General features: G+C 61.7%; 52 protein-coding genes (1 of these 52 running past the window's edge). 19 read left to right on the forward strand and 33 right to left on the reverse strand.

The annotated features are described in order from the left end of the window. Positions 1–5,287, reverse strand: a 5,287-nt coding sequence (locus ABX74_RS24930; RefSeq protein ID WP_047889951.1) for a non-ribosomal peptide synthetase, incomplete at its 3' end; no start/stop codon positions are given. 259 nt (positions 5,288–5,546) lie between these two features. Here ABX74_RS24930 and ABX74_RS24935 point away from each other — a divergent pair. From ABX74_RS24935 to ABX74_RS24945, 3 genes are read left to right on the forward strand one after another with little or no spacing between them, the layout of a single operon-like run. Further along, positions 5,547–6,371: an FAD binding domain-containing protein gene (locus ABX74_RS24935; protein ID WP_019748692.1), complete on the forward strand. Its 825-nt coding sequence runs from the start codon at positions 5,547–5,549 to the stop codon at positions 6,369–6,371. Continuing rightward, entirely contained in the window at positions 6,368–9,061 is a 2,694-nt protein-coding gene (locus ABX74_RS24940) for a molybdopterin-dependent oxidoreductase (RefSeq protein WP_047889925.1), read from the forward strand. The genes ABX74_RS24935 and ABX74_RS24940 overlap by 4 nt, the downstream gene beginning before the upstream one ends. Further along, complete coding sequence (locus ABX74_RS24945; protein WP_047889926.1) at positions 9,058–10,029, forward strand: antibiotic biosynthesis monooxygenase; 972 nt, start codon at positions 9,058–9,060, stop codon at positions 10,027–10,029. Before ABX74_RS24940 ends, ABX74_RS24945 begins: the two co-directional genes overlap by 4 nt. Positions 10,030–10,114: 85 nt before the next feature. Here ABX74_RS24945 and ABX74_RS24950 read toward each other — a convergent pair whose 3' ends face one another. The 4 genes from ABX74_RS24950 to ABX74_RS24965 form a co-directional block, all read right to left on the reverse strand. Further along, positions 10,115–11,353 carry an HNH endonuclease signature motif containing protein gene (locus tag ABX74_RS24950; RefSeq protein ID WP_047889927.1) on the reverse strand — a complete coding sequence of 413 codons (1,239 nt, stop codon included), beginning with the start codon at positions 11,351–11,353 and terminating at the stop codon, positions 10,115–10,117. A 747-nt stretch (positions 11,354–12,100) separates the two neighbouring features. Continuing rightward, positions 12,101–13,792 (reverse strand): GAF domain-containing sensor histidine kinase, encoded by a 1,692-nt coding sequence (locus ABX74_RS24955; protein ID WP_053062079.1) that lies wholly within the window; start codon positions 13,790–13,792, stop codon positions 12,101–12,103. Then, positions 13,789–14,436 carry a response regulator transcription factor gene (locus ABX74_RS24960; RefSeq protein WP_020907981.1) on the reverse strand — a complete coding sequence of 216 codons (648 nt, stop codon included), beginning with the start codon at positions 14,434–14,436 and terminating at the stop codon, positions 13,789–13,791. The genes ABX74_RS24955 and ABX74_RS24960 overlap by 4 nt, the downstream gene beginning before the upstream one ends. A 115-nt stretch (positions 14,437–14,551) precedes the next feature. Next, positions 14,552–15,523 carry an Acg family FMN-binding oxidoreductase gene (locus tag ABX74_RS24965; protein ID WP_047889928.1) on the reverse strand — a complete coding sequence of 324 codons (972 nt, stop codon included), beginning with the start codon at positions 15,521–15,523 and terminating at the stop codon, positions 14,552–14,554. Positions 15,524–15,757: 234 nt separating this feature from the next. Between ABX74_RS24965 and ABX74_RS24970 the strand changes: the two genes are divergently transcribed. Genes ABX74_RS24970 through ABX74_RS24980 form a run of 3 tightly spaced genes read left to right on the forward strand, consistent with a single transcriptional unit; the run spans position 15,758 to position 20,921 of the window. Beyond that, positions 15,758–16,645, forward strand: coding sequence for a universal stress protein (locus ABX74_RS24970; RefSeq protein WP_020907983.1), 888 nt, complete (start codon positions 15,758–15,760; stop codon positions 16,643–16,645). 35 nt (positions 16,646–16,680) lie between these two features. Beyond that, positions 16,681–17,679, forward strand: a complete 999-nt coding sequence (locus ABX74_RS24975; RefSeq protein WP_020907984.1) for a zinc-binding alcohol dehydrogenase family protein — start codon at positions 16,681–16,683, stop codon at positions 17,677–17,679. Beyond that, the gene (locus ABX74_RS24980; protein ID WP_047889929.1) at positions 17,676–20,921 is read left to right on the forward strand and encodes an HAD-IA family hydrolase; all 3,246 of its coding nucleotides are present in this window, start codon (positions 17,676–17,678) and stop codon (positions 20,919–20,921) included. Before ABX74_RS24975 ends, ABX74_RS24980 begins: the two co-directional genes overlap by 4 nt. Before the next feature lie 6 nt (positions 20,922–20,927). Here ABX74_RS24980 and ABX74_RS24985 read toward each other — a convergent pair whose 3' ends face one another. After that, a complete protein-coding gene (locus tag ABX74_RS24985; RefSeq protein ID WP_021344468.1) occupies positions 20,928–21,302 on the reverse strand; it encodes a hypothetical protein in 375 nt (124 codons plus the stop codon). A 244-nt stretch (positions 21,303–21,546) separates the two neighbouring features. Here ABX74_RS24985 and ABX74_RS24990 point away from each other — a divergent pair, with 244 nt between their 5' ends. The 4 genes from ABX74_RS24990 to ABX74_RS25005 are packed head-to-tail and all read left to right on the forward strand — an operon-like array spanning position 21,547 to position 23,684. Further along, positions 21,547–22,065 (forward strand): flavodoxin domain-containing protein, encoded by a 519-nt coding sequence (locus ABX74_RS24990; RefSeq protein ID WP_020907987.1) that lies wholly within the window; start codon positions 21,547–21,549, stop codon positions 22,063–22,065. Continuing rightward, a complete protein-coding gene (locus ABX74_RS24995) occupies positions 22,062–22,994 on the forward strand; it encodes a universal stress protein (protein ID WP_021344470.1) in 933 nt (310 codons plus the stop codon). The genes ABX74_RS24990 and ABX74_RS24995 overlap by 4 nt, the downstream gene beginning before the upstream one ends. After that, on the forward strand, positions 22,991–23,242 hold the full coding sequence (locus tag ABX74_RS25000; protein ID WP_019748736.1) for a hypothetical protein: 252 nt from the start codon (positions 22,991–22,993) through the stop codon (positions 23,240–23,242). The genes ABX74_RS24995 and ABX74_RS25000 overlap by 4 nt, the downstream gene beginning before the upstream one ends. Before the next feature lie 40 nt (positions 23,243–23,282). After that, positions 23,283–23,684, forward strand: coding sequence for an SDR family NAD(P)-dependent oxidoreductase (locus ABX74_RS25005; RefSeq protein WP_223258001.1), 402 nt, complete (start codon positions 23,283–23,285; stop codon positions 23,682–23,684). A gap of 58 nt (positions 23,685–23,742) precedes the next feature. Here the strand turns inward: ABX74_RS25005 and ABX74_RS25010 are convergent, their stop codons facing one another. Beyond that, positions 23,743–26,847 (reverse strand): multicopper oxidase family protein, encoded by a 3,105-nt coding sequence (locus ABX74_RS25010; protein ID WP_223258002.1) that lies wholly within the window; start codon positions 26,845–26,847, stop codon positions 23,743–23,745. Positions 26,848–27,164: 317 nt separating this feature from the next. Between ABX74_RS25010 and ABX74_RS25015 the strand changes: the two genes are divergently transcribed. Then, positions 27,165–27,776, forward strand: a complete 612-nt coding sequence (locus tag ABX74_RS25015; RefSeq protein ID WP_019748763.1) for a glyoxalase — start codon at positions 27,165–27,167, stop codon at positions 27,774–27,776. 13 nt (positions 27,777–27,789) lie between these two features. Here ABX74_RS25015 and ABX74_RS25020 read toward each other — a convergent pair whose 3' ends face one another. Next, positions 27,790–28,842: a cation diffusion facilitator family transporter gene (locus ABX74_RS25020; RefSeq protein ID WP_047889931.1), complete on the reverse strand. Its 1,053-nt coding sequence runs from the start codon at positions 28,840–28,842 to the stop codon at positions 27,790–27,792. Then, a complete protein-coding gene (locus ABX74_RS25025) occupies positions 28,839–29,261 on the reverse strand; it encodes an ArsR/SmtB family transcription factor (RefSeq protein ID WP_047889954.1) in 423 nt (140 codons plus the stop codon). The genes ABX74_RS25020 and ABX74_RS25025 overlap by 4 nt, the downstream gene beginning before the upstream one ends. Before the next feature lie 109 nt (positions 29,262–29,370). On the opposite strand from ABX74_RS25025, the gene ABX74_RS25030 reads away from it, so the two are divergent. Next, on the forward strand, positions 29,371–29,796 hold the full coding sequence (locus tag ABX74_RS25030; RefSeq protein ID WP_047889955.1) for a nitroreductase/quinone reductase family protein: 426 nt from the start codon (positions 29,371–29,373) through the stop codon (positions 29,794–29,796). 60 nt (positions 29,797–29,856) lie between these two features. On the opposite strand, the gene ABX74_RS25035 is transcribed toward ABX74_RS25030, so the two are convergent. From ABX74_RS25035 to hisI, 4 genes are all read right to left on the reverse strand, one after another. Then, a complete protein-coding gene (locus ABX74_RS25035) occupies positions 29,857–30,264 on the reverse strand; it encodes a DUF2784 domain-containing protein (protein WP_047889932.1) in 408 nt (135 codons plus the stop codon). Positions 30,265–30,337: 73 nt separating this feature from the next. Continuing rightward, on the reverse strand, positions 30,338–30,964 hold the full coding sequence (locus ABX74_RS25040) for an SRPBCC family protein (RefSeq protein WP_047889933.1): 627 nt from the start codon (positions 30,962–30,964) through the stop codon (positions 30,338–30,340). A 24-nt stretch (positions 30,965–30,988) separates the two neighbouring features. Continuing rightward, entirely contained in the window at positions 30,989–31,282 is a 294-nt protein-coding gene (locus ABX74_RS25045; protein WP_047889934.1) for a DUF1905 domain-containing protein, read from the reverse strand. A gap of 6 nt (positions 31,283–31,288) precedes the next feature. Further along, a complete protein-coding gene (gene hisI / locus ABX74_RS25050) occupies positions 31,289–31,636 on the reverse strand; it encodes a phosphoribosyl-AMP cyclohydrolase (protein ID WP_003942390.1) in 348 nt (115 codons plus the stop codon). Positions 31,637–31,737: 101 nt separating this feature from the next. Here hisI and ABX74_RS25055 point away from each other — a divergent pair, with 101 nt between their 5' ends. Then, a complete protein-coding gene (locus tag ABX74_RS25055) occupies positions 31,738–32,259 on the forward strand; it encodes a universal stress protein (RefSeq protein WP_020969784.1) in 522 nt (173 codons plus the stop codon). A 21-nt stretch (positions 32,260–32,280) separates the two neighbouring features. Here the strand turns inward: ABX74_RS25055 and ABX74_RS25060 are convergent, their stop codons facing one another. Continuing rightward, positions 32,281–33,762 (reverse strand): flavin-containing monooxygenase, encoded by a 1,482-nt coding sequence (locus ABX74_RS25060; RefSeq protein WP_047889935.1) that lies wholly within the window; start codon positions 33,760–33,762, stop codon positions 32,281–32,283. Between the two features lie 118 nt (positions 33,763–33,880). On the opposite strand from ABX74_RS25060, the gene ABX74_RS25065 reads away from it, so the two are divergent. Next, on the forward strand, positions 33,881–34,498 hold the full coding sequence (locus tag ABX74_RS25065; protein ID WP_029255504.1) for a TetR/AcrR family transcriptional regulator: 618 nt from the start codon (positions 33,881–33,883) through the stop codon (positions 34,496–34,498). Here the strand turns inward: ABX74_RS25065 and hisF are convergent. The 11 genes from hisF to ABX74_RS25120 form a co-directional block, all read right to left on the reverse strand. Next, positions 34,495–35,268, reverse strand: coding sequence for an imidazole glycerol phosphate synthase subunit HisF (gene hisF, locus ABX74_RS25070; protein ID WP_021344485.1), 774 nt, complete (start codon positions 35,266–35,268; stop codon positions 34,495–34,497). The two genes, ABX74_RS25065 and hisF, sit on opposite strands and share 4 nt — an antisense overlap. After that, positions 35,265–36,098, reverse strand: a complete 834-nt coding sequence (locus tag ABX74_RS25075) for an inositol monophosphatase family protein (protein WP_047889936.1) — start codon at positions 36,096–36,098, stop codon at positions 35,265–35,267. Before ABX74_RS25075 ends, hisF begins: the two co-directional genes overlap by 4 nt. 9 nt (positions 36,099–36,107) lie before the next feature. Continuing rightward, complete coding sequence (gene priA / locus ABX74_RS25080) at positions 36,108–36,842, reverse strand: bifunctional 1-(5-phosphoribosyl)-5-((5-phosphoribosylamino)methylideneamino)imidazole-4-carboxamide isomerase/phosphoribosylanthranilate isomerase PriA (RefSeq protein WP_003942371.1); 735 nt, start codon at positions 36,840–36,842, stop codon at positions 36,108–36,110. A gap of 19 nt (positions 36,843–36,861) precedes the next feature. Continuing rightward, positions 36,862–37,113 carry a hypothetical protein gene (locus ABX74_RS25085; protein WP_019748773.1) on the reverse strand — a complete coding sequence of 84 codons (252 nt, stop codon included), beginning with the start codon at positions 37,111–37,113 and terminating at the stop codon, positions 36,862–36,864. After that, on the reverse strand, positions 37,110–37,745 hold the full coding sequence (gene hisH / locus ABX74_RS25090; protein ID WP_047889937.1) for an imidazole glycerol phosphate synthase subunit HisH: 636 nt from the start codon (positions 37,743–37,745) through the stop codon (positions 37,110–37,112). The genes ABX74_RS25085 and hisH overlap by 4 nt, the downstream gene beginning before the upstream one ends. A gap of 9 nt (positions 37,746–37,754) precedes the next feature. Further along, complete coding sequence (locus tag ABX74_RS25095; RefSeq protein ID WP_047889938.1) at positions 37,755–38,876, reverse strand: MFS transporter; 1,122 nt, start codon at positions 38,874–38,876, stop codon at positions 37,755–37,757. 68 nt (positions 38,877–38,944) lie between these two features. Continuing rightward, the gene (locus ABX74_RS30485) at positions 38,945–39,094 is read right to left on the reverse strand and encodes a hypothetical protein (protein ID WP_007732248.1); all 150 of its coding nucleotides are present in this window, start codon (positions 39,092–39,094) and stop codon (positions 38,945–38,947) included. Next, on the reverse strand, positions 39,091–39,705 hold the full coding sequence (hisB, locus tag ABX74_RS25105; protein WP_003942383.1) for an imidazoleglycerol-phosphate dehydratase HisB: 615 nt from the start codon (positions 39,703–39,705) through the stop codon (positions 39,091–39,093). The genes ABX74_RS30485 and hisB overlap by 4 nt, the downstream gene beginning before the upstream one ends. Beyond that, positions 39,702–40,844 (reverse strand): histidinol-phosphate transaminase, encoded by a 1,143-nt coding sequence (locus ABX74_RS25110; RefSeq protein WP_019748776.1) that lies wholly within the window; start codon positions 40,842–40,844, stop codon positions 39,702–39,704. The genes hisB and ABX74_RS25110 overlap by 4 nt, the downstream gene beginning before the upstream one ends. After that, positions 40,841–42,163: a histidinol dehydrogenase gene (gene hisD / locus ABX74_RS25115; protein WP_047889956.1), complete on the reverse strand. Its 1,323-nt coding sequence runs from the start codon at positions 42,161–42,163 to the stop codon at positions 40,841–40,843. Before hisD ends, ABX74_RS25110 begins: the two co-directional genes overlap by 4 nt. 151 nt (positions 42,164–42,314) lie before the next feature. Next, a complete protein-coding gene (locus tag ABX74_RS25120) occupies positions 42,315–42,860 on the reverse strand; it encodes a hypothetical protein (RefSeq protein WP_047889939.1) in 546 nt (181 codons plus the stop codon). Between the two features lie 55 nt (positions 42,861–42,915). Between ABX74_RS25120 and ABX74_RS25125 the strand changes: the two genes are divergently transcribed. The 3 genes from ABX74_RS25125 to ABX74_RS25135 all read left to right on the forward strand — a co-directional run bounded on the left by ABX74_RS25125 (position 42,916) and on the right by ABX74_RS25135 (position 48,075). Continuing rightward, positions 42,916–46,185 (forward strand): arabinosyltransferase domain-containing protein, encoded by a 3,270-nt coding sequence (locus ABX74_RS25125; RefSeq protein ID WP_371330691.1) that lies wholly within the window; start codon positions 42,916–42,918, stop codon positions 46,183–46,185. Between the two features lie 140 nt (positions 46,186–46,325). Next, a complete protein-coding gene (locus ABX74_RS25130; RefSeq protein WP_047889940.1) occupies positions 46,326–47,579 on the forward strand; it encodes a glycoside hydrolase family 1 protein in 1,254 nt (417 codons plus the stop codon). A 46-nt stretch (positions 47,580–47,625) separates the two neighbouring features. Further along, the gene (locus tag ABX74_RS25135) at positions 47,626–48,075 is read left to right on the forward strand and encodes a hypothetical protein (RefSeq protein ID WP_020969792.1); all 450 of its coding nucleotides are present in this window, start codon (positions 47,626–47,628) and stop codon (positions 48,073–48,075) included. On the opposite strand, the gene ABX74_RS25140 is transcribed toward ABX74_RS25135, so the two are convergent. Beyond that, on the reverse strand, positions 48,053–48,856 hold the full coding sequence (locus tag ABX74_RS25140) for an AraC family transcriptional regulator (RefSeq protein ID WP_047889941.1): 804 nt from the start codon (positions 48,854–48,856) through the stop codon (positions 48,053–48,055). The two genes, ABX74_RS25135 and ABX74_RS25140, sit on opposite strands and share 23 nt — an antisense overlap. A gap of 92 nt (positions 48,857–48,948) precedes the next feature. Between ABX74_RS25140 and ABX74_RS25145 the strand changes: the two genes are divergently transcribed. Further along, a complete protein-coding gene (locus tag ABX74_RS25145) occupies positions 48,949–49,752 on the forward strand; it encodes a sulfite exporter TauE/SafE family protein (RefSeq protein WP_223258000.1) in 804 nt (267 codons plus the stop codon). Here the strand turns inward: ABX74_RS25145 and ABX74_RS25150 are convergent. After that, positions 49,749–50,372: a dihydrofolate reductase family protein gene (locus ABX74_RS25150; RefSeq protein ID WP_047889943.1), complete on the reverse strand. Its 624-nt coding sequence runs from the start codon at positions 50,370–50,372 to the stop codon at positions 49,749–49,751. The two genes, ABX74_RS25145 and ABX74_RS25150, sit on opposite strands and share 4 nt — an antisense overlap. Then, positions 50,366–51,022, reverse strand: a complete 657-nt coding sequence (locus ABX74_RS25155) for a nitroreductase family protein (protein ID WP_047889944.1) — start codon at positions 51,020–51,022, stop codon at positions 50,366–50,368. Before ABX74_RS25155 ends, ABX74_RS25150 begins: the two co-directional genes overlap by 7 nt. A gap of 110 nt (positions 51,023–51,132) precedes the next feature. On the opposite strand from ABX74_RS25155, the gene ABX74_RS25160 reads away from it, so the two are divergent. Beyond that, positions 51,133–51,762, forward strand: coding sequence for a LysE family transporter (locus ABX74_RS25160; RefSeq protein WP_020908008.1), 630 nt, complete (start codon positions 51,133–51,135; stop codon positions 51,760–51,762). A gap of 4 nt (positions 51,763–51,766) precedes the next feature. Here ABX74_RS25160 and ABX74_RS25165 read toward each other — a convergent pair whose 3' ends face one another. From ABX74_RS25165 to ABX74_RS25185, 5 genes are all read right to left on the reverse strand, one after another. After that, positions 51,767–52,438, reverse strand: coding sequence for a DUF1345 domain-containing protein (locus ABX74_RS25165; protein ID WP_020908009.1), 672 nt, complete (start codon positions 52,436–52,438; stop codon positions 51,767–51,769). A gap of 68 nt (positions 52,439–52,506) precedes the next feature. Then, positions 52,507–53,826 (reverse strand): lipase family protein, encoded by a 1,320-nt coding sequence (locus ABX74_RS25170; RefSeq protein ID WP_047889945.1) that lies wholly within the window; start codon positions 53,824–53,826, stop codon positions 52,507–52,509. A 20-nt stretch (positions 53,827–53,846) separates the two neighbouring features. Continuing rightward, a complete protein-coding gene (locus ABX74_RS25175; protein WP_019748788.1) occupies positions 53,847–55,178 on the reverse strand; it encodes a class I SAM-dependent methyltransferase in 1,332 nt (443 codons plus the stop codon). Between the two features lie 144 nt (positions 55,179–55,322). Then, positions 55,323–56,897, reverse strand: coding sequence for a pyridoxal phosphate-dependent decarboxylase family protein (locus ABX74_RS25180; RefSeq protein WP_172932050.1), 1,575 nt, complete (start codon positions 56,895–56,897; stop codon positions 55,323–55,325). Continuing rightward, positions 56,894–57,671 carry the 3' portion of an MFS transporter gene (locus ABX74_RS25185; protein WP_019748790.1) on the reverse strand. Its footprint extends 620 nt past the window's final position, so 778 of the gene's 1,398 nt are visible here — the last part of the coding sequence; its start codon lies beyond the right edge, outside the window — the gene reads right to left on this strand; the stop codon is at positions 56,894–56,896. The genes ABX74_RS25180 and ABX74_RS25185 overlap by 4 nt, the downstream gene beginning before the upstream one ends.

The following is a 57,671-nucleotide window of genomic DNA, read 5'->3' on the forward strand; positions in this document are numbered from 1 at the left end:
CCGCAACCCCCACACCATCCCAACCACCCACCACCAACCCACGCTCGGGCGCACCCAGAATCTCCGTATCACCCACTGGGGCAGTTGGATCCGATACGACGGACCGCAGTAGGCGGACGAAGCGCTCCCCGAATTCGGTGACTGTGGTGCGCTCGAAGATATCGGAGGCGTAGGTGAAGGCGGCGTCGAAACCCACCGGGATTCCGTCCTTGCCACGCTTTTCGGAGAGCGACAATTGCAAGTCAAATTTGGCGACACCGATGTCGACTGAAACAACATCGACACCGAGTCCTGGTAGTTCGAGGTGAGGATCTGCGGTGTTCTGAAATTCCAACAGAACCTGGAAGAGCGGTGAATGAGATGGTGAACGCTCCGGAGCAACTGCATCGACGACTCGCTCGAACGGCACCTCGGTTTGCCCGAACGCTGCCAGATCAACTTCGCGAGTTCGTGAAAGGATTTCCTCGAAAGTCGCGGCGGTATCAACGGCGGTTCGCAGGACGACCGTGTTGACGAACATCCCGACCAGATCGTCGAGGACTTGCTCGGCGCGCCCTCCTACCGGAGTGCCGATCGCTATGTCCGGCGAGGCGCTCAGCCGTGCCAACAGAACGGCCAGCACTGCGTGCATCACCATGAACGGTGTCGCGTTGTGATTCCGAGCGAGTTCGAGGAGGTCACTGTGCACGTCTGCGGGCACCGAGAATCGGACCGATTCACCGCGCATGGATCGTTCCGCCGGCCTCGGTCGATCCAGCGGAAGGTCGATCACGTCAGGTAGACCGGACAGGGTGGACGTCCAGTAGTCCAACTGCTTCGCCTGGAGCGTGTCCGGATCGGCGTCACTGCCGAGCAGTTCGATCTGCCATTGGCTGTAGTCGGCGTACTGCACAGGCAAAGGCGGCCAGTCCGGTGCCCGACCGGCAGCCCGCGCCGCGTAGGCGCGGGTCAGGTCGCGGGCCAGCGGCTCGAGTGATGCTCCATCCGCCGAAATATGGTGAACCACCAACGCGAGGACGTGAACGTCCCGAGTGATTCGAAAAAGGGAGCCGCGCACGGGCACGTTCGCGCTCACGTCGAACCCCTCGCGAGCGAGATCGGCGACGCGCCTGTCCAAGGCTTCCTCGTCAACGGATACTTCCCACGCCATCTCCGACGTCACACGTTCCGAAGGAACCACGACCTGATGTGGACCGTCGACCGACGCCGGGTAGACGGTGCGAAGCGATTCATGTCGATCGACAACATCTCCCATCGCGAGTTTCAGCGCAGCCACATCCAACGCCCCTGACAGTCGGACCACCATCGGGATGTTGTAGGCCGGGGACGACGTGTCGAACTGATTGACAAACCACAGGCGTTGTTGCGCCAGAGACACCGGAATCTTGTCCCTGTACGAATGTGCCTGCAGGATTGGACGCTTCGAACGCGAGGGATCAACGCCGGAGGACTTCGCGTCACGCACGTGGAGAGCCAGTGATTCGATCGTCGGTGCTTCGAACAAAGTCCGCACCCCGAAATCGATTGCTTCAGCGGCATTGACTCGTGCGATCAGCTTTGTGGCGATCAGTGAGTTCCCACCCAGCTCGAAGAAGTCGTCACCCGCACCCACCGCCTCAGCACCTAGAACGTCGACAAAAATCTCGGCCAGCAGTAGTTCTTCGGCGCCCTCGGGCGGGCGAAAGTTGTCCGACCGAGCATCGAACCGAGGTGCCGGTAAGGCAGCGCGATCGACCTTTCCCGATGGAGTTACCGGCAACTCGTCGAGAAGAACAAAGGCCGCAGGAACCATGTACGACGGCACACGGCTCGCGGCGTACTGCGTCAGATCGGCCGTCGAGAGCGCACTTCCGCCGGCAGGCACGACGTACGTGGTAATCATCGTTGTACCGGAGGGAGCCGCACGCGCCACGGTAACTGCATTCTCGACCTGCGGACACGACTGCACGACGCTGTCGATTTCCCCGAGCTCGATACGGAATCCGCGAACTTTCACCTGGAAATCGCTGCGACCGACGTACTCGAGTGCACGGCCACGGCGCCGCCGCACCAAGTCCCCCGTTCGATACATCCGCCGGCCCGGGAGACCGAACGGGTCGGCCACGAATCGTCCTGCGGTCAACGCATACTTCCGGTGATATCCACGTGCGAGCGCGTCTCCCGAGATGTACAGCTCGCCCACGACACCGTCGGGGACGGGGTGCAATCGCTGATCGAGCACGATCTCCTCGAAACCGCGGAGCGGACCGCCCACTGTGATGTTCTCCGACGACACCATCGGCTCGCCGATGTTCGACATGACGGTGGTCTCGGTCGGCCCGTAGGCATTGCACAGCCGTCGGCCGGGAGCCCACCGCTGCACAAGATCCGGCGGACAGGCCTCACCACCGACCACCACGTCGCCGAAGTCCGAAAGGCCCTCGGGCGAAACTGTTCCGAGCGCCGCAGTAGTGACAAAACCATGCGTGACACGCTGGGATTCGAGGAAGCGAGACAGCTCGTCACCGCCGTAGATCGTGCTCGGTGCAATCACCATGGTCGCTCCGGCCCCGAAAGCCAGCAGGTATTCGAAAATCGAGGCGTCGAAACTCGGGGTCGAGAAGTGCAATGTTCGCGCATCCTGGGTCGCACCGAACCGCGAACGCTGTTCGGCAGCAAGCGCTTCCAGTCCGCGATGCGAGACCGTCACCCCCTTGGGGAGTCCGGTGGAACCCGAAGTGTAGATCACGTATGCGGGATTGTCGGGCCGGATCGGGTGCACCCGATCGACATCGGAGATGGAGCGCACAGACAGCTGTGCAAGTCGGCCACGGAACTCAGCGTCGTCGATTGCTATCCAGGAAATCGAATCCGGCAAACGATGAAGTTCGGAAACGACCGTGAGCCCCAGTACGGCGCCGGAATCGTTCAGCATGAAGCGAACACGTTCACCCGGATAGGTCGGATCCACCGGCACGAATGCCGCGCCGGCTTTGGTCACCGCCAACATCGCGACAACCGATTCGATCGAACGCGTCAAACCCAGCGCCACACTGTTTTCCGGACCGATGCCGCGGTCGATCAAGACTCGGGCCAACTTCGACGAACGCTCGTCGAGTTCTCGATACGTCAACTCGCCATCGAGATACGACAGGGCCACGCCGTCGGGGTGTGTGCGCGCCGCACCGTCGAACAGTTCGGCCAGGGTGCGGTGCGAAGCGCGAGGGTCACTGCGGACAGGCTGCATCGCGGATCGCTCGTCGTCGGACAAGATGTCGATGTCGCCGACCATCGTTGCCGGATCTGTGGTGACGGATTCCAGGACGCGCGCGAACCGCAAACCGAGACCACGTACCGTCTCGGCGTCGAACAGGTCGGTGGCAAACGCGAGCGTCACCGTGATTCCGGACGGCGTACCCACCTCGTCGAACAGTTCGACTGCAGACACTCCGAGATCGAAGCGGCCGAGGTCGGGAGGGTGCTCGTCAGCGCTGGCGACGGACTCGAACGTCACCTGTACAACCGGCGCATACGCAGGTACATCCTCCACCTCGAGCGACTCCGCCACCTGCTCGAGCCGTATCCCACTGTGCGGCAGCGCATTACTTCGAACCTCGACGACACTGCCCAAGAGCGCCGTGAACGGCGTCTCCAGATCGATGCGACTCCGGATGGCAACGATGTTCGCGTCGGATCCCGTCGGCGTACCGATTACCACGTCCGAAGCCCCGGACAATCGGCTCACCACTAGCGCGAAGCCCGTATGTAGGACCGCGCGTGTGTCCGTCCCGAGATCACTTGCCATTTCTGTAATCCGCGCGTGGGTGTCTGCGGCGATCACGACCTCAACCTGTGCACTGTCCAGCGATTGCGTTGCAGGCCTGGGTCGATCGAAGGGAAGTTGCAACAGTTCGGGCGCCCCGGTGAGCTCATGTCTCCAATACTCGAGGTGCCGCACTTCGCGTTGTCGTCGCTCGCCCTCCCGGGCCGTCGGGCCGTGAATGTCTGCGAGTTCGGCACCGGAATCAGACGCGATCAACTCTTCCAGCAAGCCGACAAAATTCCGGTGGTGCTCGCGTAAACCCGCCTCCTCGTATCGGATCGGGTTTGCCCGGAAGTCGACACGCAGCCTGTCGCCACTCGGATACACGTTGACCAGAAGGTCTTCCACCGGCCCGGAGGTGACGATGTGATACTCCCCAACCACCTCGCCCAACTGCACCTCCTGGCGAAACAGCATGACGTTGACCATGGGCCCGGCATATGAGTCTTCGCCTTCCAGACCGCTCGTCATACCTGCGTCCCGACGGATGTCGTCGAGGCTGCAGCGCTGGTGCCGCAATGCACCCATGAGCTCATGCTGGACCTGGGCGAAGAGTTCACCGACGGTGTCGACGGCTGCGACACTGATGAGCAGCGGCGCGACGTTCACCATCATGCCGCCCGAGTCCCGCAACACCGCCGTAGTCCGTCCGGACATCGGAACATGAATCTGGACAGTCTCTTTCGCCGTCATTCGCGAGAGGTACAACGCGAGCGCAGCGATGACCGTTGCAGCGTGGTTCTCGGATTCGTGGAGAAGGGCACAGCTCCGGTCCGACATCAGTGTGCTTTCGAGTCGGCTCTCGATGTGTGCGGGCCCAGAAGCCTCCGCCAAGCTGGATCCGGCACCGACTGTATTGCGCCCTGCCCAGTACTCACGGTCGGCAGCGAATCGATCCGACTGTCTGTACCGCTCGTCGATGTCGTACAGCGTGCGCAGTGTCGCGGCACGACTCGGCTGCAGATCATTTCTCGCCGCCGAGGCCGAGTACCGATGCGCAATGCGGTTCATCATGGTCATGGCACCGAAACCGTCGAGCGCGACATGATGGATACGGCTGTACCACAGATAGTGCGCGTCACCCACGCGCAGCACAGCGGTCGCAACGATTCCGTCGACTGCCAGGTCGAGCTGCGTCCGGCAATCTCGACGCATCCACTCGAGCGCAGCCTCGAAGGGATCCTCGGTCCAGCGGAAGTCGACCAAACCGACCGAGATTTCGGCCTTCTCGTCCACGTACTGCATCGGCTGACCATCGACCTCGATCACTTTGAGCATGGGAGATTGAAACTCGTAAGCACCTGCCCGCGTTTCGCGATCCAGTAATTCGACGTCGAGTTCGCCGCGCAACTCCACGTAGTGCGCTATCAGAATCGGGACTTCGGGATCGAATTGCTGAGCGAACCAGGTTGCCCGTTGGGCGGCCGAGAGCGGAAAGAGGGTCTCATCGAAAGGGTCGGTCCGTCTTACCTCGAGAGGTTTCACAGCGCCCCGCCCCGCATGATCTCCGCGGCCGCCGAGTGCGTAGCCGCGTCCGAATCAACAGCGCGAAAGCAAGAGGCTGATCGCGCCTCTCAAGCAGTCGTACCCAGAATCGGCAAGCACATGCACGGACCACCAGGCGATGTCACGTACGTATCGCTCATGTTTCACGTGCCCGATATGCACTAAAAGTGTGAATGTGTCCCGTCACCTCGGTAATGTCCCACTCCGAGACGACACATCCCCCGAGGGGAGCAGGCGCATGGACATCACCACCATTACCGACGTGATACGCCGACCACCGGATCGCCCAGGGGACGTGTGGCGTCCCGGCGACGCCTGGCTCGCGGGAGGAACGTGGCTGTTCTCAGCGGAACAACCCGACACACGTCGACTGGTCGACCTCACCGCGCTCGGTTGGACACCACTGGAGGTCGGCGCGACTCATTTCAGTGTCGGAGCTACGTGCACCGTTGCCGAACTGTATGCGTTTGTCCCGCCGGACAATTGGCGTGCGAGTCCGCTTATTCGCGTCAGCTGCGAGTACTTCCTCTCGTCTTTCAAGGTGTGGAATTCGGCCACCGTAGGCGGCAACATCTGTATGTCGCTTCCCGCCGGACCGATGATCACCCTGGCAGTTGCACTCGAGGCTACTTTCACGCTGTGGGCCACCGCCGGAACAGTGAGAACCGTCGACGCGTGCGACTTCGTGACCGGTGACCACCAGAATGTCCTGGAGCCGGGCGAAGTTCTTCGGAGCATCGAGTTCCCGGTGCACGCGCTCACCAAACGCCACGCCCACCGCCGCTTCAGTCTCACGCACCTCGGCCGTTCGACGATCTTCATGATCGCGACGCAGACTCCGGGAGCCGACGACTTTCACCTCACCATCACCGCCGGCACTACGCATCCGATCCGGCTGACGTTCGACACGATGCCGGACGAGCACTCTCTGCGACGAGCTGTCGACTCCATTTCGGCCGACAGTTGGTTCGACGATCCCAACGGAACCCCCGACCACCGCCTGCACCTCGCCCGTCACTACGCCGACGAGCTCCGAATCGAACTCACGGGGAGCCAGTCATGAGCTACACGGTGAACGACCGGAAGTTCGACGAGGAACCGTTCCCGGGGCAGTGTCTCCGGACGTTTCTTCGACACCTCGGACACCACGGGGTGAAGAAGGGTTGCGACGGCGGGGACTGCGGGGCGTGCACAGTGTGGCTCGACGGAGCGCCGATACACAGCTGCATCACGCCCGCCTTTCGCGCCGACGGTCGCGCGGTGACCACGATCGAGGGACTCGGTACGCCCGAAGATCTCCATCCGATTCAGCAACAGTTCCGGGATGCACCCGGCTTTCAGTGTGGGTTCTGCACCGCCGGAATGATCATGACCTCCGCGGCGCTCACCGACGCGCAGAAAGAAGACTTACCGCGAGCGCTCAAGGGAAACCTGTGCCGCTGCACCGGTTACCGATCCATCGAAGACGCGGTCAACGGTGTCGGCGCTGTCGAAGTTGCCCTCCCCGGACAGGCGGTCGGGACCAGCGTCGGGGCGCCGGCGGCCACCGACGTCGTGACCGGCCGAGCCGAATACACTATGGACACCGCGATCGACGGCATGCTGCACCTGAAAGTGCTGCACTCGCCCCACTCGCATGCACGCATCACCTCCATCGACACCACCGAGGCGCTCGCCGTCCCCGGTGTCCATCGCGTGTACACCTGGAAAGACGTGCCGCGCAAGCTCTTTACAACGGCAATTCATACCGACCACCTTGTTGATCCGGACGACACGTACATCCTCGACAACGTCGTGCGGTTCGTGGGTCAGCGGGTGGTGGCCGTCCTCGCCGACTCCGTCGTCGCTGCGGAAGAAGGCCGTCGGAAGGTGAAGGTCGATTACGAGATCCTGCCTTCCGTGTTCGATCCGGAAGAGGCCATGGCCGACGGCGCTCCAGCCCTGCACGGATCCGACGATCCCTTTGTTCGAGATCCCGAGCACAACATCCTGCTCGAACTTCACGGTCACGTGGGCGACGTCGAGGCCGGGTTCGCCGAGGCCGACGTCATCCACGAAGGCACCTACTTCTCGCCGCGAGTGCAGCACGCACATCTCGAGACGCACGGTTCGATTTCATGGATGGAAGACGGACGCCTTCACGTTCGCACGAGTTCGCAGTCCCCCTCCATCGCCAAGGTCAAACTCGCCCATCTCTTCGACCTCCGCCCGGATCAGCTGCGCGTGTTCTGCAAACGCGTGGGCGGCGGGTTCGGAGGAAAACAGGAAGTGATCAGCGAAGATCTGGTGGCGCTCGCCACCCTGGACACCGGTCGTCCCGTCTGCCTCGAATTCACCCGAGAAGAAGAGTTCACCACCGCGTCACCGCGTCATCCGATGAAACTCACAATCAAGCTCGGAGCAAAGTCGGACGGGACACTCACCGCGTTCCACTATCGCAACGTCTCGAACACCGGTGCATACGGAAACCACGGCGGAGAGACACTCTTTGCCGGCGGCGCGGCAGTCTCGCTCTATCGCTGTGCGAACAAGAAGTTCGATGCGTATTCCGTGTACACCAATAACGTCCCGAGCGGCGCTTTGCGTGGGTACGGGATGACTCAACCGGCCTTTGCCGTGGAATCGGCCATGACCGAATTGGCCATCGCGCTGAACATGGATCCGCTCGAACTGCGTCGACGCAATATCGTCCGACCGGGCGATTCGCTCGTCGCACTCGAAGACGGCCCAGACGACGTGATCTTCACCGAAGACGGACTGGGGCAATGCATCGATCTGATCGACGCGGCATTGAAGCGCCAACCGGTTCCCTCGCTCGGAGACGATTGGCTGATCGGCACCGGTACCGCCAGTTCACTACATGAGACCGCGCCACCCACCGAGCACATTTCCGAGGCTTGGCTCACCCTCGGCGAAGACTGTGTATACGAACTTGCCATCGGCACAGTCGAATTCGGTGAGGGAACTTCTACGGCCCACGTGCAGATCGCCGCGAATCAGCTGGGCACAACACCGTCACGTGTACGAATCATTCAGTCGGACACCGACCGAACCGGTTTCGACACAGGCGCTTTCGCCAGCGCCGGCCTGTTTGTCGCTGGGAACGCGGTACTTCGCGCGTCGAATGCGCTCCGCGATCGACTACTGGCCTTCGCCGCACATCACACCGGCGTCTCGATTGACCTGTGCTCGATGGACGACGACAAGATCATCTGCGGTAGTACTCGATTAACACTGCAAGAGTTACTCGAGGCTGCACGCCCGCGCGGGATCCGATTCACCGAAGCACGGAAAGCGTACGGGTCGCCGCGCAGCGTGGTGTCCAACACTCATGGCTTCCGGATCGCCGTCCATCGCATCACCGGCGAGATCCGCATCCTCTACAGTGTCCAAGCCACCGACGCTGGGGTGATCATCAATCCGGCGCAGGTGCGGGGACAGATCGAAGGTGGCGTCGCCCAGGGCATCGGCTTCGCACTCACCGAGAACTTCCACGTAGACGCGAACGGCGCGATGATGAACCCGAATCTACGTAACTACCGGATCCCGACCTATGCAGATGTCCCACGCACCGAGGTGATCCTCGTCGAGTCATCAGACTCCGTCGGCCCACTCCGCTCCAAGGGCATGGCGGAGTGCTGCATCAATCCGGTTGCCCCTGCTTTGGCGAACGCACTGCAGGATGCCACCGGGTCACGATTCCGGTCACTACCGCTCACCCCGGAACGCATCTACTCAGGCCTGAACCGATGACCGCGAACACGTCGGCGGACAGCGCGGCGACGGTCATCATCGGCCAGCGAGTGCGTGCCGGACTGGAGAAAGAATTCGAGGTCTGGCAGAAAGACCTCAACCGGGCAGCCGCAGATTATGCAGGCTTCCTCGGGGCAGAAATCGCGGCTCCGACGCCCACCCAACCTGATTGGGTGATCGTGTACCGATTCGACTCCATCGCTCATGTTCAGGCGTGGATCAACAGCGCGACGAGGCAGGACTACCTCGACAGCGGTCGTCAGTTCTTCGACGGCCCGGCCACGCAGCAGGTAGTGAGCGGCGGGATCAGGCCTCCGGACCCACTGCTGACTGTCGTAGTGACGCACCGAGTAGGTGACGACAGTATCGACGAGTTCCTTGCCTGGCAGGATCGCCTTCGTGAGGTGGAGAGTGCTTTCGACGGATTCCGCGGCACCGAACTGTTTCGCCCAGTCGACGGTGTGCAGGATGAGTGGACCCTGCTGTATCGCTTCGACAATGCTGCCCATCTCGACACGTGGCTGACTTCCCCTGAGCGACAACAGCTTCTCGCCGAGGGTCGCAAGTTCCACGACTTCGAACTGCGAACCGTGGACAATTCGTTCGGCAGTTGGTTTGCCTTCGACGAGAACGGAAACGAGGCCCCTCCACCTTCGGAGACAAAAACCTCGATCGCGGTCTGGGTCGGTCTCTACCCGACTGTCGTCTTGCTAACTTTGGCGCTGTCACCGCTGAAGCTGCCACTCTGGCTCGGATTGTTGATCGGCAACCTGTTGTCGAGCTTCATCATGAGCTTCTTCACGATGCCGTACTACGTGAATCGGCTCCTGCACCGTTGGCTGCGTCCACCTCCAGGGATTCCTGTCGCAAAAATCAACGCGCAAGGGGTGGCGATCGTCGCTGCGGTGACCTTGTTCTGGGTGGTCGTCTTCTACCTGGTGACTACTCAGTTCTGGTCGCTGCCCTGAGCTCTCCAGAACGCGAAATGCCAGCGTATGCACCGGGGCATGATTCTTCCCCGGTGCATACGCTGGCATTTCCAGTTATGGCCGTTCAGGCGGCCGTCGGTGGGCTGTTCCCGCCGATCGGATGCTGATACGGATCAACGGACATCGGTGGATAGAACACCGACTTCCGATCCGGGCCGATCTCGACCCGCCATTCGGTGTGGTGCAGTGTCCGATGATGGTGACCGCACAACAAGATCAGATTGTCGAGATCTGTTGGGCCACCATCATTCCAATGAACAATATGGTGAGCATCGCACCACCCCGACGGAGTCCCGCACCCCGGAAACGCACACCCGCCATCCCGAACCGCCAACGCCCGCCGCTGCGGCACCGTCGCCGTTCTCGCTTCCTTACCGCAGTCGAGCGGAACACCATTCTCATCCAACAAAATCCGCGTCACGGTGCAGTCGCAGGCGAGCATCCGGGCGGTGTCGATACTGATCGGGCCCACCCAATCCGTCCACGCAAATCCCAGCTCCTCGGTGGACGGCAACAGGTCTTTCAGAACTTTAAGGTCCGTCATGTCTTTCGCGGACGCGGTGACCGTGATGTGTGGTTTCACGCCGCCTTCGATCGGACCCAACCCCGCCCGCTCATAACGGCGCAACAATTCACAAAACCCGTCCGCACGCCGTAATGCCGGAGTACGCGTGTCCTTGACACCGTCCTTCTCCGGTGTCGGAGCGGACAGGCTCGACAACAAGGTGATCAGACGGGCCCCGTTAACAGCATCTAGGTCGCCCTTCACGGTCACCCGCCCGTACAAGCTTTTCGAGGCGTAGAACTCATTACGTTCGGAATCCTCACCGACCGGAACACCGTCCTCGCGTTTTCCGTACTGCTTCTCGATCCGCCGAATCGCTGCCCGCACCGCATCACAATCCGCGATGTTCTTCGACGCCAACCCGAGCAGAATCCCGCGGGCCTTGTCCACATCCGCCAGGGTCATGTTCTTCGGTGGATGCTGACAAAACGACGCCACCTGCCGGGCTTTCAACGCATCCACGTCACCCCGATGAAACGCATCGCCGACAACGGGTTCGAGCATCAGCAACCGCGCCAACCCGACCAGCAGACTGCACTCACCGATCTCGAGATTCGTCGAACCGTGCAACCACTGCGCGATCGCCCGAAAACCCTTCCCGCCGAGAACCTCACGGGAAAACATTTCCACGATCAACAACACCAACCGCGACTGCAACTCGTGCCGGACACGCACCAGATCCAGAACCTCACCCTTGAGATCCTCACCATCCAGCTGCCGTGCTTCCCGACTGACCATGCTCAAATTTTAATCGAACACACTTTCGACAACCAGAGACAAAACGGACGACTTTCAGAATCTCATACTCTAGATGTGCAGACAGTTGCTCGGTGCCGAGGTGACCGAAACCCGTCCATCTTGCGTTCGTCTACCAGCGAACAACCTAGATATATAGGGCTATTCGGAGGAGAGCCGTACTCGTGACGGCCATGAAATCACATCGTTCGGACGAATCAGACGTCACTGCTTCAGATGACCTACTCCCCGGCTCATTGGATCAGCGTTCGGCTTATCGACTTGAGCAGGAAAATCACCAAGATCACCAGACTCCAGAGCAGGGCTGTACCAATGAACATCAGTAGACAACCCCACCCCCAACCACTGGAATAGTTCTCGTACCTCATGGCGAGGCCTTCAACGTCTCCGTGCGGGCCGACCGCATACCTTGGAGCGGAGAGTTCACGCTTTCTGCTTCAGAGACGCACCTTTCGCGACGCATCCACAGGATATTTATACGCGCATTCACGGGTGAGGTTGACCCCGACATACTTGCGAAAAACCTTGTTTCAGAAAACTTTAGCTCTAGAGGATACCTGGCAGCAATCGATACCGACTGCTACCGATACATCCATCGACGCCAGTATCGAGTCGGCCGAGCGCATCGTGTTTCAATGACTCGCGCCGAAGTCATCCACTGTCGGACGAGCGGCAGCAAACGTCGCGGTCTGGCATTGCTCGCTTACTCGATCAAAATCTTGGTGATCATCACTCGTTCCCGTCCGGAAGGGGAACCGACCAGACGAGAGTTGTACCGCCGCCCTCACGGGACTGTGCGTCAAAGGTCCCACCCAAGGCGAATGCTCGCTCGCACAGGTTCTTCAGCCCGCGCCGATGTGCACCTGGTGGCAAGCCGATTCCGTCATCGGCGATCGTGACGGTCAATGAATCGTGCACATCTATGACGATCGCTACGGTGGACGCCTGCGCGTGTCGGACCACATTGCTGAGCGCCTCTCGCACCACCGCCTCAGCTTGCTCCCCCAGAGACGGATCGACGACAGACAGTGGGCCCCTTACTTGGACCGTCACCCGCAGATCGGTGTCAGCGCTCGTCTCGGCGACAACTTGGTTCAGGCGACTCCGAAGTGAAGGGGCGCCGTCCTCGGTCGCATGCAAGTCGAAGATGGCACGGCGAATGTCCTGAATGATGTCCTGCAAGTCGTCGATGGTCCCACTGAGCCTTTGATGTACTTCAGGAGCCCGCGTCCGCTGGAGCGTGCCTTGAACAGACAATCCGACAGCAAAGATTCGCTGAATCACGTGATCGTGAAGATCACGCGCGATCCGATCACGGTCAGCAAGTATGTCGAGTTCTGCCATTCGCCGTTGATTGTCTGCCAGCCGCAGCGCAACAGCCCCTTGATCGGCAAAGGCCGACATGGACGCCAACTGATCCGCTCCGTATTGCTCCGCCCCACGCAATTTCAATACCGCCAGGACTCCTCGAACCTGTTGTCCGTCTCGAAGTGGCAGCACGATCGCAGGTCCGTATTCATGTCCCTCACCGAACCCCGGATCGAATTCCAATGACTCCGTCACAATCGGAAATTTGTTCCGGTAGACCGCGCCCGATGTGGAGAAGTCCAACGGAATTCCGTGTCCGACCAAGGTTTCGGAATCAAGCCCGCTCGCGACAGTGACCACCAACTCGGCGGTCGCTACTCCCGTCAGCTCAGGATCCGGAGGTACCGCCAGAAATGCGCAGTCAGATGAAGTGAGTGACAACGACTTGTCTGCGATCAGTTGGAGAACCCCGAGCGCATCGGCGCCGGCCAACAATGCTGTCGTTACCTCGCCGGTCGCGAGCAGCCATTCTTGTTTCATTTTCGTCAGGGCGTACAGCTGGGAGTTGTCGATCGCGATGCTGGCGGCCGATGCGAGCGCGAGAACGATCATCTCGTCGTGCGCGGTGAAAGCTCGCCCGTTCGTCTTCTCGGTGAGGTAGAGATTGCCGAACACCTGGCCACGAGTCTGTATCGGTACGCCGAGAAAGGTTTTCATCGGCGGATGATGGTCAGGGAAACCCACGGAGGCCTCATGTTTCGACAGATCATCCAACCGCAGCGGCTTCGGATCAGAGATCAGGGCGCCGAGCACACCGCGTCCGCGGGGAAGGTCACCGATCAGTTCCCGCCCGGTCTCGTCGATTCCTTCGTAGACGAATTGCTTCAGTTCCTCACTGTCGCCGACCACTCCGAGCGCACCGAACTTGGCATCGACCAACGCGATAGCCGATTTGACGATCGTACGCAGAGTCGTATCCAAGTCGAGTCCTGCCGAGACCGCCAGTAGAGCTTCGAGAAGTCCGTCGACATGAATGCGTTCGCCGGACGGCACGCCGAAGTCGTTCGGTACCATTCCGGCATGAGCCTCAGAACCCGGCTCGGAGTGAGTCATGGCTGCGGAAGGTGCTCGTGCATCTTCGTTGCCAGTATCGCCGCTTGAGTTCTGCGCTCCACGCCAAGTTTGCTCAACAAACGGGAAACGTAATTCTTCACGGTCTTCTCCGCCAAAAACATTCGCGCCGCAATCTGTCGATTCGTCAGGCCTTCACCAAGTAATCCCAGCAATACGCGCTCCTGCTGGCTCAGTTCCTCGAATGGGCCGTTCTTGTCAGCCGCATCGGTACGCAATTTCGCCATCAACGCCGCAGCAGCTCTGTTGTCGAGCAACGATTTCCCCGCGCCGACATCTCGCACCGCCCTGGCCAAGTCCAGTCCCTTGATGTCCTTGACCACGTAGCCACTGGCACCGGCCAGTATCGCATCGAGCATCGCCTGATCGTCTTCGAACGAGGTGAGGATGAGGCATCGCAATGCAGGCAACTTCGACAACAACTCGCGACACAGTTCGATCCCGTTTCCATCCGGAAGCCGAACATCGAGAACAGCCACGTCTGGTTTCAGAGCAGGTATTCGTGCCATCGCGTGGGCATAATTCGACGCCTCCCCTACTACCCTCAGCCCCGGGTCTCCCTCGAGTAACTCCACGAGGCCACGGCGCACAACCTCGTGATCGTCCACCAGAAATACGTCGGTCATGTGATCATCCGTCCTCACCTCACGCAGCACGCACTCAACGACTACCCATAGCCCGACGAACGAATCAGCGAACGCGGACGTCACTGCACCTAAAGGCTGTTGCCCGACACGTTCGTCACGTCACGGTAAGGACCTCGGACATCGACCTACGAGTGGTCATGACGGGTGGAGTGCCGCCAGGCGCGCGCCCGATACGAACCAGCATCTGAGGAACGCCGACTTCCGGCACCAACCGGTTGAGCAGAGCACGACTGCCAGGCACTTCGGTCATGTGTGACAGTGGGCAAGTCGCCGCGCCCCGAACCGTCGCTTCGAGCAGTATCGACGAGAGCACCTGACCACACCGCAGCCAGTCGCGCCGGGTGTCAGTGGTTGTGCCAATTGCCAATACCGTCGATTCGTCGATTGCGCCTTGGTCCCCCATCGCGGCATTACGGCGAGCGGGAAAAGTCCGGGCGATGGGGACGCTGCCACCACCGGAAACAAGCGAAGTCTCCGGAATTCCGCCCGAGGACATGGAATGTCCAGCCCACCAATGCAACTCCGCTTGATACTCGGAGTCGTATCGGCGAGCAGCGGCCGACGCTTCGGTTGCGCGAAGCAGACCGGCTCGTTGATCCGAGTCCAGTACCGTTACGCCGATGTCGAGTTTGCGACCTACTTCCGCCACACAGTCGGTCAGCTCGTCGATTGCGTCGAACAACCCGAAAGCGCGGCGGTCGGTGCGCCGCCGACGTATCGCGGCGAGCATGTCGAAGTCGTGCGAGCGCGGCCGCGCATCGTGTCGAAACTCGACCGTGGCAAATAGATTCGGGGAGACTCCGCGGTCTTCGTAGTGAATGTCGGCACTCCAACGTAGCCCCAGCAGGCCCACTCGGAGGTGATCGAGTGCGGCGCCGCAACTGATATGCAGTTGCCGTCCGGTCGGGTCAGCTGCCCGGAGAAGTCTACGGTGATCGCCGAACAGCTGTAACCGCCCGTCGGTGTACGTCCACCGCCACGGTTGGCTGTTGTGCAAGGACGGCGCCCGACACGCGAGATCGACGGCGAGCTGTACGACACTCGAATCCGGTTTGGTGAGGTTCATGTCTCCTCCGATCTCAGCGGCCCGGAGTCGTACGTGCCGCTCTCAGTAGTAGCGTCGCAGGGTCGTCCGCTCTGCATAAGTGCCAATGGTCACCGCAACGCCGGCCCTGTGAAGGTCGGCCCAATCCGACTGGTGACACCGAAAATGACTTTCTCCTCTGCCATCGGCAGCCTCGGTCACGAAGGATTCGGTCACGGCCAGTTGACATCCGTTCCGACGAGAAGGAGATCAGTTGTGAAAATCAATCCACCCGTTGTTGTCGGGTATGACGGATCTTCGCAGTCACGGGACGCAGTGTGGTGGGGAGCTCACGAATCCGCCCTCCGAGCTGCGCCCTTACTCCTGCTGACGACGATGTTCACTCCCACCACCTATGGCGTACCCATCGGGATGCCGGCCTTCTATTTCGACGAACAAGAAGCAGCCGCCAAAAAACGACTTGCCGAGGCCACCGAACTGGCGAAACAAGCGATCGGCGAACGAACAGTCCAGATCGACGTCGAATTGGCTTCGGATCCACCCATACCGGTGCTCCGTGAAATCTCCAAGACTGCCCGGGTCATCGTCGTCGGAAGCCGCGGACACGGTGAATACACCGGAGGTCTCCTGGGTTCGGTGAGTTCGTCGCTGGCAGTGCATTCACTGTGCCCGGTCGCCGTCGTCCGAGGACTCGGCGGCGACGAGGACGTCTCCGTTCGCCCTGTAGTAGTCGGGGTCGACGGCAGCGTCCACAGCGAACCAGCCATCGCAACTGCCTTCGAGGAAGCGTCACTACGTGGCGTCGAGTTGGTCGCCGTCCATGCCTGGTCGGACGTAGTTCTCGACGTTGTCTTCTCGAAGTTTCGGGAGGTCGATTGGCGAGCCCGCCAAGACACCGAACGCGCACTGCTCGCCGAGAGCCTGGCCGGATTCGGTGATCGTTACCCCGATGTTCCAGTAAATACTGTCGTAGTCAAGGACAAGCCGGGTCAAAATCTCGTCCACCACACCGAGCGGGCACAGTTGGTAGTTCTGGGACGCCGCGGCCGCGGCGGATTCAGCGGCATGCTTCTCGGGAGCACCTGTCGAGAGGTCCTCCACGACGCGCACTGTCCGGTGTTGGTCGTCAACAGCCATCGATGATCGAGATGACACCCCGCACGCCCTCCGACGAGTGGATGATGTCGTGGCATGTCGACGCCCCCGGTTCGCTCGGGACGCATCCTCTTGTAAGGCGACTGGTCCCCCGCCCGGAAATCGGCGCGAATGAACTACTTGTTCGTGTTCTCGCGTGCGGAGTGTGCCGCACCGACCTCCACGTCGCCGTAGGCGACCTTCCTGTTCACCGACGCAATGTCGTACCGGGTCACGAAGTTGTCGGACTCGTCGAGGCGGTCGGGACGGCTGTCGACGCCTTCAAGCCCGGTAATCGTGTGGGGATTCCGTGGCTTCACTCGACGTGCGGTGTATGTCGCTACTGCCTACGCGGCGCTGAGAACTTGTGCCCGAACTCCACCTATACCGGCTGGGATGTCAACGGTGGATTTGCCGAATATACTTCTATATCAGAAGGATTCGCACTCAAACTCCCGTCTGGGTATACGGACAACGAACTCGCACCGCTACTCTGTGCGGGAATCATCGGATTCCGTGCGCTCGAGCGTGCCGACCTGCCGGAAGGTGGGCGGCTGGGAGTTTACGGTTTCGGCGCAAGTGCACACCTTGCGACGCAGGTCGCACTTGCTCGAGGCGCACAGGTGCATGTGATGACGCGCAGCAAATCCGCGCGCGAACTGGCCCACGATCTCGGAGCCGCATCGGTGCAAGGTGCATACGACCATCCACCGGAACTGCTCGATTCGGCAATCCTTTTCGCGCCAGTCGGTGATCTCGTTCCCACTGCCCTCGAAGCACTGGACCGAGCCGGCGTCCTGTCGATCGCCGGAATACACCTCACGGATGTGCCTGTACTGAACTACCAGAAGCACCTGTTCTACGAACGCGAGGTTCGATCGGTAACTTCGAATACCAGGCGAGATGCACAGGAGTTTCTCGAATTCGCAGACAATCATCACCTCCGCGTCAGCACCATGCCCTATCCACTCAGCGGAGCGAATCGGGCACTGGAAGACTTGGCGGCAGATCGAGTCACCGGCGCAGCAGTGCTGGTGCCATGACTATCTGGCACGCGGCGACCTCCGATCACGCGTCGGTGATCATTCGTAGACGCGTCTTTCGCGCTGTCTTGTTCGACATGGACGGTGTCGTGACCGACACCCGACATACCCATCGAGCCGCCTGGGGGCGCCTGTTTCACGAATTGAGCGCGCACGGCGACGTCGGCGATGTAGAACTCGACGACGAGGACTATCGAGAATTCATCGACGGCAAAGAAAGACAGAAGGGCCTCCGGTCATACCTCGAATCGCGGAAAATCGAACTTCCCCTGGGGCATCCCGACGATCCTCCCGATGCCACTACCGTCAATAATCTCCTCGAGCGCAAAAACCGATTCTTCCTCGCGGAACTCGAACGAGAAGGAGTCGGGGTGATCGTCCCGACCGTGAGGTGGATTCAGCAACTACGCGCCGCCGGCGTACTCACTGCTGTGGTGTCGGCAAGTCGAAACGCGCGACGAGTACTCGAGATCGCCTGTGTATCTGACTATTTCGACATCCGACTCGACGGCGTCGACATTGCACTACTCGGGTTGGACGGCAAGCCGGATCCAGACACCTATCTGGAAACCGCACGAAGACTGTCGATCCCGCCAGCCGAATGCGTCGTCGTCGAAGACTCGATCGCTGGAATCCGCGCCGCCCGATCCGGTGGATTCGGTCTGCGAATCGGTCTTGGTCCAAGCGAAAATCTCGAATCTCTCACCGAGAACGGCGCCGACCTCGCCGTCACCGCCATCGGCGAGGTCAACTTCCACTTCGTCACGGCCACAACGCGCGAAGGCGATAACCACGACCCTGGATGCCGACTCTGTATATCAGGAAATGAGCCCAACTCCACACTCGAATATCGCGGGATAGATCCGAGCGCCACTGGCCTTCGCGAGACCATGTCGACCGTGGGAAATGGCTACTTTGCCACGCGAGGCGCGTTGTCTGAGTCCCACGATGACGGCCTCCACTATCCCGGCACCTATGTCGCGGGGTGTTACAACCGACTCACCTCGGATGTGGACGGACACGTACGCGAGGACGAAAGCGTGGTCAATCTGCCGGACTGGACGACATTTACCGTCATAGGTCCTGACGGAGAACTGCTCCAATCCCCATCAGCGCTTGTCACGCACCACCACGAAGCAGTTGATCTCGAGCATGGAATCTGTTCCAGAGAAAGTGTATTCCGCGATACGCGCGGTCGCGTCACTCGAATTCGACAACGCCGGATCGTATCGATGGACGATCCACACGTAGCCGCGATCACCATGACCGTCGCAGCCGAAAACTGGGATGGATCGATCGACATCGCATCCGGGATCACCACCGACGTCGTCAACAACAATGTTCCGGACTATTCGAAACTGGCCAAAAAACATCTCGAAGTCCTCGCTTTGGATACCGTCGGCGACCAATGCATTTCCGCAACGGTCCAAACCACTAGCTCCCACATCCGCATCACCCAAGCCGAGCGTCTCCGCCTGACCGACGTCGACGGATCAACCACGCAACACAACCGCCGCGTGAACACAGACCACACTGGAATCGTGCAGGTCATCCGCTGCCGAATCACGGTCGCCAAACCCGTCACCGTCGAGAAGACGTCGGCGCTCTTCACCTCCCGCGATAAGTCAACACTCGATCCAAAGTCCGCCGCGTGGCAACGAGTCCAGGAAGCAGAGAATCACGGCGCACTGTTTCGACGCCACTGCGCCGCTTGGGACTGGCTCTGGAACCAATTCGGCATAACACTCGCTACGGAAGACTCCACCGCTCTGGCGACGAATGTATTACTCCTTCACGTACTTCAGACACTGTCGACCCACACGACAGATCTCGACGTCGGAGTTCCCGCTCGAGGACTCCATGGCGAGGCATACCGCGGTCACGTCTTCTGGGATGAATTGTTCGTTGTGCCAATCCTGACGCGTCGGCTTCCGGAGTTGACATCGTCGTTGCTGCTCTATCGGTGCCGGCGGTTAGCCCGGGCGCGCCGAAACGCCCGAGGGTTGAACCTGCACGGCGCTCTCTTTCCTTGGCAAAGCGGCAGCGACGGTCGAGAAGAAACACCGCCCTTCCTCTTCAACCCGAGGTCTGCCCGCTGGATACCCGATCACTCTCGTCGCCAGTACCACGTCAACCTCGCAATCGCCCACAATGTCTGGCGATATTGGCAAACGACAACCGATCTGGAATTTCTCGGTAATCACGGGGTCGATCTACTCATCGAGAATGCGCGATTTTGGATGGCAAAGTCCGAATACGACGCGAGCAGCGACAGATACGATATCCGCGGTGTCATGGGCCCAGATGAATTCCATGACGGCTATCCCGACCGCCCCGGCACCGGGATCGACAACAACGCATACGTGAACGTCATGACGGAATGGTCGCTCATACGTGCGGTCGAGGCGGTTCGGGTACTCCGGAATGACAACCGATACTTCCCTGGGCGCCTCGATGTGACCGACGAGGAGTTGGTGTCGTGGGACCGACTGAGCAGGCGACTGCGCCTGACTTTCCTCGACAACGGCCTGATCAGTCAATTCGAGGGTTTCGGCGCGTTGACCGAGCTGGATTGGGCCGACTACCGGTCACGATACGGGGACATCGGCCGCCTGGATCTCATACTCGAGGCAGAGGGAGACTCACCGATCCACTACAAGGCCTCGAAACAGGCAGACATCCTCATGTTGCTCTACGTATTCACCGCTGAGGAACTGACTGAGTTGATCACGCGATTGGGGTACGAGTTCGATCCCTCCGTGATCCCGGAGATGATCGATTACTACCTCGAGCGTACGACGCACGGTTCGACACTGAGCCGAATTTCCCACACCTGGGTCCTTGTGCGAGGCAACCGATCACAGTCGTGGGCCATGCTCCGCGACGCACTGGCCGCGGATCTGTCCGACGCTCGGAGCGGAAGTACCAGGGAAGGTATCCATCTCGGCGCGATGGCGGGCGCGATCGATATTCTCGAACGCTGCTACACAGGGCTCGATTTCCGGGACGATATTCTGTGGCTGCATCCGCAATTACCCCTCGAGCTGCGTGAACTTGCCTTCACGATCTATTACCGTGGCCACCGTCTTCGAATCCAGTGCACCCATTCGGCTGTGACTGTGACATCGGAGACGAAAGATGTTCCACCGATCACACTTTCGATCCACGACACCAGCTACACCTTTACTGCAGGCTCGTCGGTCACCGTGGAGTCCGAACAGCTAGGGGGTCCGAACAGCTAGGGGCAGTCACGAGGCGTCGATCGATCCCAGGGCGAATCCGGCGTCGGACAGATCCGCATACGCAGGCTCGCCGTGGGAGCCGTCATCGCGAACCTCGACATACCTGGCCGAATACGCTCTCGGGTCAGCAGCGCTGCCCGTGACAGGCGTCCTCTCGAGGACGACAGCGCCGGGCCATCGCGCATGGACCGCAGCGACCAGGGCGCTGCCGTCGACTGTCGCCGTCGACAGTGGTCCACCTTCACCCACGATCACTACCCGCTGACCATCTGTCAGCATCCATACCCCGACCGGGAAGGACCTGACTGCGCCCTCTCCCCCTGAGACCGTCACCGTATCCCCCGTCTCGCTCACCAAACGCGCAATTTTCGGTTGATTCATTGCCGGGCCTCCTGAGCAGTCGTACCGGTCGAGTCGAGTCGATCTCTGCCGTCGACGCTAGCCCACAACAACCACCATCACAGGTGTCGGCGGCACACGGATCAGAAGGCCGAAAGACCCTTTTTCGTGCACCTCGCGGCCCTGACCAGGAAGCCCTGACCCCGGCACAATTCGAATCACGATCACCCGAGCACGGCGAGTGCATGTGAGCAATCACCGTGTTGATTCCCGAGCGGAGCACTGGATGAAAACACTGGTCACGGCCGCAAGCCGCCACGGTTCGACAAGTGAAATCGCAGATTTTCTCGCAAAATCCCTGCGAGAGAGCGGAATGGATGCAGACCGCCGTCACCCCGACGACGTTCTCGAACTCACCGAGTACGACACGATAGTTCTCGGGAGCGCGATCTATATGGGGCACTGGATGAAGGACGCAGAGGAATTCACCAAACGCTTCTCGGATGCATTGCGGCTTCGCCAGGTTTGGCTGTTCTCCTCGGGACCGATCGGTTCGGGCGAATCCACGACCGGTGTTCCGTCCGACATTGCCACCTTGATGGAGAAAACCGGTGCAGTCGAACACAAATCCTTCGCAGGCAAACTCGACCGCGAAGGATTGGGGTTCGGTGAACGAGTAGCCGTACGAGTCGTTCACGCGCCTGAAGGCGACTTCCGGGATTGGGCTTCGGTTCGCTCCTGGGCTGAGTCGATCCTCGGGACAGCTCGCACCACACGGCATTTCGAATCAGAGGAGACATCATGAACCGCGGAGCACCAATCGTGGTGGGTGTCGACGGGTCGGCACCGGCGCTTTCCGCAGTTCGATGGGCGGCCCGAGAAGCCGTACTTCGCACTCGACCGCTCCACTTACTGTCCGTGATGCCTGTCGAAGCAGACACTTTCGGCGGTGCTGTCAAACTCGGTGCACCACGGTTTCCAGACCAACGAACTGTTGGTCGCGAACGACTCTCCACAGCTCGTTCCGAGGCGCTGCTGTCCGCAGCGACGCTGGGAGACAGAGAATTACAGATCGTCGACAAGCTGAGATTCGGAAACGGTGTAGAAGCACTCCTTGACGAATCCCGCACGGCAGCGATGCTTGTCGTCGGATCACACGGGCTCAATCAATTCGCCGACGCGATACTCGGCTCCGTCAGCGCGGCAGTGGTTCTCCATTCGAACGTGCCTGTAGCAGTCATCCGAAACGTCCCGAAGTCGAAACAGCCGCAGATGAGCGGCCCGATAGTGGTGGGTATCGACGGGACAGAGAACAGCGAACCCGCGATTGCCGAAGCGTTCGAGACCGCTTCACTCCACGGAGTGGAGCTCACTGCAGTCCATGCCTGGAGCGACTCCGACCTTACAACCGTGTTTCGCTCCGACCCTGACGGTGTATCGCTGGACTGGGACACGATCTCAACCGCCGAGCATGCGGTCTTGGCGGAAAGGCTTGCGGGGTGGCGGGAGGAGTACCCCGACGTCGCCGTTCGATGTGTCGTCGTACGTGACAATCCTGCAAGGCAATTGGAAATCGAATCGAAATCAGCGCAACTCGTCCTCGTGGGTCGGCGAGGACGGGGCGGATTCTCATCGATGTTACTCGGCTCCACGAGTCGCCGTCTCATGCACACAGTGTCCTGCCCGTTGCTGATCGTTTCGTCCCCCACCCGCCAGAAGGACCAGAACAAGTGACAACGCACCTCGAACCCCAATCGCCACCGAACTCGCCGTCGGACCGCAACCAATACTCCGCCACGGTCAATCGACTCGACGCGGAGTTCAAGGGACTCATCTCGGCGGAATGCATCAACATCGTCATGATGGGCTGCCTCGACGATCTGTCCTGGACAACACCGCAAGCCCGACCTGAACTCAGCGAACGACTGGCGCGGCAACGCATCATCAGCTATCTCGACAGCAAGGCCGACAACTTCAACTGAGGGGCTACGCATAACCGACCACGACGGAAGAAGTGCTCTCATTTCCGGAGGAGCGGGCCAGGTTGGTGCGGCCATCGCCAAAGCCCTGTCCGAAGAAGGGTTCGGAGTCCTCATCGGCGACCTCCTCGAAGGAGAAGGAAACGCTACAGCATCGAAACTCGGTGACCGCGTGGCGTTCCAGCGTCTCGACGTGACACAACCGGAGAGTTGGGAATCCGCCATCGACACAGCCGAGTCAACTTACGGACATCTGTCCGTCCTCGTCAACAATGCCGGAATCATCGAGCCGGGAAGCGTGCAACTACAACGCCCCACGCAGTTCAAACATGTTCTGAATACCAACCTGTACGGAGCATGGCTCGGAATACACTGTGCTGCAAAGTCCCTGACAACCGCGGGCGGAGGTGCAATCGTGAGGGTTCTCTCGGGTCAGGATCGATGAAAATCTGATTCCGTGCTCAGATCCCGACTTCGCAATCAGTCCATACTGTCGACATCGATCATCGACCGCCGAGAGGCAGCGCTCCCCCGCCGACGGGATAGGGCGGCAGCGTTCCCACAAGCGTCGGTGTCAATGTGGTCGCAGACGGATCTGCACGACCGAGAGTGAATTTCCGAACTTCGGCACCCGCTCCGTTGCTGCCGCTGACGAGGAGATCCGCGCCGGTAGTCGTGCTCGTCGTGGCCACTCCCACACCCGACCCTGGAGCGGTGAACGGGTCGAACGCTGCAACCTCCCGAAATGCCACGTCCGTCGAATGGTGATCTGGACTCTCGAGGTACATCTCGGGTGCACCGTCGAGCCTGGATCCACTCGAAAAGACACGGATTGATCCTTCTCCTCCGAGCATGCCTGCCACTATCGACTTTGCGCCGCCCTCGGCGCCGGCCACCCAACCCGTCGACAGAGACACCCCGTCGCGGTAGCCCTGATCGAATGCCAAGAACTGTGATGTCGTTGCCGGACCAGCCGTATGACCTGCGTGTTCATCGGAGTCGCCCTGCGCAATCGCCGTCGGTTCGTACAGGTCGTAGCGGAACGTCTTGATCAACGGCTCCTCGCCCGCACCGGGTGCTGTCACGATGCTCGCTCGACCGGAGTGACTGTCAACCATTCCGGTTGCGAACGTGACTCCGCTACTCGATCCCGGGTACGGCGAGAACGAACCGAATTCTGCGGGTGCGGACCTCTTGTCCGCCGGAAGGTCGGTGGAGTAAATCTTGACCTGCGACTCCATCCCCGGGCCCGACGCAACGATGATGTTGTCCGCCAATGCGTTTCCGTCGATATCGACGCCGCCGACGTTCACTCCGCCACGAAAACCCACATCGAAGGGGGCGAATCTTGCCAACTCGTCGGTGAACGGCACGCCGCCGACTGCGTTGTACGCCACCACTTCCGGAGCCGAGCCTGCACCTGTTCCAGCGACCAGATCAAGCACCATGTCTCCGTTCACGTCCGCCATCGCAACACTCGGGGTGCCTTCGAACGACGGGAAGGGCGTCACAGCGGTGATCAGTTTGTCGCCGTTGGCATCGAATATCTGCACCTTGGCGGGCACGCCGGCCGAACCAGGTATCGCGACGGCATACGTCGATACCTCGGGAATCACGCTGACGGTAGCCATCAAACCGTTGTCCTCGTGATTGAGTCGGTGGCAGTGAATCACAAAGGTTCCGGTGTACTCGGTGAACTTCGTTCGTAACGTCACTGACGCAGGCTCGAGAGCATTCTCATTCTCGTCAGTCACCGGAGCAGGCACGTTCACATTGTCGATCCCCCAGGGCTGAACCCCTGTCGTCGTCCCTGCGACGGGATCAACGACTTCCATCACTTGGAAGTCGTTCACGTGAATATGCATCGGGTGTTCGTCGTTGTTGAGGTTCGTGATCTTCCATTCTTCAACGGAATTCAGCCGCGGTTGAATCAGCGGGATGTTGGGGAACGTGTTGTCGGCGAATTCGTAGGTGAAGGCCTTCGGATCGCTGTTGCTGGCCTTCTCGTTTCCGAACCCACCGGACACTGTGAGGTTGCGGGTCACGTCGGGCGTCATCGCTGCTGTATCCACGAACGAGGTGTAGGTATCGAGCTTCTGTCCGAACTCGAAGGGAGTCGTCTTCCCTTCGCCCTCGTCTGGCGTCGCGCGGATCAACTGCTGAGTCGGGAACGTGAAGAATCCGTCCGCGTAACTGATCACCGACGGGTCGACGGTGACGGTTCCGAGTTCGGCGGGCGGATTGTCGGTACCGTTGTTGGTATAGAGAATTCCCGGATTGCTCACCGGTTTCGCACCTTCCAGCGGTGGCATCTCCAGCACCAGATCGCCGGACTCCGGCATCGTCACGGCGATTGCATAGCGCGAGGCCGGCGGAATCACCAGCCTGGTTCCGTCCCCGTCCACGGGTGGCCTGACCTCGTCGAACGGGTTTCCGTCCTGCCCCACGATTGCGAACTTCGGATGGGTGCCGGTTGCGGTTTCCGTCAACGTAACCGGCATGTAGGCAAAGTCGCTGATGTTGGCAAGCACCCAGATCTCGGTCTGCCCCGGCTTCAGTTTCAGCGACGGCTGGAACTGACCGTTCACGGTGTACTGCACATCGCGTTGGTTGTCCGGCAGTGAGGGATCGGCCGGAACACTCGTCGATTCACCCACGAAGCTCTGCAGATTGCCTGGAACGAATTGATTCTGTCCACGATGATTGGCCGGGGACAACGGTCCCGCGTACCAGTTGGTGAAATACTGCGCGCCCTCGGTAGTGTCCGAGAAATTCACCGGAGCAAGGCTCGGACGGTACGTCCCGTCGGCTAATTCGGTACCGGCGGGTGGCGTCAACGTACTGACGAATTGGGGCCAGTTCGCGTCGTTGAGCTGCCGGCCCTTTCCTTTGCGGTCGAATACGAAGTTGTACTGCAGTGCCATATCGCGAATCGGAACGTCGTTTGCCGTCACGACAGGCAAATTCCCGTCCGGCCGGCCGATTTCCAGTAGCCCGGCCAAGCCCATGTACGTCTGCTGGGCGGTGAGGGTGTGCCGGTGACTGTGGTACCAGTAGAGACCGTTCGGCATCGTCCCCGGAATCGCGTAGTCGTACACGTTTCCCTGGCCGGCGGGAATGTTGAGCAACACGTTGTCCGCATTGCCGTCCGGACTCACGTGCACTCCGTGAGTGTGCAGATTCAGCGGAGCCGACGTCAGCGCCGGCGGATAGATCGGCACGTCCCCGCCCGCCGGTGTGAATGCCGGATCGTAGAAGTCCTCGATCGTGAGATCCTGCAAATCGTTGTCGTAATGAATGATCAATCGCTCTCCGGGATTGACGCGGAGAGTCGGCGCCGGATAGACGTCACTCGCCGAGGTCGATCCGTCCGACGCCGTACCGCGGATGACCTCGTACCCGAAGAGCAGAAAATTCGACACGGGCGCCGAAGCGGTATCGAGCGGAATCACTCCCTGATGAGCGGACAAGCGCACCTCGAGAACACCATCTCGGCTACTCAGTTTCACCGGCTCCCGGTAGTCGACGGCGGTTCCGTCCGAGCCGTAGTTGGCGCCCACCTCGGGCGCCGATTCAGCGGACGTACACGCGGCCAACGCCATCGTCATGGACACCACTACTGCTGCGGCTAACGACCTTCCTCGCAGTGCGATCACTGGTTTCCCCGTTCCATGGTGGCGTGAGATACGTCCGATCAGCGCTCATCAGCCTATCGAGAAAACATCGGCTGAACAGTACATTCACGACAAATTGCCCACCTAGTGCCCGCTCGAGCGCTGCACCTTGCAAGCAGTCTCAGCAAACCGATCAGAAATCGAGAAGCACAGCCAAGGGGCCCGCAATTACGTTGAAACACATGAACACACCACAGAAGTCCACTTCCGACCACACGTCGTCAATCCACACATCAGCAGGGAGCGCCCGGATGACCACCGCGCAATCCGTGATCCTCGACGTACCCGACCTCGTCGCAGCCGAAGCCTTCTACAACGCTCTCGGCGTCGGAGATCGAATCCAGCTACGCGAATCGAACGAACCGACAACCGGGTTTCGTGGGTACACCCTTTCGCTCGTCGTCTCCCAACCGAACATCGTCGACGCCTTCGTCGGCGCCGCACTCGCAGCCGGTGCCGCCGTCTTGAAGCCGGTGAAGAAATCCCTCTGGGGATACGGCGGAGTCCTTCAGGCTCCGGACGGTTCGATCTGGAAGATCGCCACGTCGTCGAAGAAGAACAATGAACCCGCCACCCGCACAATCGACAGCCTCGTGCTGCTGCTCGGCGCCGAAGACGTCAAGGCCAGCAAGCAGTTCTACCTCGACCACGGCCTCGAGGTGTCGAAGAGCTTCGGCCGCAAGTACGTCGAATTCACCAGCGCAGCAAACAATGTCACGCTGGCACTGTACGGCCGAGGCGCCCTGGCAAAGGACGCCGGGCTCGCTCCCGAGGGCACCGGATCGCACCGAATCACCATCACCGGTGCGTCCGAACCCTTCGCGGATCCTGACGGTTTCGCCTGGGAAGTCGCGTCCGCTTGACATCAGGCACAGATCACCGGGAAGGCGATCGGTATCCGACCTCGGAGTTCGGCGCGTCATGCGCCGGGTACGCATGCACCAAGGCGGTAGCGAGTTTGGGTACCGCGTGAGTGAGCGAATGCTCGGCGCTGTGTGCAATCGCGTGAGCTTCGGCAAGCGTTGCCCGGGGATCGATGTCGAGTTCTGCATCGGCATGCAGTCGGTGTCCGATCCACCGCATCTTCAGATCACGAACACCGAGGACTCCGGGTTCGTGCATCAATGCATGCTCGGCGCCGTCCACCAACTCCGGTTCGACGCCGTCCATCAACCGCCGGAAGACGTCTCGGGCTGCAGTCCTGAGCACCGCCACGATGGCCACGGTGATGACAAGGCCGATGATCGGATCTGCCAACGGGAAACCCAGCGCAACTCCCCCGGCCCCCAGAAGGACTGCGAGCGAGGTGAATCCGTCTGTCCGAGCATGCAATCCATCGGCCACCAGGGCCGCTGAACCGATTTGCCTGCCGACCCTGATCCGATACAACGCCACCAATTCGTTTCCGATGAAACCGATCAAACCTGCCGCCGCTACCCAACCGAGATGCTCGATCTCGACCGGGTTGATCAATCGCCTCACCGCCTCGACACCGGCGATCACTGCCGACAGTGCGATCATGGCGAGCACGAACAGTCCGGCCAAATCCTCCGCACGCCCGAAACCATAGGTATAGCGCCTGGTTGCAGCGCGCCGACCGAGCGCAAAGGCAATCCAGAGTGGGACTGCTGTGAGCGCGTCGGAGAAGTTGTGAATGGTGTCCGCCAGCAGCGCCACCGAACCCGAGATCGCCACGATCGCAACCTGAGCAACTGCGGTGACTCCGAGCGCGACAAGACTGATCTTGACCGCCCGGATGCCGATTGCGCTCGATTCCAATGCGTCGTCGACACTGTCGGCAGCGTCGTGACTGTGCGGGGAGAACACTTCGCGAACTGCCGATCGAAACCCCTTCGGGCCGTGGACATGGCCGTGGCCGTGACTGTGGCCGTGGCCGTGGCCGTGGGACGTCTTTGGTTCGTGCGTCATGACGCACCTTCTTCTTGATCGCTACGATCGACCTTCGCCGAGCGCTCCGGGTGTATCTTCCGAAGTTCACCTTCACTACGGTGATGCCCCGGCAATCCGGGTCCGGCATGCTCCGCATTGAAGACCGCGTCCGTAACCAGTTGGCGCACATGGTCGTTCTCCAGGCGATAGAACACCGTCGTACCATCGCGGCGCGTTCGTACCAACCTTGCCATGCGCAATTTCGCCAGGTGCTGCGACACCGAGGGCGCCGGCTTGCCGACGCGTTCCGCCAGTTCGTTCACCGAGCACTCACGGTCTACCAATGCCCACAAAACCTGCACACGGGTTGCGTCGGCCAGCATCCGGAACACCTCGACTACGAGGTCGACTTGATCATCGGGAAGCTTGCGGCGACAAACACCACTATCTGCGTTCATACGTAGATAGTAGATCATGCTGGACGCCGAAGATGACCTCTCGTCGATTCACCAGTTGTGCAAAGCTTGGCGGCAGAGCCCTTCGCCACTCGCAGACCGGGAGACAACGATGAGTACCGACGATTGGAACGCAGGAATCATTGCGGAATTTCGGGAGAACGAGGGCAAGGTAGGTGGCCCCTTCGAAGGTGCGCCCATGGTGTTGGTCCACCACACAGGACGCAAATCCGGACGCGATTCCGTGAGTCCCATGATGTATCTGGCAGACGAGCAGGATCCGAAGACCATCTACGTTTTTGCATCCAAGGCCGGTGCCCCGACCAACCCCGACTGGTACTACAACCTCGTTGCCACCGACCAGGCAGAGGTCGAGATCGGCACCGAAACATACCCGGTCTCCGTCAGCGAAGTAACCGGCGAGAAGCGTGACCGCATCTACGACGAGCAGGCCAGTCGATACCCGGGATTTGCCGAATATGCGGAGAAGACAGCCGGGATCCGCACAATTCCGGTGGTGGCACTGACTCGCGCGTAAATCCAGGTAGCGCCTCCCTGTCGTTTCCATTCGGAAACGGCAGGGATCGTTTGTACGGAATTAGGTCGCTGAAGAGGCTTTGACCTCAGCCTTCGAATGCCGTCCGAGAGCCTTCGAATGCCGTCCGAGCAGCACGTATCCGACCCAGGATCCGACAACCACTGTCGCCGCGAGCGCCTGTACCAGGCCTTCGATACTCGCCGGATAGAACACGCCGGTGATGTAGTGCGAGATGAATCCGGTGGACGGCAACTCCGCGATACCGGCCATTCGGCGGGCCCAGTTCTCGAGATTGGTCAGCGGGCAGTCATATCCGACCGCTATCGAACCGGCTCCCCAGACGACTGCAAGAAGGTGAAAACCGATGGTACGACGCCACTTCCACGCCACGAACCCACCCAACACCACATAGAAGACAAACGCGAAGTGGACGAACACCGTCACTACTTCGATGAGCCGATACACCATCGTCGTCTCCGCTCGTGGCGCGGAAGTCCCGCAACAACCAGACTAATCCGATGTTAGTCCTCGTAGAGGTGATCTACCCGGTGTATGCAGCGGTCGTGCGAGCAGCGGCGGCTGCAGCTGCATCCGGGTCGTCGCCCGATGCGATCGCAGCTTCGGCCCACAGTTCACTGCTTCCCGCGATGAATGCCCTGGCCTCGTCGCTCGCCGACCACTCAGGTGTCTCGAGTGGCGTCGCGATCCCCAGTTCCACGTGGCGAGCCAGCCCGAGCAGTCCCATGTCCCACCCGACACCGACGGCACCTGGACCGTACTCGGCCCACCGATCCGGCGCCACGTCCGCGACGTGTTCGAAGTCGAACAGCGTTGCACCACTGCCTTTTTCGGCGAGATTCACAGTCACATAGCTCACATCGCCGCCGTATTCCCAGGTGATGCGAAGCGTTCGAGGAGCATCGCACGCCAAAATTTCGCCGCCGGCGTTGCCCTCGAGCTGATAGTGGCTGCCGATCCTGGCTTCTCCCCCGACCGGCATGAACCATTGGGGAATGCGGTCGAACTCGGTGATCGCCGCCCAGACCGTGCCGATGGGCGCCGCGAGGGTCCGCGACATGCGCAACGTGCGTGTTTTCGACTCGTCACCGCCGAACGGGCTCAGCTCTCGCGCTACCACCTGCAACGAATCAACCGCTCTGTCGATCACGACGCTCCTTGGTTCGGGAAAACTTCAGCTCAGTCGCTGCTGTAGATGTACCGATACTTCTTCTCCAGCGGCACTCTTGCCGATCGCCTTGCAGAGCGCCACGCGCAGCGGAAGCCAGTGTGGACCGTCACCGGACGGCATCAGCGTCGCCTCGAAGGGATGTTCACCATCGAGAGTCCCGACCACCTTCACAGCGCGCCTGGTTCCCAGAAGTTCCGCCGAACCAGGCACCGTCAGAAATGTCGCAAACGCCCCGTCTTTCTCGATGGGAGCGGTGAAGGCGTAATCGAGCGGTTGTGGAGTCTGGTCAGCGGCCATCTCGTGTCACTGTTCCGCAGCGAGTAGGACGTCGGTGTCGAAACAGGTGTGAGTGCCGGTGTGGCACGCGGCGCCCTCCTGATCGACGATCAGCAAGACCGAATCGCCGTCACAGTCGAGTCGCACTTCGTGGACGTACTGGGTGTGCCCCGACGTCTCACCCTTGACCCAGTACTGCTGGCGCGAGCGCGAATAGTACGTCCCCTTACGGGTTTCCAGTGTTCGCGCGAGCGCTTCGTCGTCCATCCACGCGACCATCAGCACATCACCGGTCGACTTCTCCTGCGCAACCGCGCTGAACAGTCCGGCGTCGTTTCGCTTCAGCTTCGCCGCGATTGCGGGATCAAGACTCATATGACGTTTATACCTTCCACCTGTGACTTCCGTGGAATTCCCCTGCTTGGTCGCCGTAGAATGGAAGTTTCTTCGCTTCTCGCTCTGGAAGAGGATCCGACATGAACCATCAACGTCATGACGGCCCACACCCGGAGTACACCTGCCACCTCGTGAACGCGAGCACCGATCGCGTCCCGACCCGCCACATCGTTGTCGGGATCGGCGCAGGCCTGAGCAGCAAGAATGTCGTCAGCTACGGATTGACGCTTGCCGCCAAGGAGGATTCAGCACTCCACGTCGTTCACTGCATCACGTCCGAGGACTTGCCTGTCGAAACCGACTCACCACAGTTCGAAACGCGTCTGCACGACGAGATGGTGTCGCAACGCGAACAGACAACCTCGACACTTGCCTCGCACACGGACACCTGGACATACGACTGCACCTACGGAGACCCGGCCGGTGTCATCCTCGCGACCGCGGACAAGTACGACGCCTTCACCATCGTGATCGGCTCACCGCGAAAAGGCGCTGCCTCCGCGGTGAGCCAACTGATACACAGCTCGGTCTCTTCCCGACTGAACCGGCAGAACCGCTATCCCGTGATTTCGGTTCCGAGCGGAGTCAGATCGGCGAGATAGCCGAACACGGGGCATGCCCGCCTAGCTGATCGAATAATCCTCGAGCGGAAAGCGTTTCGCTTCGACAAACGCATTGCGTGTAGACGTGGGCCGCAGGATCGCAGCCTCCCCGTGCTGATTGAAGTAGTAGCTCCGCGCAGTCTGGCAACTGCCGCCGTAAAAGACGGAGTCCGCGAGGTTCTCCGTCATCCGGTCCAGGAACTCGGCGTTGGCGGTTTCGGTGACCTCGAACGTCTCCGCGCCACGCCGCTTCACCTCGCCGAACAGTCGATCCATGTGCTGCATCTGGGATTCGATAGTCGTGAAGTAGGACAACCCGCTGTACGAGTACGGACTGGCGAGCGTGAGGAAATTGGGGAAGTAGGGAACCGCGACCCCCTCATAGGCCTGGAAACGGTTGTCGCGCCACCACTTACCGAGGTTTCGGCCCTCACGGCCGATAACCTCGATGGCCGGAAAGTTCACATCCCAGAGGTTGAATCCCGTTGCCAGCACCAGCGTGTCGATCTCGGTCTTGCGGCCGTCGGCCGTGACGATTCCGTCGGCAGCAATGTGGTCGATCGACGTGGTTTCGAGGTGCACGTTGTCTTTGGTGAAGGTACGGAAATAGCTGTTCGAGAACGTGGGTCGCTTGCACCCGAAGTCGTAGTCCGGTGTGAGTTGCTTGCGGAGATGCGCGTCACGGACCTGCGACCGCAGAAACGCTCGCGATGCGGCTGCAGCGCCCTTGTTCAACAGTTTGACCTGCTTGTAATGCAGGACCGCGCTGACCATGATCATTTCGAGTATCGACGAACTGACAGCGCGGGCGATTCGCTGGGTGAGCGGAATGCGCGAGAACAGCTTCTGCACTGCGCTCGGAATGGGGACGTCGATCTTGGGAACGACCCAGATCGGGGTGCGTTGGTAGACGGTCAACTCTGCGGCCTGCCGCGCCACCTCGGGGATCAACTGCACGGCGGTGGCGCCGGTTCCGATGATTGCAGTCTTGGTGCCCGACAAGTCGTAGGAATCGTCCCAGGCGGTGGTGTGGATGATCTTGCCCGCAAATTCATCGATACCGGAGATGTCCGGTCGATGGGGCTGCGAGAGGAAACCCGTCGCAGTCAGGAGGTACTTGGCAGTGATGTCCGGTGCCCCCTCCACGGATACGACCCAGTGCGAGGAATCTTCGTCCCAGCGGGCTCCGTTGACCACGGCACCGAACGTCATGTGCTTCCGCAGGTCGTACTTGTCCGCGACATGATCGGCGTACTTCTTGAGTTCGGCACCCGGTGCGAAGAGCCTGGACCAGTTCGGATTGGGCTCGAACGAATACGAGTAGGTGACCGACGCGATGTCGACAGCCAAACCGGGATAGCGGTTGACGTGCCAGGTTCCACCCAGATCGTCCTCACGCTCGAGAATCGCCAGGTTGTCCAGGCCCATCCGCTTGAGTTGAATGGCCGCACCCATTCCGCCGAAGCCCGCCCCCACCACTACTGCGTCGTACTGCACTGCCATCGGAGAATCCCTCTCATGAACTGCACACCCATGAACCACGCACCCGTGAACTGCACATCAGAAACTGACACGTCATTCCGTTATTGAGAACGGTATCATTCCAGACGTGACGAAGGCCATGACCCGAGCGGAACGAAAAAAAGCGGAATTGCGCCGCGAGATCATCGACGCATCATTCGAGTGCTTCGCGGAACGCGGCTACCACGCGACCGGAATTGCCGATATCGCAACAACTCTCGGAATCGGTCACGGGACCTTCTACCGGTACTTCGAGAACAAGCGCGACATCATCGACCACGTCATCGACGATCTGATCGCAAAGATCATCAGCGCACTCGCCGTCGAAAATGCCCCTGACGCAGCAAATACATTGGACGAGTACCGCGCCCAGGTCGGTCGCATCGCCGAAGCGCTCCCCCGCATCTTCTTCGACGACCCGCGCATTCCGCGGGTTCTGCTCTTCGAGACGACAGGCGTCGACGCCGATCTCACTGGCCGGATGCTCGATCTACTCGACCAGTCGGCATCCTTGACCGCGGCGTACCTGCATCACGGAGTCGAATGCGGCTATCTACGCGCCGACCTCGACGTCGACAACACTGCGCAGGCCGTCAACGGCATGATGCTGGCAAGTGCGATTCAAGGATTGCGAGCCGATTCGTCCGTCGACTGCACCACGCTGAACCAAGCCATCAGCCGCCTCATGTTCGACGGAATCCGCGCCGAGAACGCCTAGCGAACGACGATTCCCTCGGCACGCATCGCATCCTTGACCTCCGGGATGCTCAGATCGCCGAAGTGGAAGACGCTCGCTGCGAGAACTGCGTCTGCGCCCGCTTCGACTGCCGGGGCAAAGTGCTCGACCACGCCGGCACCGCCACTGGCGATCACCGGTACGTGGACTGCCGCCCGGACAGCGCGGATCATCAGAAGGTCGAAGCCCGCTTTGGTGCCGTCGGCGTCCATCGAGTTGAGCAGGATCTCCCCCACTCCCAACTCGGCACCACGCTCGGCCCACTCGACAGCGTCGATGCCCGTGCCGCGCTTGCCCCCGTGCGTGGTGACCTCCCACCCCGACGGTGTGTCCGGCTGCCCCTGGGGAACGGTGCGGGCGTCGACCGAGAGGACGATGCACTGCGAGCCGAAACGCTCACTCAGTTCCTTGAGCAGTTCCGGGCGCGCAATCGCCGCGGTGTTGACGCTGACCTTGTCGGCACCGGCACGCAGCAGACGATCGACGTCCGCGACCGTGCGCACTCCACCGCCGACGGTCAGAGGAATGAAAACCTGCTCGGCAGTACGACTTACGACGTCGAGCATCGTGCCACGATCCGACGTGGAGGCGGTGACGTCCAGGAAGGTCAGTTCGTCGGCGCCCTGAGCGTCGTACGCTGCCGCGAGTTCCACGGGATCTCCGGCGTCGCGAAGATTCTCGAAGTTGACACCCTTGACCACTCGTCCGGCGTCGACGTCGAGGCACGGAATCACACGAACTGCGAGGGTCATGACTGTGGTCCTCCTGAGGACGAAGCGCGCGGATCACCGAGCGCGTTGAGGATATCGAGAATCTCACCGTGGATGCCCGGGGCGGCAGCGAGCACCGACTCCGATTCTACGGTCCACGGGTTGCCGGCCAGATCGGTGACCACCCCGCCCGCACCGCGAACGAGAGCGACCCCGGCCGCGTTGTCCCACGCGTTGCGGCCGTAGACGATCGCTCCGCCCAGGATGCCGGCCGCCGTGAAAGCGAGATCGACTCCGGTGGAGCCGTGTATCCGGATCCGCGAGGACACCTTGCTGATCTCGGCGAGGAGGTCGAGACGGAAACTGCCGGGGATCCGGCCGCGACTGTTGACGTTGAGGGCACCCAATCCGACGATCGACGACGCCAGATCGGTTGGCTCCAGCGGCGGTACGGCGATTCCGTTGACCAACAACGGACCGCCGGCACGAGTGGCGTACGTGTGAGCGATCAACGGAAGCCAGGTCAATCCGAGTACCGGGACACCATCGTCGAGAAGCGCCAACAGTGTTCCGGCAGTGGGCAATCCGGCCGAGTAGTTGAAAGTACCGTCGACGGGGTCGAGAACCCAGACGAGCCCCGAACCGACGTCTGGGCCGCCGAATTCCTCGCCGTGCACCTCGATGCCGGTCTGCTCGAACAACTCCGCGGTCAACCGCTTCTCGAGCGCAAGATCGACCTCGGTGGCAAAATCACCCCAGCCCTTGCGGACCGCACTCGGGGCGCCGACACCGGCGACGAACTGATCGTGGACGCCATCGAGAAGCCGACCCGCAATCGCGAGAAGTTCGTCGAGGTCACGCGTCGGAGTCATCTGGAAAATCTATCCGGAAACTGCTGCCAGCGCTTCGGGGAGAGTGAAGCGACCGGCATACAGCGCCTTGCCGACAATCGCGCCCTCGACACCCTGATCAACCAGGCTGGAAATGGCGAGCAGATCCTCGATGGTCGACACACCACCGGAGGCGACGACGTGAGCGTCGGTGACAGCGCAGACCTGACTGAGAAGTTCGAGGTTGGGACCGGTGAGTGTGCCGTCTTTGGAGACGTCGGTGACGACGTAACGGGTGCAGCCGTCGCGATCGAGACGGGCCAGGGTCTCCCACAGATCGCCGCCGTCGGTGACCCAGCCGCGCCCACGGGTGCGGTACTGGCCGTCGACCAGACGAACGTCGAGTCCGACGGCGATCTTGTCGCCGTACTTGGCCAATGCACGGGCACACCACTCGGGATCTTCGATAGCGGCGGTTCCGAGATTGACGCGGGCACAGCCGGTGGCCAGTGCAGCTTCCAAGGAAGCGTCGTCGCGGATTCCTCCGGAGAGTTCCACCTTGACCGTCAGGTCGCCGATGACGCCTGCCAGCAGTTCGCTGTTGGACCCACGCCCGAAAGCGGCGTCGAGGTCGACAAGATGCACCCATTCGGCACCGTCGTTCTGCCACGCAAGAGCAGCGTCGCGGGGCGACCCGTAACCGGTCTCACTTCCCGCCTCTCCTTGCACGAGGCGAACAGCTTCACCGTTGACAACATCTACAGCAGGCAAAAGGACCAGGCTCACGTGCGGTAACCCTAGTAGGTCAGGACCTCGAACCGTCTTCCGGGTCACCGAACGCTTTTCGGGTCATCCGCTTGGATACGACGCCCATTGCCGCGATCGCAGCAACGACCCCCACGAGACCGATCGCGAGACCGACACCCGGCGAGGGTTTGAGCACGACGATGACGACGGTGGCGACCGCCAACGCAGCCACAGCGGCGCCGAGCGAGAACAACGCCAGACGAGCGAGGGAAAAGTCGTCGCCGCGGTTCGGGCCGGAACTCCCGGTCACAAACTCTGCACCCAGTTGCTCAGCAACTCGGCGCCTGCGTCGCCGGATTTCTCCGGGTGGAACTGCGTTGCCGACAACGCACCGTTCTCGACGGCAGCGAGGAACTTTCCGCCGTGATCTGCCCACGTCAGCTTCGGAGGTGCGATGTGCTCGGACGGCGCGAGTTCCCAACTCTGCACACCGTACGAGTGAACGAAGTAGAAGCGGGTGTCGGCGTCGATACCCTTGAACAGCATGCTCGACTCCGGAGCCTCCACGGTGTTCCAGCCCATGTGCGGCAAAACCTCTGCTTGCAGCCTCTCGACGGTGCCAGGCCATTCGCCGCAGCCCTCCGCCTCGACACCGAATTCGACTCCCCGGTCGAACAGAATCTGCATGCCGACGCAGATACCCAGCACCGGTCGGCCACCGGCCAAGCGTCTACCGATGATTCGGTCACCCTGGACTGCGCGCAGACCTTCCATGCAGGCCGCGAACGCACCGACGCCGGGCACCACCAGACCGTCGGCCGCCAATGCAACCTTCATATCGTTGGTCACCTCCACCTGCGCCCCGGTGCGCGCCAGTGCGCGAGTAGCCGAATGCAGGTTGCCGGAGCCGTAATCGAGTACAGCAATCGTGGAAGCGCTCATGCCCCAACTCTATCGGGCAACCCTGCTGCCGATCACTTTGCCGCCCGCGGCCAGTGCCGGGAGCAGAGCGACAACGACCGCGGAGACCGCGAAGACCCACGCATAGCCGGCAGTCGTGGCCACGAATCCCAACGCCAGTGCACCGATTCCGGTGCCGGCGTCGTAGCCGATGTTCCAGATCGCGCTGGCGGATCCGAGTTGCCTCGGGCCGGCAGCCTGAAACGCCATGACCAAGGATTCGTTCTGCACCGCCCCGAACCCGAGCCCGAAAAGGACCGCCGCGCAGAACAAGACCGGCGTCGGCCCGCCGTCGACGTTGATCGCGAACAGCACCAATCCGATGGTCGACGACGCCAATGCCGGCGCGAGTGTCCGACCACTGCCGAGACGATCGGCGATCAGGCCCGCCGAGTACCGGCCGATCAACATCGATCCACTGGCGGTCGCCAACACCACACCTGCAACGGCCGCGCGCTCCGAGATTGCGATCGGCAGTAGAGACGACAGCCCGCCGAACGACGCGGACACACACGCCAGAGCGAGCACCGGGACCAAGACGACGAACACACTCAACCGGGCGGATTCGCCGGTGGGCTGGGCGAAGATCTTCGGCAACCCGGCAATGGCCACCAGCGCGAGTGCCGGGATCAGCGCACCGAGAACGAACACCGGTGTTGCCGACCACCGTTCCATGATCGCAAGCCCCAGAGGAAGCCCCGCCATTTGTGACGCTGCGATCGCGATTCCCTGAGCGCCGGTGGCACGGCCCAGAATTCGTTTGGGCGCCAACTCCGCCACGAGCGCACTGCCGGCAACAGTCAGCATGCCGAAACCGATTCCTCGCACCGCGGAAACCGCCAGGACGGGGCCGGCGTCGGCCGAGATCAACAGCACCAACGACGGTGGACCGAGGAGCAGACATCCGACCGCCAGCACGCGCCGGTAGCCCTGCGTCCGCAACAACCGAGGCACGAGCAGTTGCGTCACGACTGTGGCCGCCATGAAGACACCGGTCACCGATCCGGCGAGCGCATCCGATCCGCCGGAATGTGCAACCAGCAACGGCACCACCGGCAACAGCAACGACCAGCCACCGAAAGCTGCCGCCGCCATGATCAGGACACCGATCATGCCCGGAGTGCGAAGCAACCCCGGCGATGGAGCAGGATCTCGCGTCACAGACGCAGTCACTTTTCGCGTCACAGACGCAGTGCGCCCGCTACCGCCGCCAGAACCGCCAACGCCAGAAGGATTCCCGACGCAAGCTTGTTGACCTTGAACATCGAGTAGGCGCCGCCCACGGCAATACCCGCGCCGATGAACAGCAAGTAGGTGAAGAGGACGCTCACAGTGTGCCCTTCGTCGACGGCACGCCACTCACGCGCGGATCCGGCTCGACCGCCTCACGCAGAGCGCGCGCAACGGCCTTGTACTCGGCTTCGGTGATGTGATGCTGATCGCGGCCGTACAGAACCCGAACGTGCAGTGCGATACGTGCATTCAATGCGATCGACTCGAACACGTGGCGGTTGATCACCGCGTGATACGGAACGCCCGGGTACCCGCCGATGACGGAATGCACCATGTAGTCGGGCTCACCGGTGTGCACGCAGTAAGGGCGACCGGAGACATCGACCGACGCGTGCGCCAGCGTTTCGTCCATCGGGATGAAAGCGTCGCCGAAACGACGGATGCCCTTCTTGTCGCCGAGAGCCTGGCCGAGCGCCTGGCCGAAAACGATCGCGGTGTCCTCGACGGTGTGGTGAGCGTCGATCTCGACGTCACCCTTCGCCTTGACGTCCAGATCGAAGCTGGCGTGCGTACCCAAGGCATTTAGCATGTGGTCGAAGAACGGAACGCCGGTGGAGACGTCGACGATGCCGGTCCCGTCCAGATTCAGTTCGACGACGATGCTTGATTCCCGAGTTGTTCGTTCGATCCGCGCGATGCGATCGCTCATGCCGTCTCTCCTGAATTCGTGTCGACCAGCTGGGTGCCTGCAATTTCGTCACTGGCCTTGATGAACGCGTCGTTCTCGGCTTCGAGTCCCACGGTGGCCCGCAGATATCCGGGGATGCCGATGTCGCGGATGAGAACCCCGCGGTCGAGGTATTCCTTCCACGCCTGTGCGCTGTCGGTGAACTGACCGAACAAGATGAAGTTCGCGTCACTGGGAATCACTCGGAAACCGGTGTCCGCCAGTGCCTTCGACACCCGATCACGCTCGGCGGACAAGGCGTGGACACTGCCGAGGGTCTCGTCGGCGTGACGCAGGGCGGCACGTGCCGCCGCTTGTGTGACCACCGAGAGGTGATACGGCAAGCGCACCAACAACAGTGCGTCGATGAACGCGGGAGCGGCGGCGAGGTAGCCGAGTCGGCCACCGGCAAACGCGAAAGCCTTGCTCATGGTGCGGGTCACAACCAGCTTGGCCGGGAACTCGTCGATCAGCGTCATCGCGCTGGGGGCAGCGGAGAACTCCGCGTACGCCTCGTCGACGATCACGATGCCCGGCGCCACGTCGAGGATGCGTCGTAGTTCCGCAATACCGACGCTGTGTCCGGTCGGGTTGTTGGGACTGGTCACGAACACGACGTCCGGTCGACGTTCCTCGATCACTGTGACGGCAGCATCCACGTCGAGTGCGAAGTCGTCCCGACGGAAGACCTCGACCCACTCGGTATCGGTACCGTCGGCGATGATCGGGTGCATCGAATACGAGGGAACAAAACCCATCGCGCTACGTCCCGGACCTGCGAATGCCTGCAACAGCTGCTGCAGAATCTCGTTCGATCCGTTTGCCGCCCACAGATTGTCGACGGTGACCGGTACACCCGTCTGCTTCGACAGGTACGCCGCCAGATCCGTCCGCAACGCGACAGCGTCACGGTCGGGGTAGCGGTGCAGTTCCTTCGCGGCTTCGCGCACGGATTCGGCGACATCGTCGATGAGCGCCTGCGTCGGCGGATGCGGGTTCTCGTTCGTGTTGAGCTGAACAGGCACCGTCAATTGCGGTGCGCCGTATGCCGACTTTCCACGCAGGTTCTCGCGAATCGGAAGGGCGTCGACCGTAATCGATTCTCCAGGAGCACTACTCATCGCAGAGCCTCGAATCGCAGACGCACAGCCTCGCCGTGAGCGGGCAGGTCCTCCGCGTTGGCGAGCGTGATGACGTGTCCGGCAACGTCTTTCAGAGCCGACTCGGAGTAGTCGATCACGTGGATCCCACGCAAGAAGGTCTGCACGCTCAGACCGGAGGAGTGACGTGCACACCCGGCCGTCGGCAGAACGTGGTTGGAGCCGGCGCAGTAGTCGCCGAGGCTGACCGGCGCCCACGGGCCGACGAACACGGCACCAGCGCTGGTGACCTGAGCTGCGACACCGGTTGCGTCCTCGGTCTGAATCTCGAGGTGCTCGGCCGCATAAGCGTTGACGACGCGCAGACCAGCGGAAACATCAGAAACCAGCACCGTGCCCGACTGGCTGCCGGTCAGTGCCGTGGTGACGCGTTCGCGGTGCTTGGTGATCTCGAGCTGCGCAGCCAGAGCCTTGTCGACGGCGTCGGCCAATTCGACGCTGGTCGTGACAAGAACGCTGGCGGCCATCACGTCGTGCTCGGCCTGGCTGATGAGGTCGGCGGCAACGTGGACCGGGTCAGCGGTGTGGTCGGCGAGGATCGCGATCTCGGTGGGACCGGCTTCTGCGTCGATGCCGACCAGTCCGCGGCACAGACGCTTGGCCGCAGTGACGTAGATGTTGCCGGGACCGGTGATGAGGTCGACCGGGACAAGCTCGGTTCCATCGGTGTCGGTTCCGCCGTAGGTAAGGAGGGCGACGCCCTGCCCGCCGCCGACGGCCCACACCTCGTCGACGCCGAGCATGGCTGCGGCGGCAAGAATGGTCGGGTGCGGCAATCCGCCGAAGTCGGCTTGGGGCGGCGAGGCGACAACAAGCGACCCGACGCCGGCCGTCTGAGCCGGCACGACGTTCATGACAACGCTCGACGGGTACACGGCATTGCCGCCGGGTACGTACAGCCCGACGCGCTCGACCGGCACCCAACGCTCGGTGACCGTGCCACCCGGAACGACCTCGGTGACGGTGTCCTTGCGACGCTGATCGGCGTGCACCTTGCGGGTGCGCTCGATCGCAACCTCGAGGGCTTCCTTGACTGCGGGGTCGAGTTCACGAAGTGCGCGCTCGAGCTCGGCTGCGGGTACACGAACCGAAGCCGGACGAACGCCGTCGAACTTCTCGCCGAACTCGAGGGCGGCTTCTGCCCCGCGATCACGAACAGCTTCGACCATCGGGCGAACCTGATGCAGCACCGCGTCCACATCCACTCCACCTCGGGGAAGCGCGGCGCGAAGTTCGGCCGTGGATGGGATACGACCACGCAGGTCGGTGCGGGCAAGCATGAGAGTTCCTCTCGTACGCAAACGGGGTGCCTGTGCAAGCGGCAGCAATCGGTCCGGCATTACAGGCCTGAACAATGCGCCTGAAACACAGAACTGATGTCAATTATCCAGGATAGGCGCACCCCATTTTTCACCGGTCCACCTGCGACGCTCACTGCAGGTCCGGCGCCCGCCGCCGGGCGAGTTCGATCAGCTCGTCCCTTCGGTCGGTCGCCACCGAGATTTCGCGTCCGTCGTGCAGACGAAAGCGGACCCCGGCGCCGGGTGACGCGAGAATTACCCGCATACCTGGGCCGGTCATTCGATAACCGATTCCGGAGCCCATCCCGATATGTACTGCAGTTGCAGACACAACTTCGTCCCACCGAAATACCTGACGCAGCCCCGGAGACAGCGCGATCGACACTCGTTCGACGTCTGTGGTGATGATCACGCGCACCTTCCACATGTACGCGGCCAACCCGAAGGACAGGACCGCGGACAACACGGCGCCGACGTTGCCCGCCGGGTCGTGTTCCACGATCGCCGCGAACCCGCAGACAATCACCAGGACAATTCCGAGGACGACGCACAATGCGGCCGTCGAACGCCGCAGTAGTGGGCTCAACGAAATGGACTCGTGAACTTCGTGCACAGCACCCCCGCCTCGATCGCCGACAACCCCCGCACCGCGGAACGGCACCGGGAACACGACCATCCCATTACTCGTGCTTTTATAACAAACACGTCACGCACAGCTAGGGTCCAAAGTCGTGACAGACAGTGACGTGGCCACGACCGCACCTCCGGCCTTGCCGACCCCTCAGCGATCCAGCGGACCGAACCGAGCACGGATCGTTGCGATTGTCGCATCGATCCTCGGCATAGTTTTGTGCGGATCAGTGCCGTTCCTGCCGATCGAGCAGGACACAGCCGTCGTCAACTGGCCGCAGGCCGGGTCGACGACAAGCGTCGAGGCGCCATTGGTCTCGTACACACCGCTGCGCATGGAGGCATCGATCCCGTGCGCGTCGATCAGCGAGTTGGCCGCCACCGGCGGAACACTCGTCTCGACGGCTCCCCCGGGTGCCGCCGATGCGCGCCGCTACGGATTTGTTGCCACTGTCTCCCCCGAATCCGCCGACGCTCCCGCTCGGGTCGACGTTGTCCTGCGCGATCAAGTGCTGCTCTCGACACCCGTTGCTGATCTGCAAACTGGATGCGCACTCACGCTCGCCGCCGAGCCGACCCGAACCACCTTCAGCGCCACCGGTTCCGAACCGCGCGTCATCGAGGGCGACAGCCGACCACAGGTAGTCGGCGTCTTCAGCGACCTCGATTCGGCATCAGCCGGTTTGAACGTCTCGATCGAGGCGGACTCTCGCTTCACGTCGAGCCCGTCGGTGATCAAGACTCTCGCCATGATTCTCGGGGCACTCACGGCTGTCGTGTCCCTCTTCGCGCTGCACCGCCTCGACAACCGCGACGGCCGGGGCACACGCAAATTTCTGCCCGCCCGATGGTGGAAGTTCACCGTCCTCGACGGCGTCGTCGTCGGAACTCTGGTGCTCTGGCACTTCATCGGCGCTACCACCACCGATGACGGCTACCAGTTCACGATGGCCAGGGCCTCCGAGCAATCGGGCTACATGTCCAACTATTTCCGGTGGTTCGCGGTCCCCGAGACCCCGTTCGGAACGCCGTACTACAACATCCTCGGACTCCTGGCGCACGTCAGCACTGCAAGCCCCTGGGTTCGTCTGCCTGCTCTGTTGGCAGGCATCATCACCTGGCTCGTCATCAGCCGCGAGGTCGCGCCTCGACTGGGAGCCGCAATTCGCGGAAACCGGCTCGCCCTGTGGACCGGCGCGCTTGTCTTCCTCGCGTTCTGGCTTCCGTTCAACAACGGACTGCGCCCCGAACCGATCGTTGCTCTCGGCGTCCTGCTGACGTGGTGCTCGATCGAACGCGCAGTCGCGACGAGACGACTTCTGCCGGTCGCAGTCGCGATTCTGATCGCCGGATTCACCTTGACCGCCGGGCCTTCCGGCCTCATCTGCTTCGCCGCACTGATCGCCGGAATCCGCCCGATCATGCGCATCATCATCGAACGTGCCCGCACCACCGGTTACATCGCGGCCGTCGGGCCACTGCTAGCTGCCGGACTGTCGATCCTCATCCCCGCGTTCGGCGATCAGAGCCTCGCCGCCGTCATCGAGATGCAACGCGTCCACTCGATCTCACCGAACCAGCCCTGGTTCGACGAGTACCTCCGCTACCAATACCTCTTCAACATCTCCGTCGACGGTTCTCTGACCCGCAGATTCGGTGTGTTCGTCATGGTTCTGTGCCTTGGCGTCTGCACCGCGATGATGCTGCGCAAGGGCGGCCGGATTCCCGGTTTGGCCGCCGGTCCGTCACGCCGCGTCGTGGGGCTGACGATCGGCGCACTGCCACTGCTGATGTTCTCGCCGACCAAGTGGACGCACCACTTCGGAATCTTTGCCGGACTCACCGCCGTTCTGGCGATGATGACGGCGGTCGCCGTGGGTACAAAACTCCTGCGCTCGCCGCGCAATCGGGCCCTATTCGCGGCAGCCGTACTGTTTCTCCTGGCCGTCGCATTCACCGGCAGCAACAGCTATTACTACGTGTCCAGCTACAGCGTTCCGTGGTGGGACAAGCCGGTGTCGATCAGCGGACTCGGCGCGAGCACCGTCCTCCTCGGGCTGACCGTGCTGATGCTCGGCGTCGCCGCGTGGTACTTCTTCCGTGAGCCGTACACCGCCGGGAAGGAACCGTCCGCGAAGCACGCTCGACTGCTTGCCATCTCGCCACTGACGATTGCCGCAGGTGCCATGGTCCTCTTCGAGGTGCTGTCCATGGCCAAGGGCGCGGTCACCCAGTACCCGGCCTATTCGGTGGGCCGTGCAAACGTCGACGCCGTTCTCGGCCAACACTGCGGACTCGCCAACGACGTTCTGCTCGAGACCGATCCGAACGCCTCGATGCTGACGCCCCTCTCGGGCAGCGTCGCCACAGCACTCTCCGCCGGCGGGGCTACGGGATTCGATCCGAATGGCGTCGCCTCCGACCTTCGAGCAGACAAGGAAGCCACGGCTACCGGCGGCGCGAACACCGTCGACACCTCCGAGGACACCGCCGGTAACTCGGCCGGAACCGGCGGAGGCGCCGGACAGACCGGGGTCAACGGCAGTTCGGTCGCGTTGCCGTTCGGTCTCGACCCGGCGACAACACCCGTCATGGGTAGTTACGGTCAGCCCTCCCCCGGCACTCTGACCAGCGACTGGTACCAACTCCCCGACGTGGGCGAGAACGCCACACGCGGAGACATCATCTCGATTGCAACCGCTGGTCGTGTTCGGTCGGTCGACAAGGACGGAATCGTCACCTACGGCCAGAACGTCGAGGTCGAATACGGAACAGCGCGTGGCGTCGACGATGCCGAAACAGACGCTGTGGAAACACTCGGAAAGATCGCGCCCCTCGACATCGGTCCGGCACCGTCATGGCGGAACCTGCGTGTGCCGCTGGACCAGATTCCCGTCGAAGCCAACAGCATTCGACTTGTCGTCAGCGACTACGACAGCAAGCCCGACCAATGGGTGGCCGTCACCCCTCCGCGGGTTCCGAAGACCCAGAAGCTCAACGACGTCGTCGGTTCACAGGCGCCCGTCATGCTGGATTGGGCTGTCGGACTGGCATTCCCGTGCCAACGCCCCTTCGATCATCGGGTCGGTATCGCCGAGGTCCCCGAGTATCGGATCCTTCCCGACCATTCCGGCGCGCTCGTGACCAGCGCATGGCAGGACCACTACGGCGGTGGACCGTTGGGGTGGATCGATCTGCTCCTGACCGCTCAGACCATTCCGTCGTACCTCGACAACGACTGGGCTCGCGACTGGGGTTCGATCGAGAAGTACACACCGATCGATCCGAGTGCAGTGCCTGCCCAGGTCGACGAAGCGACCGTTCAGCGCTCCGGGACGTGGAATCCGGGATCTATGACCATGGTTTTCTGAGCGGAATTTCTGAGCGGCTGGGTCACTGAGTGACACGGTCCAGTCGCGGGCGGATCGGACGAAACGCCTGCGACTGGACACTTGTATGACTTAGTCTCCCAGGCATGGGAGCCCTGTCACGGTCTATTACGCCTGCACTCATGGCACTGACGTGCCTGCTCGGGGCGCTCGCCTTTCCCACTCGCGCCTCTGCGGAGGTACCGGATGACTTCCTCTGGGGCGTTGCCACCTCCGGATTCCAATCAGAAGGTTCGTCACCGGACAGCAACTGGTCTCGATACTCCGATTCCGGACGAACCCACGACAAAATCGGTGATTCGGTCGACTTCCGGCATCGCTACGCCGAGGACATCGACCGGGCGGCCGATCTGGGATCGAAGGTTTTCCGATTCGGCGTCGAGTGGGCGCGAGTTCAGCCCGCCGCCGGGTGCTGGAACGAGGCCGAATTCGCGTACTACGACGACGTGGTGGCTCACATCCGCGCGCGGGGCATGACTCCGATGATCACGCTCGACCACTGGGTGTATCCGGGATGGGTTGTCGATCAAGGCGGCTGGACAAATCCGAAGACGGAAGCCGATTGGCTGGTCAACGCAGAGAAGGTAGTCGAGCGGTACTCCGGAATCGGGGCGCTGTGGATCACGATCAACGAGCCGACTGTGTATGTTCAGCGTGAATTGACCTACGGCGGAATCGCACTCGCCCAGGCACCGTCGATGTTCGATTCATTGGTCCGAGCCCACCGGGCGATCTACGACCGCATCCATGTTCTCGATCCCGGTGCCCGCGTGAGCAGTAATTTCTCCTTCATTCCCGGCGTGTCCGAGGCGATCGATTCGGTATTCACGGATCGGGTGCGCGACAAGCTCGACTTTCTCGGGATCGACTACTACTACGGTGTGGCCCTGAATAATCCGACTGCCGCGTACGCCGCACTCGACGAGTTCTACAACGTCACACCACAACCCGAAGGCCTCTACGACGCATTGATGCGGTACTCGGACAAGTATCCGGAACTCCCCCTCTACATCGTCGAGAACGGCATGCCTACCGACAATGGAGCGCCGCGCGCCGACGGTTACACACGCGCGAATCACTTACGCGATCACATCTATTGGATGGAACGCGCCCGAGAAGACGGTGCCGACGTGATCGGCTACAACTACTGGTCCATCACCGACAACTACGAATGGGGTTCGTACCGACCTCGATTCGGCCTCTACACGGTCGATGTTCTCGGCGATCCCACTGCGGCGCGAATCCCGACCGACGGCGTCGACGCCTACCGCCGGATCATTCACGAGAACGGCGTCGGGGCCGACTACGTGCCCGTCATGGCCCCGGCTTTCTGCTCGCTCGTCGATCCTCCCCGCAGCTGTACGGCTACTCGATGACGGCCGTTTTCCGAAATTCCTCCACACCTCGTCGTTAGGATGTCCCATGCGAACACTGCGAAATATCGCCGGAACTGCCGCTGCCACGGCTGCCCTGATCCTGGTTGCCGGAGGCGCTGCGACAGCAGCCCCCAACCCGGCCGATTCACCCCGCGAGGCGCAGGCACGCGCCTACATCGACGCCCTGGTCTCCCATGACGTTTCCGATGTTCATTTCGCCCCGGATGCGACGCGCGTCGAAGCCGGACTCAAGACGGGGTTCTCCGGACCACAGATGTCCGCCGACCTCGAAAACGGTATCCAATACCGCGTTATCCAGGGCGTACGAGACCTCGAGATGTCGGAAGCCGGGGACATCGTCTCGACCACCTATCTGCTCGACGCGGGAATCGGTGGCACTCGCCTCATGACCGTGGAGATTCGTGAAACCTTCGAAGTCCGTGACGGTCTCATCCACGACGTCGTCGCCCACATCATCCCAGTGTCTGTGTCCTGACGCGCGCCCGATAGCTACTGGGCGGTGCACCCGAAACTCGGGTGCACATCGCTGCGAAGGCAGCCGGCGTCGAGTATCCGAGTTCAGCCGCAACGGCTGTCACACTGGCACCGGCAGAGAGTTTCGGGAGCGAGTGAAGAATGCAGGCACGCTGCATCCACGACGACGCGCTCATCCCCGTTTCCGAGATCAGCAAGCGGTGCAGTGTTCGTTCACTGATGTGGAGTTGCTCGGCCCACCGCGTGGGCGAGTCGTGGATCGACGGACCGGCGAGATACCGCGTGCACAACGCCCGCAATCCCGGGTGCCGAGGCAGCGGAAGTTCCACAGGCAGGGGCGCAAGATCGCGAAGTTCGTGCAGGATCAGCTGAAATACCGCGGCGCCGCGTCCGTGTGCCGGGAAGTCGTCCTCCACGTTCAACTCGACATCCATGTCGACTGCAGCGACGAGCAGCTCACGCAGGAGCGACGACACCGCGACGACTCGGCACCTGACCGGGAACCACGGCGCAGCGGACGGTTCGATGTAGAGGCTTCGCGTGCTGACACCGTCCATCGTCACCGCATGAGTGACACCGGCGGGAATCATGACCGCATTGGACGGCAGAACCGTCCACTCACCGTCATCGGTTTCGACGTTCATCGCACCGTTCACAGCGAAGAGAAACTGGGCTCGTCGATGTTCGTGGGCGGCCAGCACATGACCGGGTGGGTAGTCGGTTCCGATTGCGAGAACACCGCGAGGTGAGTGATCGACGTCGTTGATCGAGATGTTGCGCACCGGAGGAACCTACCGAGTCCGTGTCTGATTGACAATGGAACGTGGCGAACCTTCGAATGTGCGCCAGCGTAAAAATCGCTATCGTTCATCGAGTGCTTCACTACGCCCTCATCCTTCTCGCTTTCGGCGCCTTGACCGGAGTCACCACCGTTCTGTTCGGATTCGGTGGCGGGTTTGTCACCGTCCCAGTCGTTTACGCTGCATCCACACTTCGGGCGGACGTCATCGATCCGATGCATGTCGCCGTCGCATCCTCGGCGGCAGTGATGGTGGTCAATTCACTCAGTGCCACAATCGCATTCAGGAAGTCAGGACGGCTTCGGGCGGAGTACATCAGACCACTGATCGGCCCCGTCGCAGCCGGAGCAGGCCTCGGAGCGGTTGCGGCAGGTCACGTCGACGACGGCGCCGTTCGAATTCTGTTCGTCCTCTACCTCGTGGTCACAATCCTCGACAGCCTTCTGCGACAAGGGTTTCTGACACCACCTGAACCTCGAGAACATCTTGACCGTCACGGCGTCCGCGCTGTCGGGATAGGCATCGGCGCCGTCGCAAGTTTCCTCGGAGTCGGCGGGAGCGTCATGACGGTTCCGATGATGCGTCGCGGCGGAGTTCCGATGGCCGACGCCGCCGCGAGCGCCAACCCGTTGAGCTTGCCTGTCGCCGTCGTCGCGACTGCGGTGTACGCGGCCTCATCAGGGCACAGCACCGCCTCGGATCTGTCAGCGGGCAGAGTCGGCGCAATCGACCTTCTCGCCGTTTGCGCGTTACTGGCCGGCTCTCTACCTGCGATTGCACTGAGCCGGCGAATTGTCGGCGCCATCCCGGACCGGATCCACGCCGCCGCCTACATCGCTTTACTCGGCGTAGTCACGGCGGTGATGATCGCGGCTTAGTGGACGGCGTACCGCAGATAGATGACGCCACTGTCGAAGGTTTTCTGTTCCAGCAGCCGCAGGTCCAGTCGCCCGCGCGGGAGAGCAGGCAATCCGCCTCCCACGCTGACCGGGCAGACGAACAGTCGGCATTCGTCGACCAACCCCGCCGCGAATGCACTTGCAGCGATCGTCGGCCCGCCGATCGAGATATCTTGTACCGCTTCGCTCTCGAGCGCACGAACGGCGTCGGCGTCGAAGTCCCGGGCAATCGTTGTGCGCGCCGTCGACACCTCGTTCAGCGTCGTGGAGTACACGATTTTATCGATGCCACCCCAGATCTGAACGAACTCGACTGTCGCCGCCTCGATTCCGGCAAACTCGTCCGGCACCGAAGAACCAACCGATGCGGAAGTACCTTGAAGGTCCTCGTGTGCCGTTGTCTCCCAGGGAATCATTGTCTCCCAGGGAATCATCGTCTCGTACATCCGGCGCCCGAGCAGGTACGTGCCGACTCCCCTCTCGAGCTCGTTGACGAACGAATGGACCTGCGCGTCGGGAACCGCCCAGTCGAAGTTCCCCTGCTCATCAGCCACATACCCGTCGATCGAGCAGATCGCCGAGTAGATCAGGCTCACCATCGGTCCACGTGCAGCACGTTGTCGACCGGTTCACGGGCGGCGGGTTTGAACGTCTCGCCGGTGAAGTACGCCGTCGGGATAAGCGCCGCCTGATGGAATCCGGCCGGAATACCCAGCAGCTCGGCAACTTCCGCTTCACGCTGCAGGTGCAATGTCGTCCACGCCGTACCGAGTCCACGTGCCCGTGCGGCCAGAGCGTAACTCCACACGGCCGGGAGTAGAGAACCCCACAGACCGGCCTGGTTCCCCTCCGGCAACGTCTTACCCGCCTTGATGCACGGAATGAGAAGAACCGGCACCTCGCCCATGTGCTCACCGAGCCACGCGACGCTGGTGCCTACTCGCTGTTGGATCGGCGCGCGATCGGGATCATCGGCGAAGAGTTTTGCCGCCGAACCGTGAGAAGCAAGGTACTCGTCGGTGACTTCCTTGTAGATCTGCCCGACTGCTGCACGCAGTGCCGGATCGGTCACCACCATCCACTGCCACCCCTGGCGATTCGAACCGGAGGGCGCCTGCAGGGCGATCTGGAGGCATTCCTTCACCAGGTCCAACGGCACGGGACGGGTCAGATCCAGACGCTTTCGAACCGTCCGCGTTGTGGTCAGTAATTCGTCGGGTGTCAGGTCGAGTACGAGATACGACGTCATCTCCCGATCATTGCACTGTCGCGAGCAGTGAGCAGGACAGTCCGTCTACACTTTTCTGATCCCGTGCGTGCTGGTTGTCGGGAGTATTTCCCGATCAAAGGACTTTCGACATGAGTTGGCACGTCTGGTTGGCGTTCTTCGGAGCAAGTTGGGTGATCAGCCTGTCACCGGGGGCCGGCGCCATTGCGTCGATGTCGTCAGGGCTTGCCTACGGCTTGCGGCGCGGATACTGGAACATCTTCGGGCTGCAGTTGGGATTGCTGCTGCAGATCGGAATTGTCGCGGCCGGGGTCGGTGCAATTCTCGCCAGTTCGACCGTGGCCTTTTCCTTGATCAAGTGGTTCGGTGTGGCATACCTCGTCTACCTGGGAATCAGGCAGTGGCGATCGGCGCCCACCGAGGTGGAGACCGACGAGGCAACCGCGAGCAGTTCCGGCCCGATGATGATGCTTCGCGGTTTTCTCGTGAACGCGAGCAACCCGAAGGCTGTCGTTTTCATGCTCGCAGTGCTCCCACAATTCCTGGACCCGTCGGCACCGCTGCTTCCGCAGTATCTGATCATCGCCGCCACGATGTGCGCAGTCGACGTGATCGTGATGACCGGATACACCGGGCTGGCCGCACGGGTGCTCACCTTGATGCGATCCCCCAAACAGCAGAGAACCACCAATCGAGTGTTCGCCGGCCTGTTCTTCGGAGCCGCCGGCTTCCTCTCGAGCATCGGACGTGCAGCGGCTTGATCGGTCACAGGCCTGCAATCAAGTTTACGACGGACGCCACGATCACCGAACCGAACAGGTACGAGAGCAATGCGTGGCCGAGCGCCATCGCGCGCATGTCCGACGACTTCAAGTTGGTGTCGGAAATCGCGAAGCTCATCCCGACTGTGTAGGCCACGTAGGCGAAATCGCTGTACCGCGGCGGTTCTTCCTGATTGAAATCGATTCCGCCGTCGGGGCCCGAGTAGTACAGCCGCGCATAGCCGAGGGCGAAGAGCGTGTGGACCGCCAGCCACGAGATCACGACACTACCGACTGCAACCGATGCCGCCACGACTTGGTAGTGATGTCCGTCGGGTGCCGCCAAGAGCAGGAACGCGATACCGACGAGGCTCGCGACGGCAGCGCCGAGAATCAGCAGGTGTGCGACGTTGCGAGCCGGTTCTTCCCGCGTTGCGTGGCTCGCGGTGAGCGTCGCATCGAAGGGCCAGACCAGAATCCACGTCCACACCGTGAACACCATCGCCGCGACATCCCAGCCGATCAGGAAAGCGAACCGGGGGTAGCCGACCAACGCCGTGACGACGCCTGCAGCGACACCGAGCACCAGACCTGTCGACACTCTCAGCGCTGGCCCGGCACCCAGCTCACTCCGCGGAACCGGGTTGATCGGAAGGTCGTGCGATCGATCGTTCACGGGCTCAGTCAACCACCGTTCGCAATGAGACGGTGGTTACGCCGCAAGGTAATCGAGAAGCAGGCGTGTCAGGCGTTGCAGGTGTCGACCAAAGGCTTGCCGTTGAATCTGTCCAGCACGTACTGCAATCCGACACCGAAGTCCGCTACGGCCGGCGCGAGGTGATTGTTACCGCTCCCCGGATTCACTGCAGGCAGGGTGTCGGTGAACAACGTCGCCTCGGCCCCGCGCGCGCACCAGTCCTGAACCAGGCGCCGGGTTTGCTCGTACGGGATGAAATCGTCGTTGAGCGCTCCGTTGACCAGAATCGGCGAGGCCGGGGTTCGCCGCCCGATGCGTTGTTCCTCGATCACCTGCTGGATCTCCGGTACCGATTCCACCACGTCGGCAAGTGGCCGGCCGTCCGTGGTCCACGACGCCGTCGACTGCTTCCCGTACTTGGTTCGGGAATCGATGAGGCATTGCCCGGCGACGTTGGCGAGCACGGACCGGCCGTAGTCGTTGAGTCGAGATTCGATCGGCTCTCGGGCGGCGGGATATCGGTCGAGGACGCCGTTGATCGTGTAGCCGATCGCGGCCATCAGGCCGGTACCGTCGATATGACGCAGAACGCTTGCCAGGTCTGCCGGGGGCGCGCTCGCGTAACTCCCGACCAGATTCAACTCAGGCGCGTATTCGGGTGCCAGTTCGGTTGCAGCGGCAGTGGCGCCGCCGCCCTGCGAATGGCCCCACAGCGCTATCGGATCGTCCTCTCCTGCGTTCGCCAGGGCTCGGGCAGCGCGTGCACCGTCCAACATCGCATGGGCTTCCTCGGCGCGATTGACGTAGGTATGGGTGCCGGGTGTTCCGAGTCCGATGTAGTCGGTGACAAACACGCGAACGCCCTGGGCTAGGAATGCGAAAGCAAATGCGGACTCGTAGTTGACGCCGACACTGTCCACACCGGCACCGTAGTTCGACGGATTCCCGGGTTCCGCCAGGCGGAGTTGACCGGCAGTGGGAAACATCCTCGACGGCGCGCACTGATCACCTTGGCCCTGAGTGCCCGGACCGATCACGACCGTCGGGCGCGGGCCCGCGCCTGACCACGGGGCGGCCGGCTCCAGGTACGAGCCCGACACAGCAACATTGGATCCGTGGGTGTCGGTACTCGAATACAGGATCCGGGTCCCCACACCAGGCACTCCGCCAACGGCACCGGCCAGCGGCAGCGGTTCCGTCCGAATCACCGAACCCGGATCACCGACGTCGCCCGGAATCGCGTCGTAGAAATCGTTCACAGGTTCGGCGTTCGATATCGGTGTGAACAGTAGCGAGGTCGACAACAGCGCCGATACCGCAACGGCCGAAACCTTCAGTGCCGCGAGGACAACCTTCCGGGTGCTCATGGAAATCCAACGTATAGGCCTCAGTCGACGCGCGGACCGGTTTCGATCTGCGGGACTTCAATCGATCGATACCAACTGCTACGCGAGCGGGCCATGCCACTGGCCCCCCGATCCCCTGGTTTCACGGCCAGGACCTGATGAATCGTAAGCCTGTGCGGCTCCTCGAAACCCAGGGCACTGGCAGCGAGATACAGCAACCAGGTACGCACGCGGGGAGCACCGACCTGTAGGACCGATGCGTCCCAGTTCTCGCGAAGATTCTGTACCCACGCGCGCAGTGTCAAGGCGTAATGCTCGCGCAACGCCTCGCTGTCACGCGTCTCGAAGCCTGAAAGTTCGAGCGCATCAATGGTTTTGCTCAGCGGAAGGATCTCACCGTCCGGGAAGATGTACCTGTCGATGAAACTGCGTCCGTCATCGACGTTGTCCGACAAAGACTTCACCGCCGCGATGGCGTGATTGAGCAGACGACCCTGCGGCACGAGCAGGTCGTAGAGTTTTGCCGTGTACACCGGCAAATTGGCCAGGCCCACATGCTCGGACATGCCGATGCTCGAAATCGCGTCGTACGGGCCGTCGTCGACGTCGCGATAGTCCTGCACCCGAATCTCGATACGATCGGCCAAACCCGCGTCGGCAACTCGTCCCTTGGCGTACTCGACCTGCTCGTTGCTCAGTGACACTCCGACGACGTCGACGCCGTAGTTCTGGGCAGCGTGCAGTGCCATCGATCCCCAGCCACAACCGACGTCGAGCAGTCGCATTCCCGGCTTCAGATCGAGCTTGCGGCAAATCAGATCCAGCTTCGCGTACTGAGCAGCTTCGAGGGATTCGACCCCTTCCGGCCAGTACCCGCACGAATAGACCATGCTCGGCCCGAGAAACATTTCGTAGAAGCGGTTCCCGACGTCGTAGTGATGGGAGACCGTGGCCGAATCGCGTGATTTACTGTGCCGCTTGCCTCGCTTACGACGCATCTCGATCGACGGAGGCGATGGCGGTGGACCCACCGCCCCCAAGCCGGCGAAAGTACCGGCGGCGCGCACCAGCGAGCGCAACGGCAACGCCGACAAACGATTCTCACCGAGCCGCGTGACCAGATCCGGGACATCGAGGAGCGCAAAGATATCGCCGTCTACGTCCAGATCGCCGGACACGTATGCCCTCGCCAGCCCCAATTCGTTGGGAGAGTACAGGACTCGACGTAGGGCACGCCGATTCCGGAAATGTACCCGCGCAGCGGCGTCCGGCGGACCTGCCTCCGAACCGTCCCAACATCGCACGCGAACCGGAAGCGGAACCCCGATCACTTCCTCGAAAACCGTCAAAATTTTGGTCGCGGCACCAGTCACAGATCAACCCCTCCGACAAAGATGGTTAGCCGATGACAGAAAACTTACGCCCGATTCGCGAATCTTTCGCGCCATTTGTCCGAGTTTTGGGCAGTGTTCACCGCAGTTTCGGTATTCATCGAGGTTTCGGTATTCATAGCGGTGTCAGGGCTCCACCAGCCCGGCGAGGAATTCCACCAGCAGTCTCTTCGTGACCTCACGTGGCAGCGATTCCACTGCCGCGAGGACGGCCGCCATGTCCAAGGGAGAATCAGCAGAACCCCGAGGATCCAGCCCCGCCGACCTCAAAGCTGCCGCGACAGCGTCACTTGGCAACGCAAGAACATCGGCGACGGTGACATCGCCACGTTCGAATGCTCCGGCCAACTCTGCCAGTGCCGGCGGCGCCTCGGCTGCCGCCGAGCCGCGAACGTCGTCGGCACCGAGGACGAGCGCATTGGTCAACTCGCCGAGCACCGACTCGGTCACCGGGGTGACGGTGAGGTGGGTTGTTCGAGGCAATACAGTTCCGTCAGGTTGCGTCGACGCCGGCTGCCCTTGAAGGACGAAGCCGCGGGCACCGACAGCGCTTACCCAGCGATGCGGATCGACTCGACGTTCGAGGGGCACCGAACCATCGGTGGCGACCGCGAACAGCGGCCCCACCGGCGAGCCCACGACGCGAAGCCCGTCGATGCTCTGGACCGTCTCGATCAGCGCACGGGTGGCCCGCTGCGCCCGGGACACCAGTTCGGCGTACCCCGATTGCCCGAGAACTTGCGAAATCGCCCACGCTCCGGCCAGAGCAGCAACGGATTTGGAACCGAGAAGCGTGGGATTGACCACCGGATACCCCGGCCAGTCCGTGAGCCCGAAATACTGCTTGCGATGCAGGTCACGCCCGCGGTGCAGCAAGACCGAGACGCCCTTGGGTGAGTATCCGTACTTGTGGAAGTCGACCGACATGCTGGTGACACCGGGCACCTGGAAATCCCAGGGCGGCAGATCACCCCACCACGGCAACGCAAGCCCGCCGATGCAGGCGTCGACATGTAATGGAATCGAATGTGCACGAGCAACTTCCGCGACGTCGGCGATCGGGTCGAGCGCCGCGAACGGGTAATTGGGCGCCGAGACGACGATCAGAACCGTGTCCTTCCGAACTGCCGTCGCAATATCTTGTGCGCCCACGCGCCCCGACGTGGGATCTACGGGTACCAGGATGAGTTCCAGTCCGAGTAGGTGCGCTGCCTTGTGGAAAGCGGCGTGCGCGGTGGTCGGAAGAACCAGCGAACCCTCACCCGGCGGGAGCCCGCGGAAGTCGCGAGCTGCCTTGACGGCCAACACACAACTCTCCGTTCCGCCGCTGGTGACATTTCCGACGACTACTCCTCCGGTGTCTGTGTCTGTGTCTGTATCGGTATCTGCGGCTGGGTCTGAAGCTCCATGGAGGAACTCGCGAGCGAACGCAACCAACTCACGCTCCATCACCGCCGTGGACGGGAACACCGTCGGGTCGAGACCGTTGACCGGCTGAACCAATCGAGCTGCGTCCGCTGCCAACTCGTCGAGGGCTGCGAGACCGCTGTCGTACACGTACGACAGAACCCGGCCTCCGTGCGTCGGGGCGTCCTGCTCACGAAGCGAACGCAGCCGAGTCAAGATGTCGGCCGCCCTCTTCTCGAGGTTCGTGCTCTCGACGATCTTGCCCTGAAGTTCCTCGGCCTGAGTGGAACTCATCGTTCACCTACGTTCTCGTGAGTGGATTCTTGTTCGGTGCGGTAGTTCCGCAGTACGACCAGGCTGATCGCAACCAGGATCGCCGGGACGACCGAGAAGCCAAAAGCTATTCCGGTCAGCGCTGATTCCGGTTGCACGACAGTTTCGCCCGCAGTTTTCGAAACGAAGCCGGTCACCGCGAGTACACCCAAGAACACCGCGGGCCCCAGGGCAAGGCCTGCGGTTTCCGAGGCTGTCCAGATACCACTGAGCGAACCACCACGTTGGCGTCCACCGATTCGCGCGTCGTCCTCGATGACGTCAGGAAGCATCGCCAACGGGAAAACCTGCATGCCGGCATATCCGACGCCGGCAAGGGCGACGGCACCGTAGATCCACGAACCGGCGTTGACAGCCGCAAGGGTCAACAACGCCGTCGCGACGACAAACAGAACCGAGGACACGACGTAACCGCGAAGCTTTCCGTACCGATGCGAGAACCGGTACCACAGCGGCATGACGACGAGAGCTGGTCCGACGAGTGCAACGAACAGACCGGTGAGCGCGCCTTCGCTGCCCATCACATAGGTCGCCAGATATTGCGCACCCGCCAACATCACAGCGGTGGCAAGTGCTTGGAGCACAAAGACGATGACCAGCAATCGGAACGCGCGGGTGCGTCGTATCGCGTCGAACCCGTCCCGGTACTGCGAGAGCAACGATCCGACCGGCGCGTCCGCGTGAGTCACCGTGTGGCGCGCCGCTCCGCGAACTGCCCAGATCATTGCCCCACAC

Origin of the sequence: Rhodococcus sp. ARP2 (assembly GCF_001029585.1) — a bacterium.
GTDB classification, from domain to species: domain Bacteria; phylum Actinomycetota; class Actinomycetes; order Mycobacteriales; family Mycobacteriaceae; genus Rhodococcus_F; species Rhodococcus_F erythropolis.

Excerpts from the sequence above, each read along its gene's own strand:
- ABX74_RS24975 (WP_020907984.1), top strand. The coding sequence starts at position 16,681 with ATGATGTCGTGGCATGTCGACGCCCCCGGTTCGCTCGGGACGCATCCT.
- ABX74_RS24935 (WP_019748692.1), top strand. The coding sequence starts at position 5,547 with ATGGACATCACCACCATTACCGACGTGATACGCCGACCACCGGATCGC.
- ABX74_RS25055 (WP_020969784.1), top strand. The coding sequence starts at position 31,738 with ATGAACCATCAACGTCATGACGGCCCACACCCGGAGTACACCTGCCAC.
- ABX74_RS25045 (WP_047889934.1), bottom strand. The coding sequence starts at position 31,282 with ATGGCCGCTGACCAGACTCCACAACCGCTCGATTACGCCTTCACCGCT.
- hisH (WP_047889937.1), bottom strand. The coding sequence starts at position 37,745 with ATGAGCGCTTCCACGATTGCTGTACTCGATTACGGCTCCGGCAACCTG.
- ABX74_RS25010 (WP_223258002.1), bottom strand. The coding sequence starts at position 26,847 with ATGACGATGGCGTTGGCCGCGTGTACGTCCGCTGAATCGGCGCCCGAG.
- ABX74_RS24960 (WP_020907981.1), bottom strand. The coding sequence starts at position 14,436 with ATGACCGACGTATTTCTGGTGGACGATCACGAGGTTGTGCGCCGTGGC.
- ABX74_RS24955 (WP_053062079.1), bottom strand. The coding sequence starts at position 13,792 with ATGACTCACTCCGAGCCGGGTTCTGAGGCTCATGCCGGAATGGTACCG.
- ABX74_RS25130 (WP_047889940.1), top strand. The coding sequence starts at position 46,326 with ATGGCACTGACGTGCCTGCTCGGGGCGCTCGCCTTTCCCACTCGCGCC.
- ABX74_RS25170 (WP_047889945.1), bottom strand. The coding sequence starts at position 53,826 with ATGAGCACCCGGAAGGTTGTCCTCGCGGCACTGAAGGTTTCGGCCGTT.
- ABX74_RS25015 (WP_019748763.1), top strand. The coding sequence starts at position 27,165 with ATGACCACCGCGCAATCCGTGATCCTCGACGTACCCGACCTCGTCGCA.
- ABX74_RS25180 (WP_172932050.1), bottom strand. The coding sequence starts at position 56,897 with ATGAGTTCCACTCAGGCCGAGGAACTTCAGGGCAAGATCGTCGAGAGC.
- ABX74_RS24985 (WP_021344468.1), bottom strand. The coding sequence starts at position 21,302 with ATGAATCAACCGAAAATTGCGCGTTTGGTGAGCGAGACGGGGGATACG.
- hisI (WP_003942390.1), bottom strand. The coding sequence starts at position 31,636 with ATGAGTCTTGATCCCGCAATCGCGGCGAAGCTGAAGCGAAACGACGCC.
- ABX74_RS25095 (WP_047889938.1), bottom strand. The coding sequence starts at position 38,876 with ATGATCGGTGTCCTGATCATGGCGGCGGCAGCTTTCGGTGGCTGGTCG.
- ABX74_RS25110 (WP_019748776.1), bottom strand. The coding sequence starts at position 40,844 with ATGAGTAGTGCTCCTGGAGAATCGATTACGGTCGACGCCCTTCCGATT.
- hisB (WP_003942383.1), bottom strand. The coding sequence starts at position 39,705 with ATGAGCGATCGCATCGCGCGGATCGAACGAACAACTCGGGAATCAAGC.
- ABX74_RS24940 (WP_047889925.1), top strand. The coding sequence starts at position 6,368 with ATGAGCTACACGGTGAACGACCGGAAGTTCGACGAGGAACCGTTCCCG.
- hisD (WP_047889956.1), bottom strand. The coding sequence starts at position 42,163 with ATGCTTGCCCGCACCGACCTGCGTGGTCGTATCCCATCCACGGCCGAA.
- ABX74_RS25065 (WP_029255504.1), top strand. The coding sequence starts at position 33,881 with ATGACCCGAGCGGAACGAAAAAAAGCGGAATTGCGCCGCGAGATCATC.
- ABX74_RS25075 (WP_047889936.1), bottom strand. The coding sequence starts at position 36,098 with ATGACTCCGACGCGTGACCTCGACGAACTTCTCGCGATTGCGGGTCGG.
- ABX74_RS24995 (WP_021344470.1), top strand. The coding sequence starts at position 22,062 with ATGAACCGCGGAGCACCAATCGTGGTGGGTGTCGACGGGTCGGCACCG.
- ABX74_RS25135 (WP_020969792.1), top strand. The coding sequence starts at position 47,626 with ATGCGAACACTGCGAAATATCGCCGGAACTGCCGCTGCCACGGCTGCC.
- ABX74_RS24980 (WP_047889929.1), top strand. The coding sequence starts at position 17,676 with ATGACTATCTGGCACGCGGCGACCTCCGATCACGCGTCGGTGATCATT.
- ABX74_RS24965 (WP_047889928.1), bottom strand. The coding sequence starts at position 15,523 with ATGAACCTCACCAAACCGGATTCGAGTGTCGTACAGCTCGCCGTCGAT.
- hisF (WP_021344485.1), bottom strand. The coding sequence starts at position 35,268 with ATGACCCTCGCAGTTCGTGTGATTCCGTGCCTCGACGTCGACGCCGGA.
- ABX74_RS24950 (WP_047889927.1), bottom strand. The coding sequence starts at position 11,353 with ATGGTCAGTCGGGAAGCACGGCAGCTGGATGGTGAGGATCTCAAGGGT.
- ABX74_RS25025 (WP_047889954.1), bottom strand. The coding sequence starts at position 29,261 with ATGAACGCAGATAGTGGTGTTTGTCGCCGCAAGCTTCCCGATGATCAA.
- ABX74_RS25150 (WP_047889943.1), bottom strand. The coding sequence starts at position 50,372 with ATGGTGAGCCTGATCTACTCGGCGATCTGCTCGATCGACGGGTATGTG.
- ABX74_RS25020 (WP_047889931.1), bottom strand. The coding sequence starts at position 28,842 with ATGACGCACGAACCAAAGACGTCCCACGGCCACGGCCACGGCCACAGT.
- ABX74_RS25160 (WP_020908008.1), top strand. The coding sequence starts at position 51,133 with ATGAGTTGGCACGTCTGGTTGGCGTTCTTCGGAGCAAGTTGGGTGATC.
- ABX74_RS24990 (WP_020907987.1), top strand. The coding sequence starts at position 21,547 with ATGAAAACACTGGTCACGGCCGCAAGCCGCCACGGTTCGACAAGTGAA.
- ABX74_RS25060 (WP_047889935.1), bottom strand. The coding sequence starts at position 33,762 with ATGGCAGTGCAGTACGACGCAGTAGTGGTGGGGGCGGGCTTCGGCGGA.
- ABX74_RS24945 (WP_047889926.1), top strand. The coding sequence starts at position 9,058 with ATGACCGCGAACACGTCGGCGGACAGCGCGGCGACGGTCATCATCGGC.
- ABX74_RS25035 (WP_047889932.1), bottom strand. The coding sequence starts at position 30,264 with ATGGTGTATCGGCTCATCGAAGTAGTGACGGTGTTCGTCCACTTCGCG.
- ABX74_RS25155 (WP_047889944.1), bottom strand. The coding sequence starts at position 51,022 with ATGACGTCGTATCTCGTACTCGACCTGACACCCGACGAATTACTGACC.
- ABX74_RS25120 (WP_047889939.1), bottom strand. The coding sequence starts at position 42,860 with ATGGTCGTGTTCCCGGTGCCGTTCCGCGGTGCGGGGGTTGTCGGCGAT.
- ABX74_RS25030 (WP_047889955.1), top strand. The coding sequence starts at position 29,371 with ATGAGTACCGACGATTGGAACGCAGGAATCATTGCGGAATTTCGGGAG.